General features: G+C 37.2%; 56 protein-coding genes, 2 tRNA genes and 1 pseudogene. 20 read left to right on the top strand and 39 right to left on the bottom strand.

Features of this window, described 5'->3' with window-relative positions:
- The coding region (locus tag ACNKXV_RS11270) for a lipocalin-like domain-containing protein (RefSeq protein WP_417907835.1) at nucleotides 1–415 on the bottom strand (415 nt) is incomplete at its 3' end.
- Complete coding sequence (gene recF / locus ACNKXV_RS11265) at nucleotides 412–1,491, bottom strand: DNA replication/repair protein RecF (RefSeq protein ID WP_417907834.1); 1,080 nt, start codon at nucleotides 1,489–1,491, stop codon at nucleotides 412–414. The genes ACNKXV_RS11270 and recF, both read right to left, overlap by 4 nt.
- Nucleotides 1,492–1,638: 147 nt before the next feature.
- Here recF and ACNKXV_RS11260 point away from each other — a divergent pair, with 147 nt between their 5' ends.
- From ACNKXV_RS11260 to ACNKXV_RS11230, 7 genes are all read left to right on the top strand, one after another.
- Nucleotides 1,639–2,412 carry a tetratricopeptide repeat protein gene (locus ACNKXV_RS11260; protein WP_417907833.1) on the top strand — a complete coding sequence of 258 codons (774 nt, stop codon included), beginning with the start codon at nucleotides 1,639–1,641 and terminating at the stop codon, nucleotides 2,410–2,412.
- Nucleotides 2,413–2,415: 3 nt separating this feature from the next.
- On the top strand, nucleotides 2,416–2,922 hold the full coding sequence (gene ribH / locus ACNKXV_RS11255) for a 6,7-dimethyl-8-ribityllumazine synthase (protein WP_417907832.1): 507 nt from the start codon (nucleotides 2,416–2,418) through the stop codon (nucleotides 2,920–2,922).
- A gap of 116 nt (nucleotides 2,923–3,038) precedes the next feature.
- Complete coding sequence (locus ACNKXV_RS11250; protein WP_417907831.1) at nucleotides 3,039–3,332, top strand: hypothetical protein; 294 nt, start codon at nucleotides 3,039–3,041, stop codon at nucleotides 3,330–3,332.
- Nucleotides 3,333–5,183: a DNA mismatch repair endonuclease MutL gene (gene mutL / locus ACNKXV_RS11245; RefSeq protein WP_417907830.1), complete on the top strand. Its 1,851-nt coding sequence runs from the start codon at nucleotides 3,333–3,335 to the stop codon at nucleotides 5,181–5,183.
- Nucleotides 5,183–5,932, top strand: a complete 750-nt coding sequence (locus ACNKXV_RS11240) for a rhomboid family intramembrane serine protease (protein ID WP_417907829.1) — start codon at nucleotides 5,183–5,185, stop codon at nucleotides 5,930–5,932. Before mutL ends, ACNKXV_RS11240 begins: the two co-directional genes overlap by 1 nt.
- Nucleotides 5,932–6,834, top strand: a complete 903-nt coding sequence (locus ACNKXV_RS11235; RefSeq protein ID WP_417907828.1) for a rhomboid family intramembrane serine protease — start codon at nucleotides 5,932–5,934, stop codon at nucleotides 6,832–6,834. Before ACNKXV_RS11240 ends, ACNKXV_RS11235 begins: the two co-directional genes overlap by 1 nt.
- Nucleotides 6,835–7,866 (top strand): endonuclease/exonuclease/phosphatase family protein, encoded by a 1,032-nt coding sequence (locus ACNKXV_RS11230; protein WP_417907827.1) that lies wholly within the window; start codon nucleotides 6,835–6,837, stop codon nucleotides 7,864–7,866.
- Here ACNKXV_RS11230 and ACNKXV_RS11225 read toward each other — a convergent pair.
- From ACNKXV_RS11225 to ACNKXV_RS11165, 13 genes and pseudogenes are all read right to left on the bottom strand, one after another.
- Complete coding sequence (locus ACNKXV_RS11225) at nucleotides 7,861–8,496, bottom strand: WbqC family protein (protein ID WP_417907826.1); 636 nt, start codon at nucleotides 8,494–8,496, stop codon at nucleotides 7,861–7,863. The genes ACNKXV_RS11230 and ACNKXV_RS11225 overlap by 6 nt on opposite strands.
- Before the next feature lie 2 nt (nucleotides 8,497–8,498).
- Nucleotides 8,499–10,064 carry a signal peptidase I gene (gene lepB, locus ACNKXV_RS11220; protein ID WP_417907825.1) on the bottom strand — a complete coding sequence of 522 codons (1,566 nt, stop codon included), beginning with the start codon at nucleotides 10,062–10,064 and terminating at the stop codon, nucleotides 8,499–8,501.
- Nucleotides 10,065–10,115: 51 nt separating this feature from the next.
- Nucleotides 10,116–10,829 (bottom strand): 4-hydroxy-tetrahydrodipicolinate reductase, encoded by a 714-nt coding sequence (dapB, locus tag ACNKXV_RS11215; protein WP_417907824.1) that lies wholly within the window; start codon nucleotides 10,827–10,829, stop codon nucleotides 10,116–10,118.
- Nucleotide 10,830: 1 nt separating this feature from the next.
- Complete coding sequence (locus tag ACNKXV_RS11210) at nucleotides 10,831–11,409, bottom strand: DUF5683 domain-containing protein (protein WP_417907823.1); 579 nt, start codon at nucleotides 11,407–11,409, stop codon at nucleotides 10,831–10,833.
- Complete coding sequence (locus tag ACNKXV_RS11205; RefSeq protein WP_417907822.1) at nucleotides 11,399–12,301, bottom strand: ParB/RepB/Spo0J family partition protein; 903 nt, start codon at nucleotides 12,299–12,301, stop codon at nucleotides 11,399–11,401. Before ACNKXV_RS11205 ends, ACNKXV_RS11210 begins: the two co-directional genes overlap by 11 nt.
- Before the next feature lie 3 nt (nucleotides 12,302–12,304).
- Complete coding sequence (locus tag ACNKXV_RS11200; RefSeq protein ID WP_417907821.1) at nucleotides 12,305–13,069, bottom strand: ParA family protein; 765 nt, start codon at nucleotides 13,067–13,069, stop codon at nucleotides 12,305–12,307.
- A gap of 175 nt (nucleotides 13,070–13,244) precedes the next feature.
- Nucleotides 13,245–14,126 carry an SDR family oxidoreductase gene (locus tag ACNKXV_RS11195; protein ID WP_417907820.1) on the bottom strand — a complete coding sequence of 294 codons (882 nt, stop codon included), beginning with the start codon at nucleotides 14,124–14,126 and terminating at the stop codon, nucleotides 13,245–13,247.
- Between the two features lie 88 nt (nucleotides 14,127–14,214).
- Complete coding sequence (gene scpA, locus ACNKXV_RS11190) at nucleotides 14,215–16,347, bottom strand: methylmalonyl-CoA mutase (RefSeq protein ID WP_417907819.1); 2,133 nt, start codon at nucleotides 16,345–16,347, stop codon at nucleotides 14,215–14,217.
- A gap of 10 nt (nucleotides 16,348–16,357) precedes the next feature.
- The gene (locus ACNKXV_RS11185) at nucleotides 16,358–17,755 is read right to left on the bottom strand and encodes a methylmalonyl-CoA mutase subunit beta (protein WP_417907818.1); all 1,398 of its coding nucleotides are present in this window, start codon (nucleotides 17,753–17,755) and stop codon (nucleotides 16,358–16,360) included.
- Nucleotides 17,756–17,783: 28 nt separating this feature from the next.
- Complete coding sequence (locus tag ACNKXV_RS11180; RefSeq protein WP_417907817.1) at nucleotides 17,784–18,098, bottom strand: FtsB family cell division protein; 315 nt, start codon at nucleotides 18,096–18,098, stop codon at nucleotides 17,784–17,786.
- Between the two features lie 20 nt (nucleotides 18,099–18,118).
- Nucleotides 18,119–18,736: pseudogene (udk, locus tag ACNKXV_RS11175) on the bottom strand (uridine kinase); the annotation flags it as partial.
- A 115-nt stretch (nucleotides 18,737–18,851) separates the two neighbouring features.
- Complete coding sequence (locus tag ACNKXV_RS11170) at nucleotides 18,852–19,316, bottom strand: c-type cytochrome (RefSeq protein ID WP_417907816.1); 465 nt, start codon at nucleotides 19,314–19,316, stop codon at nucleotides 18,852–18,854.
- A gap of 1 nt (nucleotide 19,317) precedes the next feature.
- Nucleotides 19,318–20,511: a PQQ-dependent sugar dehydrogenase gene (locus ACNKXV_RS11165; RefSeq protein WP_417907815.1), complete on the bottom strand. Its 1,194-nt coding sequence runs from the start codon at nucleotides 20,509–20,511 to the stop codon at nucleotides 19,318–19,320.
- A gap of 123 nt (nucleotides 20,512–20,634) precedes the next feature.
- On the opposite strand from ACNKXV_RS11165, the gene ACNKXV_RS11160 reads away from it, so the two are divergent.
- Nucleotides 20,635–20,712 (top strand) — tRNA-Pro (locus ACNKXV_RS11160).
- A 575-nt stretch (nucleotides 20,713–21,287) separates the two neighbouring features.
- On the opposite strand, the gene ACNKXV_RS11155 is transcribed toward ACNKXV_RS11160, so the two are convergent.
- The 4 genes from ACNKXV_RS11155 to ACNKXV_RS11140 form a co-directional block, all read right to left on the bottom strand.
- The gene (locus ACNKXV_RS11155) at nucleotides 21,288–21,998 is read right to left on the bottom strand and encodes a LytR/AlgR family response regulator transcription factor (RefSeq protein WP_417907814.1); all 711 of its coding nucleotides are present in this window, start codon (nucleotides 21,996–21,998) and stop codon (nucleotides 21,288–21,290) included.
- An 11-nt stretch (nucleotides 21,999–22,009) separates the two neighbouring features.
- Nucleotides 22,010–22,330 carry an Hpt domain-containing protein gene (locus ACNKXV_RS11150; protein WP_417907966.1) on the bottom strand — a complete coding sequence of 107 codons (321 nt, stop codon included), beginning with the start codon at nucleotides 22,328–22,330 and terminating at the stop codon, nucleotides 22,010–22,012.
- 153 nt (nucleotides 22,331–22,483) lie between these two features.
- Complete coding sequence (locus ACNKXV_RS11145) at nucleotides 22,484–24,832, bottom strand: PAS domain S-box protein (protein ID WP_417907813.1); 2,349 nt, start codon at nucleotides 24,830–24,832, stop codon at nucleotides 22,484–22,486.
- Between the two features lie 247 nt (nucleotides 24,833–25,079).
- Entirely contained in the window at nucleotides 25,080–25,493 is a 414-nt protein-coding gene (locus ACNKXV_RS11140) for a response regulator (protein WP_417907812.1), read from the bottom strand.
- 74 nt (nucleotides 25,494–25,567) lie between these two features.
- Between ACNKXV_RS11140 and ACNKXV_RS11135 the strand changes: the two genes are divergently transcribed.
- From ACNKXV_RS11135 to ACNKXV_RS11120, 4 genes are all read left to right on the top strand, one after another.
- Nucleotides 25,568–25,753 (top strand): hypothetical protein, encoded by a 186-nt coding sequence (locus ACNKXV_RS11135; protein ID WP_417907811.1) that lies wholly within the window; start codon nucleotides 25,568–25,570, stop codon nucleotides 25,751–25,753.
- A 173-nt stretch (nucleotides 25,754–25,926) separates the two neighbouring features.
- Nucleotides 25,927–26,283, top strand: a complete 357-nt coding sequence (locus tag ACNKXV_RS11130) for a response regulator (RefSeq protein ID WP_417907810.1) — start codon at nucleotides 25,927–25,929, stop codon at nucleotides 26,281–26,283.
- Nucleotides 26,280–27,332: a hypothetical protein gene (locus ACNKXV_RS11125; RefSeq protein ID WP_417907809.1), complete on the top strand. Its 1,053-nt coding sequence runs from the start codon at nucleotides 26,280–26,282 to the stop codon at nucleotides 27,330–27,332. Before ACNKXV_RS11130 ends, ACNKXV_RS11125 begins: the two co-directional genes overlap by 4 nt.
- Entirely contained in the window at nucleotides 27,322–28,773 is a 1,452-nt protein-coding gene (locus ACNKXV_RS11120) for a glycosyltransferase family 2 protein (RefSeq protein ID WP_417907808.1), read from the top strand. Before ACNKXV_RS11125 ends, ACNKXV_RS11120 begins: the two co-directional genes overlap by 11 nt.
- Here the strand turns inward: ACNKXV_RS11120 and ACNKXV_RS11115 are convergent.
- A complete protein-coding gene (locus ACNKXV_RS11115) occupies nucleotides 28,770–30,014 on the bottom strand; it encodes a YaiO family outer membrane beta-barrel protein (RefSeq protein ID WP_417907807.1) in 1,245 nt (414 codons plus the stop codon). The genes ACNKXV_RS11120 and ACNKXV_RS11115 overlap by 4 nt on opposite strands.
- A 268-nt stretch (nucleotides 30,015–30,282) precedes the next feature.
- Between ACNKXV_RS11115 and ACNKXV_RS11110 the strand changes: the two genes are divergently transcribed.
- Nucleotides 30,283–30,356 (top strand) — tRNA-Pro (locus ACNKXV_RS11110).
- Between the two features lie 162 nt (nucleotides 30,357–30,518).
- Here ACNKXV_RS11110 and ACNKXV_RS11105 read toward each other — a convergent pair.
- From ACNKXV_RS11105 to ACNKXV_RS11095, 3 genes are all read right to left on the bottom strand, one after another.
- A complete protein-coding gene (locus ACNKXV_RS11105; RefSeq protein WP_417907806.1) occupies nucleotides 30,519–31,106 on the bottom strand; it encodes a hypothetical protein in 588 nt (195 codons plus the stop codon).
- Nucleotides 31,107–31,177: 71 nt separating this feature from the next.
- Entirely contained in the window at nucleotides 31,178–32,551 is a 1,374-nt protein-coding gene (locus ACNKXV_RS11100) for an MBL fold metallo-hydrolase RNA specificity domain-containing protein (RefSeq protein ID WP_417907805.1), read from the bottom strand.
- Nucleotides 32,541–33,386: a restriction endonuclease gene (locus ACNKXV_RS11095; protein ID WP_417907804.1), complete on the bottom strand. Its 846-nt coding sequence runs from the start codon at nucleotides 33,384–33,386 to the stop codon at nucleotides 32,541–32,543. Before ACNKXV_RS11095 ends, ACNKXV_RS11100 begins: the two co-directional genes overlap by 11 nt.
- A 318-nt stretch (nucleotides 33,387–33,704) precedes the next feature.
- Between ACNKXV_RS11095 and ACNKXV_RS11090 the strand changes: the two genes are divergently transcribed.
- Nucleotides 33,705–34,427 (top strand): glycosyltransferase family 2 protein, encoded by a 723-nt coding sequence (locus ACNKXV_RS11090; RefSeq protein WP_417907803.1) that lies wholly within the window; start codon nucleotides 33,705–33,707, stop codon nucleotides 34,425–34,427.
- Between the two features lie 211 nt (nucleotides 34,428–34,638).
- On the top strand, nucleotides 34,639–35,421 hold the full coding sequence (locus ACNKXV_RS11085) for a hypothetical protein (RefSeq protein ID WP_417907802.1): 783 nt from the start codon (nucleotides 34,639–34,641) through the stop codon (nucleotides 35,419–35,421).
- An 84-nt stretch (nucleotides 35,422–35,505) separates the two neighbouring features.
- Here ACNKXV_RS11085 and ACNKXV_RS11080 read toward each other — a convergent pair whose 3' ends face one another.
- The 3 genes from ACNKXV_RS11080 to ACNKXV_RS11070 form a co-directional block, all read right to left on the bottom strand.
- Nucleotides 35,506–36,093 carry a PepSY domain-containing protein gene (locus ACNKXV_RS11080; RefSeq protein ID WP_417907801.1) on the bottom strand — a complete coding sequence of 196 codons (588 nt, stop codon included), beginning with the start codon at nucleotides 36,091–36,093 and terminating at the stop codon, nucleotides 35,506–35,508.
- Nucleotides 36,094–36,198: 105 nt separating this feature from the next.
- Nucleotides 36,199–36,882 carry a hypothetical protein gene (locus ACNKXV_RS11075; RefSeq protein ID WP_417907800.1) on the bottom strand — a complete coding sequence of 228 codons (684 nt, stop codon included), beginning with the start codon at nucleotides 36,880–36,882 and terminating at the stop codon, nucleotides 36,199–36,201.
- A gap of 100 nt (nucleotides 36,883–36,982) precedes the next feature.
- Nucleotides 36,983–38,185 carry a sensor histidine kinase gene (locus ACNKXV_RS11070; RefSeq protein ID WP_417907799.1) on the bottom strand — a complete coding sequence of 401 codons (1,203 nt, stop codon included), beginning with the start codon at nucleotides 38,183–38,185 and terminating at the stop codon, nucleotides 36,983–36,985.
- 244 nt (nucleotides 38,186–38,429) lie between these two features.
- On the opposite strand from ACNKXV_RS11070, the gene ACNKXV_RS11065 reads away from it, so the two are divergent.
- Entirely contained in the window at nucleotides 38,430–39,479 is a 1,050-nt protein-coding gene (locus tag ACNKXV_RS11065) for an acyl-CoA dehydrogenase family protein (protein ID WP_417907798.1), read from the top strand.
- 8 nt (nucleotides 39,480–39,487) lie between these two features.
- A complete protein-coding gene (locus tag ACNKXV_RS11060) occupies nucleotides 39,488–40,798 on the top strand; it encodes a bifunctional PIG-L family deacetylase/class I SAM-dependent methyltransferase (RefSeq protein ID WP_417907797.1) in 1,311 nt (436 codons plus the stop codon).
- On the opposite strand, the gene ACNKXV_RS11055 is transcribed toward ACNKXV_RS11060, so the two are convergent.
- The 3 genes from ACNKXV_RS11055 to ACNKXV_RS11045 form a co-directional block, all read right to left on the bottom strand.
- The gene (locus ACNKXV_RS11055; RefSeq protein WP_417907796.1) at nucleotides 40,747–41,904 is read right to left on the bottom strand and encodes a glycosyltransferase family 2 protein; all 1,158 of its coding nucleotides are present in this window, start codon (nucleotides 41,902–41,904) and stop codon (nucleotides 40,747–40,749) included. The two genes, ACNKXV_RS11060 and ACNKXV_RS11055, sit on opposite strands and share 52 nt — an antisense overlap.
- A gap of 160 nt (nucleotides 41,905–42,064) precedes the next feature.
- Nucleotides 42,065–42,211 (bottom strand): hypothetical protein, encoded by a 147-nt coding sequence (locus tag ACNKXV_RS11050; protein ID WP_417907795.1) that lies wholly within the window; start codon nucleotides 42,209–42,211, stop codon nucleotides 42,065–42,067.
- A 461-nt stretch (nucleotides 42,212–42,672) separates the two neighbouring features.
- Nucleotides 42,673–43,536, bottom strand: coding sequence for a CPBP family intramembrane glutamic endopeptidase (locus ACNKXV_RS11045; RefSeq protein WP_417907794.1), 864 nt, complete (start codon nucleotides 43,534–43,536; stop codon nucleotides 42,673–42,675).
- An 815-nt stretch (nucleotides 43,537–44,351) separates the two neighbouring features.
- Here ACNKXV_RS11045 and ACNKXV_RS11040 point away from each other — a divergent pair.
- From ACNKXV_RS11040 to ACNKXV_RS11030, 3 genes are all read left to right on the top strand, one after another.
- Entirely contained in the window at nucleotides 44,352–46,373 is a 2,022-nt protein-coding gene (locus ACNKXV_RS11040) for a DUF7467 domain-containing protein (RefSeq protein ID WP_417907793.1), read from the top strand.
- Between the two features lie 36 nt (nucleotides 46,374–46,409).
- Nucleotides 46,410–48,032 (top strand): hypothetical protein, encoded by a 1,623-nt coding sequence (locus tag ACNKXV_RS11035; RefSeq protein WP_417907792.1) that lies wholly within the window; start codon nucleotides 46,410–46,412, stop codon nucleotides 48,030–48,032.
- A 152-nt stretch (nucleotides 48,033–48,184) separates the two neighbouring features.
- Nucleotides 48,185–49,180: an endonuclease/exonuclease/phosphatase family protein gene (locus ACNKXV_RS11030; RefSeq protein ID WP_417907791.1), complete on the top strand. Its 996-nt coding sequence runs from the start codon at nucleotides 48,185–48,187 to the stop codon at nucleotides 49,178–49,180.
- A gap of 75 nt (nucleotides 49,181–49,255) precedes the next feature.
- Here the strand turns inward: ACNKXV_RS11030 and ACNKXV_RS11025 are convergent, their stop codons facing one another.
- From ACNKXV_RS11025 to ACNKXV_RS10980, 10 genes are all read right to left on the bottom strand, one after another.
- Nucleotides 49,256–49,426, bottom strand: a complete 171-nt coding sequence (locus ACNKXV_RS11025) for a hypothetical protein (RefSeq protein WP_417907790.1) — start codon at nucleotides 49,424–49,426, stop codon at nucleotides 49,256–49,258.
- A gap of 11 nt (nucleotides 49,427–49,437) precedes the next feature.
- A complete protein-coding gene (locus ACNKXV_RS11020) occupies nucleotides 49,438–49,848 on the bottom strand; it encodes a hypothetical protein (RefSeq protein WP_417907789.1) in 411 nt (136 codons plus the stop codon).
- 380 nt (nucleotides 49,849–50,228) lie between these two features.
- Nucleotides 50,229–50,618 (bottom strand): hypothetical protein, encoded by a 390-nt coding sequence (locus ACNKXV_RS11015; RefSeq protein ID WP_417907788.1) that lies wholly within the window; start codon nucleotides 50,616–50,618, stop codon nucleotides 50,229–50,231.
- Between the two features lie 291 nt (nucleotides 50,619–50,909).
- Nucleotides 50,910–51,650, bottom strand: a complete 741-nt coding sequence (locus tag ACNKXV_RS11010; protein WP_417907787.1) for a hypothetical protein — start codon at nucleotides 51,648–51,650, stop codon at nucleotides 50,910–50,912.
- Between the two features lie 352 nt (nucleotides 51,651–52,002).
- The gene (locus tag ACNKXV_RS11005; RefSeq protein ID WP_417907786.1) at nucleotides 52,003–52,404 is read right to left on the bottom strand and encodes a hypothetical protein; all 402 of its coding nucleotides are present in this window, start codon (nucleotides 52,402–52,404) and stop codon (nucleotides 52,003–52,005) included.
- 324 nt (nucleotides 52,405–52,728) lie between these two features.
- Entirely contained in the window at nucleotides 52,729–53,556 is an 828-nt protein-coding gene (locus tag ACNKXV_RS11000; protein ID WP_417907785.1) for a hypothetical protein, read from the bottom strand.
- 195 nt (nucleotides 53,557–53,751) lie between these two features.
- Entirely contained in the window at nucleotides 53,752–54,714 is a 963-nt protein-coding gene (locus ACNKXV_RS10995; protein ID WP_417907784.1) for a quinone oxidoreductase family protein, read from the bottom strand.
- Between the two features lie 78 nt (nucleotides 54,715–54,792).
- The gene (locus tag ACNKXV_RS10990) at nucleotides 54,793–55,098 is read right to left on the bottom strand and encodes an ArsR/SmtB family transcription factor (protein WP_417907783.1); all 306 of its coding nucleotides are present in this window, start codon (nucleotides 55,096–55,098) and stop codon (nucleotides 54,793–54,795) included.
- 181 nt (nucleotides 55,099–55,279) lie between these two features.
- Nucleotides 55,280–56,101, bottom strand: coding sequence for a DUF5694 domain-containing protein (locus ACNKXV_RS10985; protein ID WP_417907782.1), 822 nt, complete (start codon nucleotides 56,099–56,101; stop codon nucleotides 55,280–55,282).
- Between the two features lie 64 nt (nucleotides 56,102–56,165).
- The coding region (locus ACNKXV_RS10980; RefSeq protein ID WP_417907781.1) for a hypothetical protein at nucleotides 56,166–56,378 on the bottom strand (213 nt) is incomplete at its 5' end.

The following is a 56,378-nucleotide window of genomic DNA, read 5'->3' as shown; positions in this document are numbered from 1 at the left end:
GGCTTATTAAAGGTTCGTATTTTTTATAATAATATTTTTTTCCATCGCGATTCTCAATGATAAGGTCTTCAGGAGTAGCTTCCAGTACTTTTTCCTTCCAATTATCATAGGGAGTAGAATAATAAAGAAAAAGGACATTCTCTTCAATTTTAGCTTTTATATTTTCAGCATCATTGGAAGCCTCAATATAACTGCCGTCCAGCTTAGGTTGCAGCTTTTTTCTGAAACCCGTGCTATCCTTCATTTCTATATAATCGATGTACTGGCTTAGGCTAAATTCTATTACGGAATCTTTTTCCATCTCCACTTTTTCTATTTGCCAGTAACCGTTAAGGTTCTTTAACTGTTCTTGTGGACTGTTAGATTGGCAACTTACCAGCAGAAGTATGTTAATGAGTACTATTAACTTTCTCACAGTTTGAATATTTTATAAGATTGATTGCTGCTTTTAACTACTTTCTCTGTCCTGTCTGCATGTGTATCGCTTAAAAAGATCTGTCCCAATTCATCTGTTGCTACAAGCGCTACAATATGGGCGACCCTGTTCTCGTCAAGCTTATCGAAAATATCATCCAATAGAAGGATTGGATTCACTTTGCTAACTTTTTTAATAAAGTCGAATTGCGCCAGTTTCAGCGCTATCAAAAATGATTTTTGCTGTCCCTGGGACCCGAATTTTTTAATTGGATGTCCTTCTATTTCAAAGCTGAGGTCATCTTTATGTGTTCCTACAGAAGTATATTGTAATGCCATATCCTTCTGGAGATTTTCCTCCAGTAAATTGGATAGGGAATTCTCAAACAATTTGCTTTTATACTGAATATCTACTTCTTCCTTATTGTTAGTGATATCAGCATATCTCTTGTTAAAAATCGGGATAAACTCCTTCAGGAATTCTTTGCGTTTTTCAAACAGTTCCTGTCCCAAACTGCTAATTTGAATATTGTAAACCTCGAGGGTATCTCTTTCAAATTTATTGTTCGCCGCAAAATATTTTAGTAACGAGTTTCTTTGTGAGATCTGTTTGGTGTATTGCAGCAACTTGGTCAAATAAACCTGATCGCTTTGGGAGATCACCCCATCCATGAACTTTCTCCGGGTCTCCGATCCTTCTATTATAAGGTCGCGATCTGCCGGGGAAATTATTACCGTGGGAATAAAGCCAATATGATCACTTACTTTTTCATAGGCCTTATTGTTCCTTTTGATGATTTTCTTCTGTCCCTTTTTTACACTTACAAGGATCTTTTCATTTTGTTCATTTTTCTCAAACTCTCCGTCAACTACAAAAAAGTCTGCATCATGGTTAATATTTTGAGAAGTAATGGGGTTAAAATAACTTTTTCCGAAGGAGAGATGGTAGATGCTGTCCAGGACATTGGTTTTTCCAACTCCGTTATTCCCTACCAGGCAGTTGATCTTCTGGTCGAAATTAAATTCAGCCGTCCTGATATTTTTGTAATTAAGAAGGCTAAGATTTTTTAGATACATAAAGTGCTGTATTTCAGCTGAAAAAAATTAAAATGCCTCAAGATTAGTTTTGCGGCAAAAGGACCCGAAATTATTCAAAAAATACAAATATTTTATCTTTTAATTTTCACAAAAAATTATATTTTTGCCCTGCATTAAAAATTTTTTATGGCAACATATAAGAAAAGAGGATACAAGCCTTCCAATAAAGAAGAGAAGGAAATTACGGCTGAACAGGAATCTACAACTGCAGAAGTTTTTAACAGTTTAGATGAAGGGGCAAGTAGAACTGAAACCTGGGTAGCCGATAACCAAAAGTATATCTATATTATTGTTGGTGTTGCTATTGTTGCTGTTTTAGGATATTTAGGTTATAACCGATTTATCCAGGAGCCAAAGCAAAATGAAGCTGCCAATGAAATGGCGCAGGCACAGGAATATATGGCTTCTGCTCTTAGAGCGAATGGAGCTCAAAGTGATTCTTTGTATAACCTTGCCCTTAACGGAGGTGAAGGGAAGTACGGATTCCTTGATATCATTGAGAACTACGGTGGAACAGATGCCTCAAACCTTGCGAAGTACAATGCCGGATTTGCATTCCTTAGAACAGGGAAGTATCAGGAAGCCATTGAGAAACTGGAGAGCTTTGATAGTGACGACGAAATTTTTTCTGCTCTTGCTGCAGGTGGAATTGGTGATGCCTTTCTTCAACTTGACCAGCCGGAAGAGGCACTTGGTTACTATGAGAAAGCAGCTGAAATGAGATCAAATTCATTCACTACTCCAAGATTTTTATTGAAAGCCGCGATCACCGCTCTTAAAACAGGAGATGCTGATGCTGCTGAAGAATATCTGCTTCAAATCGAAGAAGAATATTCAGACGCTCCGGAAGCTGATAAGGTAGCTATCTACCTTGGGCAGGCGCGCGCTATGAAAAACTAAAATATGGCTACAGAAGGTAAGAACCTTTCTCAGTACGATAAGAATACGATCCCAAACGCGAAAGACTTTCGGTTTGGGATCGTTGTTTCTGAATGGAATGAGGAGATCACAGAAGGACTTTTTCAGGGTGCATTTGATGCATGGATAGAAAATAATGTCAAAAAGGAAAACATCGTTAGATGGAATGTTCCCGGTAGTTTTGAACTCATTTACGGCTGTAAAAAAATGCAGGAGAGTTTTGAAATGCTCGATGCGATTGTAGCCGTTGGAAACGTGATCCAGGGAGAGACGAAACATTTTGATTTCGTTTGTGAAGGGGTGACCCAGGGTATTAAAGACCTGAATGTACAAAGTGACATTCCCGTGATCTTTTGTGTACTTACAGATAATAATATTGAGCAATCCAGAGCACGTAGCGGGGGAGAGCATGGTAACAAAGGAACTGAAGCAGCCATAGCAGCCATAAAAATGGCACAGTTGCGAAAGGATGCCAAATTCTACAAGGGTTAGTATCGCTAATTTTTACCTCAAAACGGCATTGTAATTGCTACCTTTATTAATAGGCTCTTGCTTCGGATTTCTGAAGCATTTTGAGTAAATTTGGAGCACGCAAACAATCTACAGTTTTGAAAATCAATTTTAACAAGATCAGGAAGAATACCCGGTATAACTATACTCCCCGGTACTACAAGGGGAAAGATGCCGGTAATATCTATGATTTTGATTCAAAATTCAATAAATACAGAGAGACTACCAATGCGATAGATTTTGGTTCCCAGTGGGCAGAGGCCAGAGAATCGAGCCGTACTCGCGGGAATAGAAGCATCAATCGTCGGGTGGTTTATATCATTGCAATTTTACTTTTCATTTGTTTGTGGATATTAGATTTTGATTTATCAATTTTCTCGAATCCCCGTTAAATGAGTAATGTAATACAACTTTTGCCCGATCATGTTGCCAACCAGATCGCGGCAGGTGAAGTGGTGCAACGGCCCGCTTCTGTAATTAAAGAACTTCTCGAAAATTCTATCGACGCCGGAGCCGGAAGGATCCAGGTGGTGATCAAAGATGCAGGTAAAACCCTTATTCAGGTGATCGATGATGGGGTTGGAATGAATATTACCGATGCCCGAATGAGTTTCGAGCGACATGCAACTTCCAAGATCAAAATAGCCGACGATCTTTTTGCGTTAAGAACCAAAGGATTTAGAGGTGAAGCGCTGGCATCTATTGCGGCGATCGCTCATGTCGAGCTGAAAACCAAAACCACTCAGGATGAAGTTGGTACCTGCATCAAGGTGGAAGGAAGCCAGATCGTTACTCAGGAGCCCTGTGTTACTCCAAAAGGGACCTGTATAAGCGTAAAGAATCTTTTTTATAATATCCCGGCCAGGAGAAACTTCCTGAAGTCAGATAACGTAGAAAGCAGGCATATAATTGATGAATTTCAACGGGTTGCTCTGGCACATCCGGATATTAGTTTTAGTCTCACCCATAACGATAACGAACTTTTCCAGCTCCCTGTTGCAAATCACAGGCTAAGGATCACCAATATCCTTGGTGGAAAGACCAATGAGAAACTTGTGCCGGTAGATGAAGACACCGAGATCGTAAAGATTTCAGGATTCGTAGGAAAACCTGAATTTGCCAAAAAGAGCCGTGGTGAACAGTTCTTTTTTGTAAATAACAGATTTATAAAGAGTCCTTATCTCAATCATGCTGTGACGGCATCGTTTGAAGGATTATTAAAAGATAAAAGTTATCCCAGTTATTTCCTGTATCTGGAAGTGGATCCAAAGTCCATAGATATTAATATTCATCCAACTAAAACGGAGATAAAGTTTGACGATGAGCATGCACTATATGCTATTTTAAAGAGCTCTATCAAACATAGTCTGGGGCAGTTCAATGTGGCTCCCATGTTGGATTTTGAAAGGGATTCAGACCTGGATACGCCTTATAATTACAGTGCCAAACAGGCCAGTGCTCCGCAGATTGAAGTAGACCGCAATTTTAATCCGTTTCAAAATGAAGCGAATCAGGCTGCGGCCTATGCTACTGCTACTTATAAAAAGGAGAAGACAGCGAGCTGGGAAAGCTTATATTCCGGCATGCAGGCTGAAGTTGATCCCGGTGCAGATATAAAACAAATCGAATTTGAAAGCGAGGAAGTAACGGGTAATCTATTTGGAGCGAAAGAAGAGCAGGCTGAAAAATCTACTTTTCAGCTTCATAAAAAATATATAGTATCCACGCTTAAAAGCGGAATTCTGGTAATAGATCAGCACAGAGCGCATACCCGTGTGCTTTATGAAGAGCTGCTTAAAAACATTACAGTTTCGGCAGCGGTTAGTCAGCAATTGCTGTTTCCATTAAGACTCAGTTTTAATAACCATGAAGTAGAAATGCTCAAGGAGATCAGGGAATCTTTGGAACAAACAGGTTTTATCTTTTCTGCCATCAATAAAGATGAAGTGGAAATTAGTGGAATTCCAACCCTGATCCCTGAAAGTGAAGTGGAGATCTTATTGGAAAAACTTATTGCCGATTTTGAGAAAGATGTACCAAACGATGGCTTTTCACAAACCGATCTCCTGGCGAAATCGCTTGCGAATTCCATGGCGGTAAGATCTGGAACCTTATTGAATTCAACAGAACAACAACATATAGTAAACCGACTTTTTGCATGCAAGGAGCCGGCTTTAAGTCCTTATAATAAAACAGTTTTCACTACTTTATCTGTAGATGAGCTGGACAAAAAATTCGCTTAATGGGTAGAATCACAGAGACCGTAAAGGCCCTGCTTATAGTAAACGTAATATTTTTTATTGGTAGCCAGCTAATTGGTGATGTTGCGTATGAATATTTTGCACTTTGGTTTATAAAGAACACCAATTTCCAGGTTTGGCAAATTGTGACGCATATGTTTATGCACGGGGATTTTATGCATATCCTCTTCAATATGTATGCTTTATGGGCTTTTGGTAGTCCTATTGAGCAAATGCTGGGGCAGAAACGTTTTCTGTTCTTTTACTTTTCTGCGGGGATTGGAGCTGCCTTATTGCATACGCTTGTAAATTTATATGCCTACCAAAAAGGTTTTAATGGCCTGGCTGAATTAGGCTGGACCCCTGTGGAAATTTCCAATTATATTCAGGAAGCCTATGCTACCAACAAATTCCGCATTCCTGAAGGCATGGATCAGGATACTTTGCGATCCATGTTACAATCTTATGCTAATCCGGCAGTAGGAGCATCCGGGGCAATTTATGGGATACTTGTTGCGTTTGGAATGATGTTTCCTAATGTGGAACTTTTTCTTTTATTTGTACCTGTACCAATTAAGGCCAAATATTTTATTCCTGTTTTAATTGGTATAGATTTGTTTTCCGGCTTTACCGGTTATTCATTATTTGGCGGATCCATTGCGCACTTTGCCCACGTTGGGGGAGCTTTATTTGGATTTATCATGATGTATTACTGGAAAAGAAATCAGTTTAATAATAACCGCTGGTATTAATGAAGGCTTCAGACAGAATAAAATATAAATTCCAAACTGCTACGGTGACTGAAAAGTTGATCGCCGTAAATGTGCTTGTTTTTATTCTATTCTTCCTGTTTAGAACCATTGCCTTTTTATTTCAGCTTCCGCAAGACTTTTTAGTGGAATGGTTCGTATTTCCAAAGGAACCGCTGGAATTTTTACTGAAACCCTGGTCAATTATTACATATACCTTTTTACACAGCGGGATATGGCATATCCTGAGTAATATGCTTATTCTGTATTTTTCAGGGGTCTATTTTCTGAGTTATTTCTCCCCAAAACGATTGCTTAATTACTACTTCCTGGGGGTTATAATTGGAGCTTTGATATATATGCTTAGTTATAACCTGTTTCCCGCATTCCAGGGAACAGGACGATCTTATTTGATGGGTGCTTCAGCAGGAGTAATGGCTGTATTGGTTGGTATTGCTACTCATGTGCCTAATATGAGGGTAAGATTGATGCTAATTGGAAGTATCAAATTCTGGTATATAGCAGCTTTTCTTGTGGTGCTGGATGTGATTCAGATCCCTATGGGGAATGCCGGTGGACATTTTGCACACCTAGGGGGCGCGGCTCTCGGGTATTTCTACACTACTCAGCTTCAAAAAGGGAATGATATTGGAAAATGGTTTGAAAACATAGTGGACTCTCTTGCTTCTATTTTCAAGCCTAAAGAAAAGAAAGCCCGTATGCGGACCGTACACCGCACAGGTAACACTACAAAGTCCAAAACCAGCTCGACCTCTAAATCTGTCAATAAAGATAACAAGCAAAAGCGCGTAGATGCAATTCTGGACAAAATTAGCAAGAGTGGTTATGATAGTCTGAGTAAAGCTGAAAAGGATTTTCTATTTCAGGCAGGTAAAGAAGATTAAATGAAGAATCTTGGACTATTAGATAAATTTATTTTTATTCTGAATTCATTAGCAGCTACGGCTTTGCTGTTTTCATACCTTCTGCCACATGTCCCGCCTAAGACTTTTCCATTATTATCGGTTCTAAGTTTAGGGGTGCCGGTGCTAATCATTCTTAATAGCATATTTTTAATCTACTGGATACTCAGGCTTAAAAAGCAATTCTTACTCTCGCTGTTTATCCTGATCCTTGGTTATAATTATGTCGCCGGATTTGTCAAATTATCGGGAGAAGAGGTGGCAGAAAATACGGATGTTGGTTTTAACTTAATGAGTTATAATGTTAGGATGTTCAATGCCTATAAATGGACTCAAACCGAAAACATTCCCGGGCTAATCACAAATTTTATAAAGGAGAAGAGCCCGGATATATTGTGTGTGCAGGAACATTATGTGGGTGCTGCAGAACTTTCCAAATTGTATCCTTATAAATACATCAAATTGAAGGAGAAAAATGCTGAATTTGGATCGGCTATTTTTTCAAAGTTCCCCATTATTAAAACCCATTCTGTAGATTTTCCCCATGATGGGAATAATAATGCTATCTATACAGATGTGGTTATAAATAAGGATACCCTACGAATATTTAATGTGCATTTTCAGTCTTTAAATATCAAACCGGGAATAGACGATCTTCAAAAGGAGGACTCCAAAAAACTTCTGGGAAGGATAGGGCATGGCTTTTCCCTGCAGCAGGAGCAGGCAGAGATGATGATGGAAGAGGTTAACAGATCTCCTTATAAAACTATTATCGCTGGTGATTTTAATAATACCAGTTTTAGCTATATTTATGATATGGTAAAACAGGACGACCGGTTTAATGACGCTTTTCTTGAAGCGGGTTCAGGTTTTGGAAAAAGCTTTAAACTCAACTATTTTCCTTTGAGAATAGATTTTCTTCTTATAGAAAAAAGCCTGAATATTATGGAATTTGAGAGATTTGAGGTCGATTTTTCAGATCACTATCCAATTTCTACCAGAATCGTGCTATAGACCCTGTTCCTGTAAATAGGAGAGGGAAGCATTACCTTCATTAAATAGTAAGTCCAGAATACTCAAATTAGGCAGAAATCCGGTCTTTTCTTCAAATACCTGATTGTATCTTGTGTTCTCAAATCCACGATTGGATTTTGCATCTACCAACGGGCGGTAATCTTTAACTTCAACCGGGCTTAGAATGAACTCCTGAGTTTTCTCGAATTTCCAATCCACCTGCAGGCTCTCTGCTACGAATTCCATACAGTGATAATTGAAATCCATTAAAAATTTGAATTTCCTTTTATAAAGCGGATAAAGATCGTCTTCAAAAAACTCGAAGAAGGGAGAAGTTTGATAAGATGATTTAAATGCTCTCCAATGTTGAAGTTGCCAGTTGAAGTCATTCTCGATCTGCACATCCTTATACCTTTGTCTGCCTCTGGTTTTTAAGCCTAAAGCTGCACTGTGTTTTATAGGGATATTCAGCGTTAGCTTGCCATTAGCATCGTAGATATACATCCGGTTGCGATAAGTTTGTTTCTGGTAATTATCTTCATTTTCAAACCAGATCTTTTCAGCCTGCGAAAATGCAACCCATTGGCTAATTGGCCCAAAATAGGAGGGATGTAATAAAATCGAATCCATAACTAAGCTTCTCTACGCTTTTTAAACAGTCTCCATCCAAAGAAAACAACGAGGGCTATAAGAAAGTAAGGAAGATAGGAAGTTGGTTCACCATCTCCTTTTACCGTAGTGAATACTCTATCCCATCTAATTTTATCAAAACCACGGGCATTGGAATCCCAGCTTAACCAGATAAAAACAGGTTTACCTACAACATGATTGGCAGGAACATAACCCCAGGTTCGGCTGTCTTCAGAATTATTTCGGTTATCACCCATCATCCAGTAATAATCCTGTTTAAAGGTATAACTGTCTATTGGCTGGCCGTTGAGTAAAACCTGAGTCCCGTTCATAGAAAGGGTATTATTGATCCCAAATTCTGATCCTTCATAAGTTTCGATGATCCGCTTATAAAAAGGCATGCTTTCTGAAGTTATTGGTACAGTAACACCTTTTTTAGGGATATAAATAGGACCTAAATTGTCGTTATTCCAGCGGGCTTTACGATCATTAGGGAATAGAGCCTTGCTTTTTGAAACCGTATCCACATCTCTTTGGATAGACGCTACATTAGGATGGTTCTTAAGCCTGTTAAATGCTTCATCTGTTAAAGCAATAAAGGTAAACTGATTCGTATTAGGGTTATAACCAAAACCATCAGTTATATCGTATAACTGATATAAACTTTGCGGATTGAATGGCTGACCCTTGGTGTAACCTGTATACCTGAACTGAGGTTTTGCTCTCTCCGGTAATTCGGTTTGCTTTCCATTTATATGAACATATCCATTACGAACGCTTAGGGAATCCCCTGGAAGCCCAACTGCTCTTTTTACGTAATTGGATTTTTTATCGATAGGTTTTTCATAATATTTCCCATCTCCATATTGCTGAAAAGCGTTTACTGTATCGACCGGCCAGTTAAAAACCACAATATCGTTACGCTCAATTTTTTCAAATCCAGGGAAGCGTAAATATGGGATTTGAGGATCGTTAAGATATGATTTTACTCCAAGCACAGGAATAGTGTCATGTACCATTGGGAAAGCAACAGCGGTTTTAGGAACCCTAGCCCCATAATGAAATTTACTTACCAGCAGAAAATCCCCAACAAGCAAAGTTTTTTCCAGGGAAGAAGTAGGAATAGTAAATGGCTGCATAAAATAGGTATGCACGATAGTTGCTGCAATAACTGCAAACAGGATCGAACTGATCCATTCTCCAACTTCTGTCCGCGGTTTTAGATCCCTTTCCGCTATATAAGGATCGTTGGAGGCATAATTTACATAATAGATGTAGAATCCAAGGGTAAGAATCACTGCGAAGGTTTCTGCCGTTGAATTTCTGCCAAAACTTCTGATGGTTTCCACCCAGGTAACCGGAATTATGATCAGGTTTACAATTGGAATAAAAAACAGAATTACCCACCATTTTGGCCGGTTAATAATTTGCATTAATACAATTGCATTATAAACAGGGATGGCTGCTTCCCAGGCTTTTCTACCCGCTCTCTGATATAATTTCCAGGTTCCCAGAAAATGTACAACCTGTATGATAAGGAAGAAAATAAACCACTCAGTAAAAGTCATAAGTAAAATTCTTTATGCTATTTGGCAGAAACTGCCGGAAATTGTTACATTTTATTTTTCAAAAAGCTGTGCAAGAACGTCTTTCATAGTGAAGACTCCGGTTTTTCCATTAAGGAATTCGGCTGCAACCACGGCACCAAGAGCAAAACCTTCTCGGGATTTCGCGGTATGTTTTATCTCAATACTGTCTATAGTAGAATCGTAGGTAACCGTATGAGTTCCCGGTACATCTTCGATCCTTTTGGCATGGATTGGAAGTTCATTCTCTCCAGCTTCCTCCAGTTTCCAGGAATTAAGCCTGGAGTTATCTTCTAAAATTTGCTCTGCCAAAGTTATTGCAGTACCGCTTGGGGCATCTAATTTTTTAGTATGATGGATTTCTTCGATCTCTACAGAATAATCTTCCAGACCCTGCATCATCCCTGCGAGTTTCCTGTTTAGCTCAAAGAAAACATTCACTCCCAGACTAAAATTGGAAGCGTAGATAAATGCTGAATTTTTCTCTTTGCAGATGTCTGTGGCTTTATTAAAATCATCCAGCCAACCGGTGGTTCCACTAACTACGGGAACATTATTTTTAAAACAGGTAGTGATATTTTTAAACGCAGCATCAGGAATACTAAAATCAATAGCCACATCGGCTTTTGATAAATCATGCTCCTCGATATCTCCTGTAATTTTAACAACGATCTCATGTCCACGATCCATGGCTATTTTCTCAATGGTTTTTCCCATTCTTCCGTAGCCCAACAGCGCTATCTTCATTTTAAAAATTAAAATTTAAACTTAGTCCGTAATTGGTTTTTCCGGTAAGTGCATCAAAATCCATATTTGGCCTTACAGAAAGGTCCTCATCCACATTAAATTGCCTTAAATGTGCATCTACATTGGCGTCGATAATATTCAGAATATACACTCCAACAGTTACCAGGATCGAGATTTCCTTGTTTTTCTGATAGATTTCCTGGGCACGAATTAATCCGGCCGTAGTGATTCTCCCTTCAAATTCATCTGGTCTTCCAGCGATCCGGTTTTTATATGCGTCACGATAACGGTCATACTGCTCATCATTCTTCAGATAAAAGTATACTCCGGTACCAAGCCCGCCATATGCGATTGGTATTTTCCAGTAACTACCGTTATATGCCTGACCAAGTCCCGGAAGTACTGCAGAGTAGAAGGCAGCTTTTGCCGGTGCGAGGGCATTGTAAGGCTCGTAATCTTTTTCCTTGATTTCTTCTTTTTCCTGTTCAGGAGTGATAACACTGAGCGAATCCTGCTGGGCAGAAAGGCCTGTGCATACGAACAGGAAAATGATCAGGATGGAAAATGGTCTAATTTTCACCCCGGATAAGTTTTTTGATTCTTTCAAAGTCCTCTTCAGAGGTAAAAGGAATAGTTAGTTTTCCGCTTCCCTTTTTAGTAACCTTTACATCTACCTTGGTTCCAAGAAATTCTGAAAATTCTTTAATTCCTTTTTTATAAGTAGTAGGAACGGTACCCTTCTTTGAAGCAGCTGCAGGTTTATCACCGGCATTTAATTCCCTTACAAGTTGTTCGGTTTCTCTTACTGAAAGTGATTTCTGAATGATCTTTTCATAGATCTCCAGTTGTTTTTGATTATCGTCTATATTTATCAAGGCTCTTCCATGCCCCATACTAAGAAATCCGTCACGCATTCCCGTTTGGATAATAGGATCAAGCTTTAATAATCGCAGGTAATTGGCAATCGTAGACCGGTTTTTACCAATACGGTCACTTAATTGCTCCTGAGTTAGCTGAATTTCGTCAATAAGTCGCTGATAGGATAAGGAGATCTCAATAGGATCAAGATCTTGTCTCTGGATATTTTCTACCAGGGCCATTTCCAAAGATTCCTGATCGTTGGCAATTCTTATATATGCCGGTACGGTTTTAAGCCCTACAAGCCTGGAAGCACGAAATCTTCTTTCCCCGGATACCAGCTGATATTTTCCGAAATCAAGTTTTCTAACCGTAATTGGCTGGATAACTCCCAGCTCCCGGATGGAGGTAGCCAGTTCTTTTAATGATTCTTCATTAAAACTGGTTCTTGGCTGAAATGGGTTAACTTCTATCGAAGAAAGTTCCAGTTCAACTATATGACCTACCAGCTTATCAGCATTTTTGTCTTCAGCAGATTTAATATCATTTTCAGGATCCTTCAATAGAGCTGAAAGTCCTCTTCCTAATGCCTGTTTCCTGGTAGCCTTCGCCATTGTTTATTCGTTTTTTTTAATTATTTCATTTGCCAGGCTAAGATAATTGCTGGCTCCTTTGCTGGATGCATCATAATTGATAATGCTCTCGCCGTAACTTGGCGCTTCACTTAAACGAACATTTCTTTGAATGATTGTATCAAACACCATTTCGTCAAAATGCTTTTTAACCTCTTCCACAACCTGATTGGAAAGTCTTAACCTTGAATCGTACATGGTTAAAAGCAAACCTTCTATATCCAGTTTGTTGTTATGTATCTTCTGAACACTTTTGATGGTATTCAGTAATTTACCCAGCCCTTCAAGAGCGAAATATTCACACTGGATAGGAATAATAACCGAATCTGCTGCTGTTAAAGCATTCAGAGTTAAAAGTCCAAGGGAAGGGGCGCAATCGATTAAGATGAAATCATACTTTTCCTTAAGAGGCGTGATCGCCTTTTTAAGCATATATTCTCTTTCTTCCTGATCTACCAATTCAATTTCTATAGCCACAAGATCTATGTGTGCCGGAATGATATCAAGATTGGGAGAGCCGGTCTTTTGGATTGCATCTACAGCATTCACAGAGTGTTCCAGCAATTGGTATGTACCATTTTCAACTTCTTCAACATCTATACCCAGTCCAGATGTAGCATTGGCCTGAGGATCGGCATCTATCAATAAGATTTTCTTTTCCAGAACCCCTAATGATGCAGCAAGATTCACAGATGTTGTGGTTTTACCCACGCCTCCCTTTTGGTTGGCAATAGCAATGATTTTACCCATTAATCGTGTATGATTTTTGAAAGGTAAAAATACAATTTATTATAGGTTTAGAAAATGAAATTGTTAACAGCTTCTAAAGAAAAAACCGATCAAAATCCCGGTAATAGGTGGATTCTGATCGGTTTTTTAACAAATGACTGATTTTTATTGTTGAAAACTGTATTAATTTAGCGCTCTATTTGTTCTTTTTAGCCTTGATCATGCTTTCAAGCATATCCCACATCTGGTCCGGCACTTCCTCTAATAAATTGAATTGCCCGGCTCCTTTTAGCCATTCCCCACCATCAATGGTGATCACTTCACCATTTACATAAGCTGAGAAATCTGATACCAGATAAGCAGCAAGATTAGCAAGCTCCTGATGATCTCCAACTCTCTTAAGCGGAACCTTTTTAGCAAGGTCAAATTTTTCTTTTAGATCTCCCGGTAATAATCTATCCCATGCACCTTTAGTTGGGAAAGGTCCAGGAGCGATCGCATTGGATCTAATTCCGTATTTGGCCCATTCCACTGCCAAAGAGCGCGTCATGGCCAATACACCGGCTTTAGCCGTTGCACTTGGCACCACATAAGCTGAACCTGTCCAGGCATAAGTGGTTACGATATTCAGGATGTTCTTGTTTTCCTGTTTGTTCTCTATCCAGTATTTTCCGAAGGCCAGCGTACAGTTCTTGCTTCCTTTTAAAACTATATCGATTATGGTGTCAAATGCGTTGGCACTCAATCTCTCGGTAGGAGAAATAAAATTTCCGGCAGCATTGTTAAGAAGAATGTCTACAGAACCAAATTCTTTTATAACCTGGTCACGCATGGCTTCCACCTCTTCATAATTTCTTACATCACACTGTACCGGAAGACACTTTCCGCTGGTCTCACTTTCTAATTCTTTACTTACAGTTTGAAGCTTTTCAAGATTTCTTGAGGTAATGGCAACATTTGCGCCAAGTTCCAGGAAATATTTGGTAATTGATTTACCCAGGCCACTACCACCGCCGGTTACCACGATGGTTTTACCTTCAAGTGCATCATCCCGAAGCATTTTTTTCTTTAGATCCATATTTTAGTTTTACTGGTTATAAGGTTTAGCTAATAACAATTTCCTCCTGATAAAAAATCAGAGAAAATTGCAGTGAAGCTAAGTTGGTTTATTCATCAATTAATATGTCAAGCAGCTGAATGGCAGCATCGCTTATTTTGGTTCCCGGTCCAAAGACCGCAACTGCACCGGCGTCAAAAAGGAACTGATAATCCTGTGAAGGGATTACACCTCCCACGATTACCATGATATCTTCGCGACCACGTTTTTTTAGTTCTTCTATTACCTGAGGAACCAGAGTTTTATGTCCAGCGGCAAGGGAGGAAACTCCAAGAATATGAACATCGTTTTCTACTGCCTGCTGAGCAGCCTCAGCCGGAGTTTGAAATAATGGTCCAATATCCACATCAAAACCAAGATCGGCATATCCGGTTGCTACAACTTTTGCTCCACGATCGTGACCATCCTGACCCATTTTTGCGACCATAATTCGAGGTCGGCGACCTTCCATCTCAGCAAATTTATTTGCTAATTCTCTGGCTTTATTAAAGGAATCGTTGTCTTTCATTTCTTTGGAATAAACTCCGCTAAAGGACTGAATTTTTGCTTTATACCTGCCATAGACTTCTTCCAGAGCATTGCTGATCTCTCCCAGGCTTGCCCTTTCGCGAGCAGCGGTAACGGCCAGTTCGAGAAGATTTCCAGATTCATTTTTAGCAGCTGTGGTAAGTGCATTTAATGCTTCCTGTACTTTTTCTTCATTTCGGGTTGCTCTTATTTTTTCCAGTCTGGCTACCTGTTGCTTTCTAACCGTCTGGTTATCTACTTCAAGGGTTACCAGTTCATCTTCTTTCTCCAGGCGGTATTTGTTAACCCCAACGATAACGTCGGTTTCACTATCAATTCGGGCTTGTTTTCTCGCTGCAGCTTCTTCAATTCTCATTTTTGGAATTCCGGCTTCAATAGCTTTGGTCATTCCGCCGAGTTCTTCAACTTCTTCGATAAGCTTCCAGGCTTTTTCGGCAATTTCTTCGGTTAGTTTTTCGACATAATAACTTCCGGCCCATGGATCCACCGTTTTAGTGATATTGGTTTCCTGTTGAAGGAATAGCTGGGTATTACGGGCGATTCTCGCCGAAAAATCTGTTGGTAGAGCAATCGCTTCATCAAGCGCATTGGTGTGTAAACTTTGGGTTCCGCCAAATGCCGCAGCCGCTGCTTCAATGCAAGTTCTGGCAACATTATTAAACGGATCCTGTTCCGTTAAACTCCATCCACTGGTTTGAGAGTGGGTACGCAAAGATAAGGACTTTGGATTTTTAGGGTTAAATCGCTTAACAAGTTTCGCCCATAACATTCGGGCGGCTCGCATCTTGGCGATCTCCATAAAATGATTCATTCCAATTGCCCAGAAAAATGATAACCTCGGCGCGAAACTGTCTATTTCCATTCCGGCATCCAGGCCTTTACGAATGTATTCCAAACCATCAGCCAGGGTATATGCCAATTCAATATCACAGGTAGCTCCGGCTTCCTGCATATGGTATCCCGAAATACTAATGCTGTTAAATTTCGGCATATTTTTAGAAGTGTACTCAAATATATCTGAAATGATCTTCATTGAAGGAGTAGGAGGGTAGATATAAGTATTCCTCACCATAAACTCCTTCAAAATGTCATTTTGAATCGTTCCCGATAATAATTCCGGTTTTACGCCCTGTTCTTCAGCAGCAACTATATAAAAAGCCATGATGGGAAGAACGGCCCCGTTCATGGTCATGGAAACCGACATTTTATCAAGTGGAATCTTATCAAAAAGAATCTTCATATCCTCAACAGAGTCGATTGCAACCCCTGCTTTTCCAACGTCTCCAACTACTCTTTCATGATCACTGTCGTAACCTCTGTGAGTTGGAAGGTCAAAAGCTACCGAAAGTCCTTTTTGCCCAGCAGCAAGATTTCTGCGGTAAAAAGCATTGCTTTCTTCGGCAGTGGAAAATCCGGCATATTGACGAATTGTCCATGGCCGGCTTACATACATGGTGGAGTATGGCCCCCTAAGATATGGCGGAATTCCCGCAGCGAAATTTAGATGTTGAGATTGTGAAATATCTTCAGCCGAGTAAGAGGTCTTGATCTCGATCTCTTCCGGGGTTTGAAATGTTTCTTTTTTGGATTCCCTTTTCTTTATTGAAATTGGAGCGTCTGCCAATTTAAGATTCTGTAGATCCTTGCGTTTCATAAACCCTGATTTATTGGATTGGCTGATTGGTTTTTTCTTCTTCAAGTCTGGATTGTTCGAGCTCCTCGCTTAATCTTTTTTCCAGAATAGGCTGAAGCAGGGTCTTACGAGGATTTTTCTTTAAAAAGGGATAAAGCTCAATATCGTGACTCATCCGGTCTTCAGGATTCTTATATTTATTAGTTCCTATAAGGACTAATTCTCCGGAATTGAATTTTTCTTGTTCTTCCTGTGCACTTTCACTGATCTTTCGCTGGATAACACCTTCTTTAAGCTGTTTTAAAAATCCACCGCCTTTTTCGATCTTTTTGAAAATTTCAAGCGCCTGTTCTGCCAGTTGTTTGGTAAGAGCTTCAATATAATAAGCACCTTCAGCCACGTTACCCACTTTATCAAAATAACTTTCGTTCTTCAGTATTAAAAGTTGATTACGGGCAATGCGGTCACCAAACTCATTGTTTTTATGATAAATCGCATCGTAAGGCATGTTACACACCACATCAGCACCACCTAAAACGGCACTCATACTTTCTGTAGTTGTGCGGAGAAGGTTTACATTAAAGTCGTATAAAGTTTTGGTTCTTTTGGTAGGTTCAGCAAGAATATGACATGTTGGATTAAAACTGAATTCCTGAGCCACAGTAGAGAATAACCATCTTAAAGCCCTGATTTTTGCAATCTCAAAGAAATAATCTGAACCAACCGAAACATTTATTTGGAAAAGCGTCTCTTTTTTAACCTGCTCCGGTAACTGTTCCAAATGATTAAAATATTCGGTTAGCTGAGCAATGGTGTAAGCCAGCTGTTGTGGAATATTTGCTCCTGCGTTTTGAAATAATCCCAGATCTGCGCTTAAAACCGATTGAAAGCCGGAAGAATTTTCCAGTATTTTTTCTAACTGGAGATGATCACTTTTTAGATTTTTGAACCAATTACCGCTACGGGCGAGATTTCCAATAATATCTGTTTGTAAAAAGACCTTTAAACCTTTATCGGCTATAAAATTTCCTAGCCTGGAAATGTATTCAGCATCAAGAAACTGGCAATAAAGATATGCTTCTTTATCCTGCGGAAAGTTTTCAAATAATTTTACGAAATCGATTTCTGAATTAGGTAAAATGAAGGATATTACCTCGGTGCCTTTCTGAAATTTTTCGTCGGCTTTTTCTCTGGCTGCAACTTCAGAAGTTACATAGATCTTTTCACAGACCTTCCACTGGGATGGGTTGGTTACTTTTAAGCTTTGATCAACATCCTCAGCCGAGTAAAATGGCTTTATATCTATGCCATGAAGGGTTTTGGTGATGAGCTTTTCATTATAATCTGCTCCCTTGAGATCGGCCTGGATCTTCTGTTTCCATTGTTTTGCAGAAACTTCGTCAAATTCCTGAAATAACAATTTTTCCATTGATAATAAGTTTTAAGTAGCCTTTAAATTAATCTATCGTGTCATACTCAATAATATAGATCTCTTCATTAGGCCTTTTCATATAGTACTTCTGGCGGGCAAACTTTTCAAGTTCTACCGAGTCCTGAAGTTTTTCAATAATAGCCTTGTCTTTGGCTATTTCTTTCTGATAAAATTCCTTGTTATCCTGAAGTTCATTAATTTCCTGATCCAGTTCATGATGAATGAACCAGGAATTTGTATCTAAAAAGAACATCCACCCGGCAAATATCAGGCTTATCAGAACATATTTGTTACTGATGATCTTAAACCAGGATTTGTTGCGCAGGTCCTTGAATTTCATAAGGGTTTAAATATACGAAATTAGGTCAATCGTTCTTTGATAATTGTTTGAACAATATCAACAGCTACTGTATTGTAACGGTTGGTAGGAATAATAATATCAGCAAATTCTTTAGTAGGCTCAATAAATTGCTGATGCATTGGCTTTAAGGTAGTCTGATATCTCCAAAGCACCTCTTCCAGGTCACGTCCCCTGTCGGCTATATCACGTTTTAATCTTCTAATAAGGCGCTCATCGCTATCGGCATGAACGTAGATCTTGATATCAAAAAGATCTCTGATCTCGGGATGGGTAAGAATAAGAATTCCCTCCACGATAACTACTTTTCTGGGTTGAATCTCAACAAACTCTCCGGTTCTGTTATGTTCTTTAAAGGAATATACCGGTTGCTGAATAGTTTTTCCAGACTTTAATTCTATAAGGTGCTCTGCCATTAATTCAAAATCGATGGACTTTGGGTGATCAAAATTTATCTTCTTTCTGTCCTCAAAAGATAGGTGAGAAGTATCCTGATAGTAAGAATCCTGAGAAATTACATCTACCTCTTCATGTTTTAATTCGTCTATAATTTGATTAACAACCGTAGTCTTTCCGCTACCAGTACCACCGGCAATACCTATTATTAGCATGTTCCTTAAATTTTTGCAAAGGTAATATTACTTTTTAAAACGGTTTTGTAGTTAGCCGGACGAATTTCAATAAAAAAACCGACCCTAATTTGGATCGGTTTTTTCATTTAAAATTGTAAACGGTTTATTCCGTTTCTTTTTTAACGGCAGCAACTTCTTCAGCCGTCACCATATCATCGATATTATTGCTCCACGAATTCATAACATAATTAAGAGCATCTGCAACTTCCTGGTCGTTCAGTCCCATTGGAGTCATGATATTATCATATTTTTCTCCGTTTACCTCAATTGGGCCCTGCATTCCAAATTTAACTCCACGAATACTGGCTTCTCGTTTTTCGGTTAACCAATCCGAACCATCCAGAGGAGGATAGGTGCCCGGAATTCCTTTCCCGGTAGGGAGGTGACAGGTTACACACAGATCTGAATATATATCCTTTCCTCTTTTAATACTTTCAGTCAAAGGTGACTTTTCACTGGTTTTTTCTGTAGAAGGAATGGTATAAGACTCTTCTTCTTTATTTTCTTTTTTATCAGATTTACAAGCGACCATGGCCGTTAAACCCAGTACAAAAAGCAATTTTTTCATATTATTTATTGTTGGTTAGTTTTGCAATTCCTTTTCCTTCAATGGCTACATAAATATTTCCGTCAGGTCCCTGACGTACATCTCGAATCCTTCCGGCTCCTTCAATAAGTTTGGTTCGTTTGCTTATAGATTTCCCATCGAGCTCCAGTAATTCAAGATATTGAAACTTTAGAGATCCAACCAATAGATTGCCTTTTAATTCGGGATATTTTTCTGAAGTTACAAATGCGAAACCACTAGGAGCAATAGATGGAAGCCAATAGAAAATTGGATCTTTCATGGAAGGCTTCGAGGTTTCCTCTGTAATTGTTGTGCCATCATAGTTTTCACCATAAGTAACAACCGGCCAGCCGTAATTTTCACCTTTCTGGATAACATTAATTTCGTCGCCACCCTTAGGACCATGCTCGTGTACCCAGATCTCTCCGGTTTCGGGATTAAGAATCATCCCCTGTGGGTTACGATGCCCGTAGGAATAAATAGCAGCAACTGCATTTTCCTTATTTGTGAATGGATTATCTGCAGGTACACTTCCGTCAGGATTTATTCGGTAAATTTTCCCATTATCTCTGGTGATATCCTGAGGATTCTCATCTCTGTTTCCTCTGTCTCCGGAACTAAAATACAGGAAGCCATCTTTATCAAAAGCCATTCGGGAACCAAAATGCTGACCCTTATTAGTATTAGGTCCGGCCTTATAAATAACCTTGGTGTCTGTTAATTGGTCACCGCTGAGTTTAGCTCTCATTATAGCCGTATTCCCGCCATCTCCTTCACCTTCTGGTGACGCATAGCTAAAATAGATCCAGCCATTATTTTTATAATCGGGGTGTAATATAACATCCAAAAGTCCGCCCTGACCGCGATCATAAACCTCAGGACCTCCTTTTATACTGGTTTTTTTACCGTCTTTAAACTGAATGATCTCTCCAGATTTCTCTGTGATCAATATGCTCCCGTCTGGTAGAAAAGTAAATCCCCACGGAATCTGAAGGTCATTAACGACCATTTCGTAACCATATTTATTGGAAGAACTGGCCTCGATAGGTGCAGGAACCGGTTGATTTTGAGAAGCAGAATTAACCGTGTCGGTCACCGTAGTATCTTCAGTGTGAGCGGTCTCTGAGTTATTGTTGTTTTCTCCACATGCATAGAGACTAAGCAGTACTCCTGCCGATAATAATATTCTTTTCATAACAAAGTTTTATAGCTTTCAATTTTAATAAGTAAACTAAGATATAAAAAATTAAAAGTTTTCATTGTGAAGGATGAATAATTCTTATATTTGCCGCCCAATAATGATTTAAACGAATCATTTCGGGGTGTAGCGTAGCCCGGTTATCGCGCCTGCTTTGGGAGCAGGAGGCCGCAGGTTCGAATCCTGCCACCCCGACCAACAGAAGCTCTGAACGAAAGTTTGGGGCTTTTTTTATGGAGAATTTTGGGTTTGTAACCGGTTTTCTTTAGGCGGTAAAAAAAGTTTTGCCACAATGGGAGGATGAAGATTGCAAAATATGTGTGACTATGAGCTTTTTAAAAAGAGGATAAGATGAACCGGCGGTTTGCAAAACATGTTTCACAATTACAGTAGGGATGTAAGCCGGCCATCTTATCATTATCACTGATTTCATCAATTATTCATCATCCATTCGAATCAACCTATGATATATGGTAATCTCTAAATCTATTTTTCTGTTGTTGCTACATTACCGCCCGGAAATTTTATCCCGGGCAATAATGAGCTGGTGTTTAGGGCAAAAAAGGGAAAGTCTCACTTTCATCTCCTTCAAAGTAAATTTAGCCTTTACTATGCTTGATATTCTTATTATTCGTTAGAAACGGGCTGGGAATAGATGGATAAAGCCCATCTGTAGGTGAGTGGTTTAGCCTGAAATGAAGTTTTAGTTGAAGGGTAGAGAAAAAGTACTAATCCGGGATTTATATTAGGTGTAATAATCAGTAATACAAAGATTATAACAGGTTGACCCTCTTCATTAGTTCGGGTCTGTTGCTACGGCTAACCGGAATTACGTCTTTTTCTATTAAAACACTATTGTCCTGGATGTCAATTATAAATTTGGTATTTATAATAAAAGATCTGTGGATCTTTAAAAACTGGTCATCGGGTAATTTATTTTCAATCTTTTTTAGCGTGGAGTGCACCAGGTAATTTTGATCATGGGTTTTGATCTGAATATAATCTCCTTTGGCCGCAACTAAATAGATGGAAGAGATGTCAATTTTAATAAGCCTTCTGTTAATATTGATATATAAAATACCGCTTTCGGCTTCCTCAGGTTCAGATTCGGTGGGAAGAAGGGAAGGCAAGGGTCTGGAACCGGAGGCTTTTAGTATCGCCTTATCAAATCTTTCTTTTGCAATGGGTTTTACCAGATAATCCACGATAAAGTCATATTCAAACGCCTCACTGGCAAAACTTTTGTCTGAGGTGGTTAAAATAACCATAGGTGGATTTTTAAGACTTTGAATAAAATCGATGCCGGTAAAATCTGGCATATGGATATCTAGAAAAATAAGGTCTATAGTATTTTGATTAAGGTATTTTATTGCCTGCATGGCATTGGAAAATTCCTCCTGCAAATGGAGTTGGGCATGGTTTGATATTAACCTATGTATTATTGCTCGCGCAGTAGTTTCATCATCTATTATGATACACTCCATTGAAACAGATATTATTTTCCTTTGATAAAAGCAAGCATAACTTCCAGAATCGAGTTAAACTCTCCCTGGAGTTTCAGAGACTTTTCTTTGAGTTGGGCTTCGAAACTTTCGGCTATTGAATAACCTTTTTGGAGGCCTAAAATACTAATTTTATGTTTGATCTTATGAACACTTTGGGAGGCCGCATCAAAATTATTTTCCTTTAATTTTTCCTTGTATAATTTGATTTCCTCAGGTAATTCTCTCTGAATGATAGCTATAATTTTATTCTCAAATTGCTTATTGCCTTCAGAGAGTTCCTGTATGTAATTTAAATTTGGAGATTCCTTCATTTTCAAAAATAAAATTCAGACTAAACTTACCGTGAAATCCAATAAAACCAACCTACTTAATCTTCATCTCAACTAAGTTAGTGAAGACTTTCGGTTATGCATAAATTTTTTTAAAATATTTATGGAAAGTAAAATGAATTAATTCCGAGAAAATTAGGTGGTTTTTTTTAAACTGAAAAAGAACGTTGTTCCTACCCCGGGCTCACTTTCTAACCAAATTCGACCGTGATAAAGATCAATAATTTTTTTAACAATACTAAGTCCGATGCCTGCAGAGTTTTTTTCATCGCTAACAGAGTGGAAGATCTTATAGATATTCTGGTGATAAGCTTTAGGTATGCCGCAGCCATTATCTTTTACAGAGAATATATATTCGGTTTTAGAGTGGCTTAAATCAATTTCCACGATTCCGGTATCCTTATCGATGTAATTTACTGCGTTAATAATAAGATTCTGGAAAAGCTGCTGAATCCTGGTGGTGTCAGCGATAATGACAGGTAGTCTGGATTTAATAGTTACGGTTATATGGGAGGGAATGTAGATCATTGATATGATATCTTCCACCACTTCCTGAACATTTACTTTTTCGCTGGTTAGATTCTGCGGATCTATACTGGAATACTTCAGAATATTTTCTATAAGGTGGTCCATTTTTTCAATTTTCCCCTGTATAAGGTCTATATTCTTAAGGCTTTCCTCTTTTAGATCATTGGTTAAATCTTCTTTAGTCCAGCTTAACAAAGCTGAAATGTTGCGCAACGGGGACTTAAGATCGTGAGAAACTATATGAGCATAATCATTGAGCTGATCGTTTTGATTTTCCAGATTCCTCAATAATTCTACCTGTTTATCTTCAAGCTCCTTCCTTTCGGTAATATCCAGGTGTATAAAAATATAACCTGTTAAGACACCATTCATGTTGTAATTTGGCGCACTACTTACTAACCAGGTCTTGCTATCACCTTTTTTTGTGACAATTGGAATTTCACTTTGTTTAGAAAGGCCTTCATTATTGTTACGTTTAAAGTATGTATCTGCAGAAAAAAGTTGGGCAGGGTCTTTTCCAATTAATGCTTCTCTCGAATACCCGCTTAGATCAAGAAAACTGTGATTAGCCATGATTATTTTGTTATTCATGTCTATTTCCAGAAGACCCAGATTCATATTGGCAATTATGTTACTATATTTTTCTTTTTGGGCTTTCAAGCTTTCTTTATAGGTCCTGCGAATGGTGACATCATCATAACTCCACAAATGCCCGTTATAATCACCCTCATTATATATTGGAATGTAATTAAGTTCCAGGATCCTTCCATCGGTCAACCTTAATTCTTCCCCTAAAACTGTGGTTTTATTTTGTTTTAGTTGAGAAATTCGATTTTTATAGCCAATTTGATCTTTGATTAAAACCTGTATGATTTCAGAAGTTATTTTGCTGCTAATTCCTTTTAAATCCTCCGGCGGACTCTTTATTTTAAACAATGCACAAAACTTCTGATTGATAAGGCTAATGTTTTGGTTTTCATCTTCCAACATTATACCCGTTTGTAAATTCATAATGAGCGTAGCCATCCTGTTTTCAGACTCCTTAAGTTTGTTACTGGCTTCTTTTTTTTCGGTAATATCTTCCAGTGTCGCCACAAGAAAATTAAGTTCGTCTTTTTCGTCTCTTACAGCCGTTACACTGGTATTACCCCATAAAATACCTCCGTTTTTCTTAAAATATCTTTTCTCCAGAGTAAAAGTGTTAATTTCTCCTGCAAAGATTTTTTTCCGAAGCTCTTGAGTTGCCTTAAGATCTTCCGGGTGGGTAATATCGTCTACGGTGATTTTTTTAAACTCTTCGGGAGTATAACCTAACATCTCACTCATGGCATTATTAACCATTATAAGGCCCCCGGAATAAGTGTTGGCAAGACCTACACCTATTGGTGAGTTTTTATAGATTATGTCTAATTGTTGTTTCTGCTCAATCAACAACTGTTTAAGTTTGGATTCCTGCGTGATGTCACGGGCAATTCCCTGGGCAGCAACTGGTTCTGCCTGAGAATTATAAATAATACTGGTGTTTATATGGACGGTTTTTTCTTCCCCATCCCTGGTAGTGATCTCTGCCCGATAGTTATTAAACTTGCCATGAATCAATAGTTCTTTAAAGGCCTCGAAAGTATAATCTATATAATCCGGCTTTACGAGAGAGATTAAATTAAAAGGCTCTTCCTTATAATCGTAGCCCAGAAGTTCTATGGCAGCCTGATTCATATTTATTACCTCGCCTGAAAGTTCCATGACCACAAAAGCATCGGTAATATTTTCAAAAACACCTTTTAATTCAGTTGATTTTTGATTTTGGAGCTCCTGAGATTTATATTTACTTAATTCTGCAGAAATTTTTTCTAACTGCTCAGATTTGGTTTTAAGATCAGCTTCAGCAGCTATTCTGGCCGCCCGCTCACTTTGAAGGGCAATTTCCAGATCTTTAACATTTTTATTTAACTGCATATCTCTTAAAATTATTGAATAAAATCAATATTAAGTACGTGAAAAACCAAACTAATTTTTGATTTCCTATATATTTAAGCAAGGGAGGTTTTGAATTCTATCATCGTATACCCTTGTTTACCTTAAGTTTAAATAAAAGAACACTCGTAGGGAGAGTGTTCTGTTTAACCCGGAATTTTTAGATTACTGAATTTTGTTCTCAAACCAGAAATAACGGGATGTAGGGTATTTTTAAAATTTTAATGAACTAAACTTTTATTAACTCATTCTGACTCCAATAGGTAAGTACTGAAGTAAGTTTACTTACGTAATCCTCATATTTTAGAGGCTTTATTATATAGCCGGAAATTCCAATATTAAAACATTCCTTCACATCACTCCGGTTATTCGAAGTTGTAAGTACGATGGTTGGAATATATTTAAGGGTTTCGTCTTTTTTTAAAATGCGTAGAAACTCTATTCCATTAATTTTAGGCATATTGAGATCAAGTAAAATAATATCCGGTAATTGATCTTTTTTTTCAAGTATATCCAATGCTACCTCACCGTTATGGGCATTTTTTACGATATGTTTTTCTTCCATCCGCTTGAGAGTACGTGTAAGTTTCATTACTTCTATCTCATCATCCTCGATAAAAAGAATATTTAATCTTCGGCGCATTTTAAATACCATAGGTTCTAGGTTCCTTCAAATATTGGAAAAATAGGCACTGCTTTTCTACAAATTCGATATAGTTGCCGGTAGTGTCGACCAATGAAACTAAAGTATGGTTTAGCTGTAATCATGGTGATCTTATAAATTTTCTGGTAATTAAGATTAGCCGAAGTAAAAACTATATAGAAAATTTTTATACCGGGAGTGGGGAAATTTCCTTAAGATTGGGTAGAAGATCCCTGAATTCTTTCGGCTATTATGAATAAATAAATTTTAAATATTTGTATTCTTGTGTAAGAGACAACAAGCTGGGGAATGTATATTAATATTGTAAGGATTTTCTTATTCATTGCCGGGAATTTAGGCTAAATGTCTCAGATGCTTAGTGAAGGATAAAGAAACCTATGATTTTATTATATTTTAGCGCAAATAAATTCGAATGAGGAAAGTTCTGGTGATTCAAGAGGATTTAATTATCCTTAAGATTCTGGAAAGACTGGTGAAACTCAATAATTTCGAATGTAAAGCGATTCGGTCACTGGATTCGTTGAACATTGAGGATCAGCAAACCAATTTTGATTTTATTATCACAGATATCCTGTTCGAAGGTATTGCACCCCTGGAATTTGTTGCCCAGGTTCAGGAAATCATTCCTCATAAAAATTTGTTGGTTTTGACCAATATGGGTCAGGATAAAATCAAGCAGGAGATCTTTGCCCTTAAGGGAATTGCAGGATTTTTTGCGGTGCCTCTGGATCTGGATGAAATTGAAGCTATTATACAAACCTACAAATGAATGAAGAGACCTTACTTTATTTTATAGCGTTTATACTGGGTGGTCTTTTTTTCTGCTGGGGTTCTATAGCTTACAGCATGTTTTATCGAAAAAGAAGAACCTCCCGTTTAGAACTTATAGAAGCTACTTTTGCAGATATTGTAAGTCGGTATTTATACAACGACCCTAATGATCCCTTGACTTTAACCGAGATACAAAGGTCGTTGCGCAATGTTGGTATAAAGGAAGGTAATAAGAATAATATTCAATTCTTAATCCGGTTGATGATTCGCACCCAGCGAACCATCCTGGGAAGTAATTACTATAAGCTTAAAACTTTATATACTCAAATCCCACCCTATAACGCTTCGTTTGAAAAAATCAACAGTTGGAACTGGTACAGGAGAGCAAGAGGAATAAGAGAGATCTATGAAATGGATCAATCCCAGTATTTGGATAAGATCTTTAAATTTCAGGATCATAAGAACATTTTTGTTAGAAGGGAAGCACAAATTGCACTTGTAGTTTTTTTAGGTTGGGAATCGCTTCGGTTTCTTCCTTATCTAAAACGGAAAATGAGCCTTTGGCAGCAAATAAAAATCGTGGAAAAATTATATGATTTATATCCTCAACCAGATCTTAAATGGTTGCGGAAAGGTTATAAAACCGAAAAATTATTTGCCAAGAAATTACTGATGCGTATTATTAGAAAATATATGCTTCATTCAGAAACCGATTATATTCTGGAACATTTGGGTCATACGGATTATGAAGTAAGAGAAACTGCCATATATTGTATTAAATCTTTCGCGCTTTCACGTAGTAAAATGGAAAAAGTGAAAGAAATTTATAATAAGATCGCAAATCCAACTCAGCAAGGTCAGCTTTTAAAATATATTGCTGAAAACACAGAGGTTGATCTGGATTTCTACCTGGAGCATCTGTATGGCCCCAATGATGAATTAAAATTAAGTATAGCCGAAATTTTGTGGAATAACGGCTACAAAGAAAAGGTACAGGAATTCTATTATAAACAGTACGCGGCCAATAATCAACTTTATGTGGAGTAGTTTTGAAAGTTTTTTTAGTAGTGAGGTAGTTTTTTTAACTGCGAACTACTTTTTCTTTTTCTACGGGATATGTTTAATGTCCATCTATTTCGCAGGTGTTTTTCTTGCCAACAGAGCTATAGCCCGAACTAAAAAGAAATCACTTTTCTTACAGGTTAATGATATTGTTAGTGCGACAGATATACCTTCAGTTTCTGTAATTGCACCAGCCTATAATGAAGGGATGACCATCATCGAAAATGTAAAGTCATTGCTTTCCATTCAATATCCATATTATGAATTGATTCTGGTTAATGATGGGAGTAAAGATGATTCTCTGGAGAAATTAATCAGGGAATTCGATCTGGTGCGAAGCGATGCCACTTTTATCACTCAACCTATCCCAACTGCAACGGTAAAATATATCTATCGAAGCAGAGATTCCAGATATACCCATCTTACAGTGCTTGATAAGAACAATGGCGGCCGGGCAGATGCTTTGAATGCAGGTATAAACTTTGCAACCTCAGAACTGGTTGTATGTACAGATGCCGATTGTATTATAGAACAGGATGCATTATTAAAAATGGTGAGACCTTACCTTGAAGAAGGTGAAAAAGAGATCATAGCCTGTGGAGGGGGAATAGGAATTGCAAACGATTCAGTAATCAGGAACGGGGTTTTAAAAGAACTTCGTCTTCCGGAAAATCTTGTACCTATGGTACAGGTCGTGGAATATATACGGGCCTTCCTTCTTGGGAGAATGGCCTGGAGTGAGATCAACGGCTTGATGCTGGTATCTGGTGCTTTTGGTATGTATCCCCGAAAAAGGGTGATAGAGGTAGGAGGATTCGATGCTAAAACCGTAGGAGAGGATCTTGAACTTTGTATCAGACTACGAAGTTTGATGGAAGAATTAAAATTGCCCTATAAGGTTGTCTATCTTCCGGAAACTCTTTGCTGGACAGAAGGTCCGCCAGATTATAAGATCCTTATAAAACAAAGAGACAGATGGGCTCGTGGTTTATGGGAAACGTTGAAAATTCACAAAAAATTATTTTTTAACCCTAAGTATAGGTATATGGGAATATTTTACTTCCCGTACTGGTTATTCTTTGAGTTTGGAGCTCCTATAATCGAATTTCTGGGGATCATTTTTATTATCGCGTTTGCCTTTTTCGGGATGATCAACTGGCCAATGGCCATTTTACTTTTCACAGCAGTTTATCTGGTGGGTTGCATATTTTCAACCGCCGCAATATTTATGTATGTGAAAAATTTTGACCATTATAAAAAGCCAAAACAAGTGGTGGAGCTTTGTCTTGCTGCTTACCTGGAACCATTTCTTTACCACCCGGTTTTGGTATACGGGCAAATGTTGGGGTATTATAAAAAGATCTTTAAGATCAAATCCGGTTGGGGAACCATGACCAGAAAAGGATTTAAAGTTTCAGAATCCTAAAATCTGAATCTGTAACCCAGGCTACCCACAACCTGGTCACCTTCATCTTTTGTATTGATTTCTTCAAATAAGTACCCTGCACCCAGCTGTATAATATGGCGGGGGCCTATGCTAAAGTTTATTCCTAAGTTGGAGTAATAAGCGTTTAGATCCGGATATTTTTGTACCTGAGTGAAAATGGCCCGTTGGTCTGGAGAAATTCCCGTACCTAACCGTAGGAAGAAGTAATTATCAACATTATTCAAATAGTATCTAAGGTTGAACTGATAATTTTGAATGAGTCGGTCTCCAAATTCAGGTCCAAGAAAAACTCTGGTATTCAGATAAAACTTACCCTGATACATGGTCATCCCAAGAACCCCTGAGAAATAGTCATTTTCAGAAAAGTGAAGCAAACGACCTCCGGTTTCCAGTTCCAGAATTTTAAAAATATTGAAAAATATGGAGGCCTGGGTTCGGAGATTTGGATATAGATTGCCATCTGAGATTCCAACGTTTACAAAGGCATAAACTTTATCGCTGAATACCGGGTAAGCTTCCAGCTCATATAAAATACCGTCTTTCGAAACCCGGTTAGTATAATTTAAACGGGCAATTACGGCTGTTTTATTGAAGTAATGCTGGAATTCCGGACTTATGGTTTGCCAGTCTTCACGATTATAATCATCACTAAAGCTGATGTACTGGTAATTGATCCCAATTTCATTACTAATAGTCCGTTTTAAAATATTCTGAAGAACATAGCGGTCGTTTTTATCCAGCTCAGGATTGTTGAACAATTCCAGAGCAATTTCTCTTGCCTCAGATGGTTGCTTGTTTTCAAGTAAAAGCTGAGCTTTCAATAACTTTAGATCATGATTGAGAGAATCTTTCTTTTCGATTTTATCGATATACTTTAGCGCTTCAACCGGATCTTTTAAAAACCGGGTTTGTTTTAACACCATTTCCCTGACTCCGGGATAATCCGGAGCTTTCTCCAGTAGGAATTCCAGGTCTTTCGAGGCATTTAATAGCATATTAAGCGCCCAGTAATCCCTGATGCGGAGAATTCTTATATCATGGTATTCGGGTGCTAATTGCAGACCTTTATTAGCAAGTTTTAACGAGGTTTGGAAATCCTGTTTTTTGTAGGATCTAAGACTTTTAAAATATAAACTATCGGTATTGGTCTCTTTAATTTCCTGGCTGGTTGCCAGAAGGGAAATCATAAAGAAAACTACGAAAAAACTATTTTTAAGCATGAAAAGGGATTTGGGTAAATCGCTGTGAAGATAGTAATAATGAAGAATTATTTAAGCCAAACATATCTAATTTCCTAAGAGCTGGTGATGGTTGGGATTGCAACGCATAGACTGTTTTTTGATCGTTTGGAGACCAATTGGAAAGGAAGTATGTTTTTTTGACAAACTTTTTGAAATTAAAAATAAACCAAGTTAATTTGCAGCCTTGTGAAACCGGGACAATAAAGAATCTAAGAGTTTTTTAATCGGTTTTACGAAAGTTATTACTCGGGATGTGGCGCAGTCTGGTAGCGTATACGCCTGGGGGGCGTGGGGTCGCAGGTTCAAATCCTGTCATCCCGACAAAAATTAAAAGCGGTTCACTATTTGAACCGCTTTTTTTATTCAGCTGAAATAAAAAAGTGTTTATTGAATGTTACGTTTATTAATTCTGGATTAAAAAATTTAGCTCTTGTTAGGGGATAATTTCAAAGACTTGTGAAGTAACCTCAATCCTGGTAGAAATTAATTAGCAACCGGACTTATCATTATATGTGCACGATGAGTGCCGGGGTCCATTATCCACGGCATTCCGGGAGCTTCTGGTTTAATAGGTAAGCCGGTTGATTCCGGAGTCGCAAAAGGGATATAAACTACGTAGCGGTACTTCCCATTCTCCAAAATTCCGGTTTTGCGATCATAATCATCTTCACTGCCAGAATATACATATAAGGTACTGGGCGTATCCGGCATTTTTAATTTACCAGATTCAACTTCTGCGGCCCTAATTTTTCTTTTATCAATTTCAGATTTACCCTTTTCGGTTAATTCCCTGCCTCTTGCCATAAAAGCTTCCAGCTTGTCACTGTAGCAGGCAACCTGGATTCCATCGAATTCCGGATTGTCGGCAACGCAAATCATATTATTTGTACCTTTTTTGAGCAGTGTGATTTTTCCGTCTTTGTTGTAGCCATAAACCGCCGCACCACTTCGCTTGCTTTCCGGCGCCGCAAGAACGGCGGTTTTTATCTGAATTTCAGGTGAAAGAATTTCCTTTTGTGAATATGTGTAATTTGAAATGAACAGGAGTATTATAAAGGACAGGTAGCGCATGAAATTATGGATTTAAGAATTATAAACTTCTAAATATAAGTATTTTGTAAAAAAATTTAGGTCTCCAGATTTTACATATCTATCTCAATTTCGTCATACAGCTTAGGGAGCTTAACGTTCCAGTTTAATTCAGATTCCAGTTTTACTCTAAATGCATCACTTACATGTTTCTCCCCATGGATAAGAAAAACTTGTTCTGGAACGTTCTTGATATGTTTACACCATTCCAATAGTTCCTTTTGATCGGCATGCGCAGAGAGACCTTCCAGAGTAATGACTTTTGCTTTTACAGGGAAATATTTTCCCTGAATCTTGATTTCAGATAATCCATCCTGCAGTTGTCTGCCGCGCGTACCTTCTGCCTGATAGCCGGAAAGTACCACCCGGGTGCTTTCTACATCAATAAATTGTTTAAGGTAAGTAAGTATTCTTCCTCCGGTTAGCATTCCGCTTCCGGCAATAACGATCCTGGGTTCATTTTTATCAATGATCTCCCAGGTTCTACCGAAAGAGGAAACCAGTTCAAACCGGTTTTTCATTGCTTCAAAATCTGCCTGAGTTAATTTGTGATATTCGGGATATCTGCTAAAAATATGGAAAGCGTTTATTCCCATTGGGCTATCAATAAAAACCGGAATTTCCGGAGCTTTATTCTTTTTAAATAATTCCCATAATAAATATATCAGGATTTGTAATCGCTCCACTGCGAAGGAGGCAATTAGTAAAATTTCCCGCTCCTTTATAGTATCTTTAATAAGCTCTGTAAGGATAGCTTCAATATCTTCTTGGGGGTGGATTTTATTGCCATAAGTACTTTCCAAAAAGAAATAATCTGCCCATTCAGGTTTAGCGGGAGCCTCAAGAAGCACATCCTTATTTCTTCCAAGATCACCCGAGAACAGGAAGATTTTCCCGTGAATGTCTAAGCTTATAAAACAGGCACCTAAGATATGACCGGCGGGTGAAAATTTAAATTTGATCTCCGGGGCGAGTTCGATCCAGGTTTCCATTTCTACACTCTTAAATAATTCAAGGGTCTTTAAAACTTCTTTGCTGGTATACAGTGGCAGGGCAGGAGAATGTTTCGTATAATGCTCATCATTCGCTCTTTTTGCTTCTTCTTCCTGAATTTTGGCTGTGTCCTTTAAAATGATTTCGGCTATTTCAAGGCTTGGCATGCTGCCTAAAATGGTACCCTGAAATCCCTGCTGAATGAGTCTTGGAAGATATCCGGTATGATCAAGGTGACCATGGGTAAGAATTACATAATCCAGTTGGGAAACATCCAAGGGTAAATTTTCCCAGTTGTGAAGTCTTAATTCCTTAAGGCCCTGGAAAAGGCCGCAATCTATCATTATCTTCAGGTTCTCATGCTCCAGATAGAATTTAGAACCGGTGACAGTACCTGCAGCTCCTAAAAACGTTATTTTTAATTTATTTCTCATCTGCGACTGCGGTATTACAAAGTGAACCGAACTCCTTTAAAATCTTTTCCTTTCTTTCTTCAGAAAATTTTGCGGGATCGAGTAAACCCGGCTTATTTACTAATTCTTTACCTAATATTATATTTTTTAATAAGAGGTTGATCTTTTCTTCAGAGGTCAATAAGGTTGAACTGGTTATGGGATAAGCATGATGTTTATCAATAAGTTCTTTTAAACCATGATTAACCGGATAATCCCAGCTTAGTAATTTTAGACCCATACATTCACCATAATCAATGGCATCTTTGGTAAAATGAGTATTGGTTATTAACCAGCCTCGAAAGCTTTTATTTTTATGAATGGATGCATTTATATCTTCAAATCTGGCATGGATGTACAGAGGAACTTTTACATCACACTTACGGCCTTCATCGCTGCGAAATTTACATTCAATTAAAAAATTCTCAGAATTTCGTTCTGCCAGAATATCTACTTCATGTGAGACACATTTTCCCTGCATTTGCTGATTTAGCTTGGTTTTATACCCTTCGCATTTCAATACTTCTGAAACAAATTTTTCAAAAGGAAAGCCCGAAGGTCCCAATTCATACAGGGATTTTTTAAGTTTATACCGGGAGGCGAAGGCACCATTATATTCTTTAAGTAAATCGAATGCTTTTTGATAAAGTTCTGAAGTGGAAATCTTTTGATGGAGATCCTTCTTTATCATATTAATAATCGAGCTAACCATAGGTTTACTTGCTCCGCTCTTTAATAACGAATTTCTAAGTTTTTTAATTGAGAATCTCACTCTCTCGCCTGAAGATTTTATCACATTCGGGTTTGGTATCTTCATGCTTTTGAGATTTTTAAGTGCAAAGACTTAGCTTTATTAGAAAGAATACTTTAAAAACTTATACAGCTAAATAGTTTATGCTCAATTAGTTAAAGTTAGTGAAATTTAAGGAGTAAGCTGCCTTTTAAAAATGGAAGGGAATAAGTTCAATCATCTTGAAATAAAAATATCAAAATATAATTGATGGGAAGGTGAACATCAGCAGATAGAAACCTCCTGAAATTTATCCATTAGACTTCTATCCACGCTTTCTTACAATATATCTATATTTGGCTTCTTTATTAGAAAACATACTTTACCAAAAATTCTACCTGACATATGGATAAGCTTACCATTATAGTTCCTTTATTTAACGAAGAAGAAAATTTGTTAAGGGTTGAGAAGAAGCTTGGTGAGTATGTCGAAAAATCCAGTGTTCCTACCAAAATTCTTTTTGTAAACGATGGCTCGACAGATAAAAGCCTGGACCTGGTTAAATCAATCTGCGCAAGGAATAGCAATTTTAACTATATATCTTTTCTAAAAAATGCCGGACTATCCGCAGCTATCAAAGCAGGTTTTGATCATGTGGATACCAGTTTAACGGGATATATAGATTCAGATTTGCAAACAGATCCATTTGACTTTGAGGTACTGCTTAAAGAAATAGGAAATTTTGATCTGGTTAATGGTTATAGAAACCAGAGAAAGGATTCTTTTAAAAAGAACATAACATCCACGATCGCCAATAACATCCGCAATCTTTTTACCCAGGATGGTATGTATGATACCGGCTGTCCCTTAAAGATCATAAAAACTGAATATGCCCAAAGAATACCTATGTTTAAAGGTTTGCATAGATTTCTACCGGCAATGGTTTTACTGCAGGGGGGAAGGGTTACACAAATCCCTATTCGTCATTATCCAAGAATTGCAGGGAAAGCTAAATTCGGATTAAGGAATCGCCTTATAAAACCTCTTCTTGATTGCTTCGCTTACCTGTGGATGAAGAAAAATTATATTAATTATCAGGTGGTAGACAGAGATATTTCCAAACATTGATCTCCTCTTAGCACCCTAAAACCTGACCTTCTTTATAAGAGACTTGACAGGCTTAAAATTGAGATTGTAAAAAACCAGTCAATCTCCGGTTAATAGACCTTGGCGGGCCAGATTAATCCATAATAAAAATCATTTTCAATATAATTTACTGTTAATCAAATAATTGGCTCTTATTTAATATCTTTATAAGTGATTCTAAAAACCAGTTATTATGAAACGATTACTAAGTTTAATATTCGTATTGCTATGTTGCAATTTTAGCCAGGCCCAATCTGATACCTATTTAACTTTTGAATTTATGGGGGTTGATAACTCCCAGGAACCATTTTATATGGAGACTGAAAATTTTTGGGAAAAGATTCATGAACAAAGAGTGGCCAGCGACGATATAATTGGTTGGGATCTTTGGAGGCTTTTACCAGGAGGAGAAGATCAGGGATATCAATATTTAACGGTAACTATCTTTGATAGTCCTTTGAAGATGATGCGCGCCGGAGATGGTATTCTGGAGAGTGCAAAAATGGCCTATCCAGATCTTAGTGATGAAGAAATTGATAACCGGATTAATCTGGCAGGAAGTTCAAGAAATCTGGCGGTTAGACTATTTATTAAAGTAATGGACCGAACCGTTGGGAAATTTGAAATGAAACCCGGGATGATCCTTTCCATGGATTTAATGAAAGTGAAAGAAGGACAACAGGATTCCTATGAAAAAGCTGAAATGGAATCCACTAAAAGCATGTATCAAAAACATGTAGATAGCGGAGCTATGGGAGAATGGCAACTATTAAAGGTGTTGTTACCCGAAGGAACCGATTCTTACACTTCCCATATTTCAGTGAATATGTTTGATAATTGGGAACAACATATGAAATCAATGAATTTCAAACCCGGTTTAACCGCAGAACAACAAAAGAAAATGAGTTCCGGCATTTCTAATCGTGAACTTAAATGGGTTTATAAAGCGGAGCTTGTAAAGATGGTGCGCAAATAAGCTAGTGGCGCATGTTTTAAAGATTGAGAACATACTTTGGGATTGTCCGTGTGGAAATTCCCTGATATGCTAATTCATACAAATCTATATGCCTGACCGGTTTTTACGAGACCGGTTGCGCATTTTTTTTGGTCCATACCAAAGCCAGAATCCGGTAATGGTGAAGATCAATAAGGCCGTACCCATTATGCTGGTATAGATAAGTTTAAATACACCATCAGTTCCAAAAAAACTATCTAAAATGGAACCATCATGAATATTTTCCACGAGATCTGAATTTCTTTTTCCAAGGCTTAGTAATTTACCTGTCGCTCCATCCAGCTGAATTTCATAATAATTGGCTTCAAAAAGGAATTTGGCAATGCCTTTTTCCTTACGAAGATCAATCCGACTAATTTCTGAATTTAACTGAGTGGACACTGAATCTTCAAAAAACCTGATAGCCTTTTCTTCTAATTCGGCTATAGGAAGCCAATCCTCCAAAGTGACAGAGCTACCTTTTTGGGTTTCGGGTAAAATGATACCATTACTGTCTTTTTTCCAGCCTAATATTCCGCCGGAAATGGAGATAATAAAGAAAAATACAAATAATAAGGCACCGGTGGTTCTATGAACCTTTCTAAAGTTCCGTAATAATTTTGCCTGCTTTTTTCGCGCCAGCTTGTCGCTCATTTACCATTGTTATGAAGCCGCCAAAGTAAGAAATTGAATGCTTTTAGATAAGCGCTCTTGAAAAAATATAAAAGCTCTAGCGATTCTACTCTATTAGACTTCAAATTACTCATTGATCTCACAAACACATCTAAACCCCATTTCCCTATTTTTAGTAAGATTTGATGTTTCGAAGTCGGCGGTATATTCTGGCAAGCCTAATACAATATATCTGGATTCATAGAAGTTTAGATCTTTTTCTTTCCTTCTAAAATATTTGTAATTCTTCCGTTTTTTAAACAGCGCTTTAAACTGTTTTAGTTCGGCCGATGTTGGTAGACGATATTCAATTTTTCCTGCCATGGCATTTTTTTGCACATCATTAGCAACTGAAAAATGATGGTTTACAAACTTTGTTCTCCAGGCGCAAAAGTTCTCGGCTTCTGCATGGGAAATTAAGACCGGTTTGTTCATGCCCCCAGGCTGGGTATACCTGTCATATTCCAGTACTACCTCCGGGGATTTAAGTGGAATTTCAATTAATATTCCTTTATCAGGATCTGCATATTCAGTTTTAAGGAAAGATTGAAAATCATCATAATCTGAAGTTTCATAATCACTCATCATATTCAGGTATTCCAGGTACATAATATTCGTGACGGGAACATTGTCAACATATTGCTGAGCTTTAACCCAAATTGTTCCGGGAGGGATAACTTTAGTCTCTTTTGTTTGGGCAAGGTTACTAGCTGTAACCAAAAGTAGAGAGATTGATAAAATGATCTCGATTAAAATTCGTGGATGATTCATGAACGCTTCGGGGTAAAAATTTTGGAAAAATATTGAATTGTATGCTGGCGCTCAAACTATTATTAAAAAAGCCAAATATAAATTGTTGATATAGTTCAGGTTATTTTTTAATGGTGAAAATGAAGTTGGCCCCATTTCCGGGACTTGATTCTACCTCTATATTTCCTCCTAAGGCTAATACCAGTTTTTTCACGGTCGCCAACCCAATTCCATTATTTGGTTCTCCGAATCTATCCTCGCTCTTCAACACCTTAAAGATTTCAAATATTGTTTTATGCATATTTTCGGCAATTCCCGGCCCGTTGTCTTTAACTGAGATAGTATAAAAATCACCTTTTTCTTCCACTTTTATTAAGATATCAATATCGTCCCTGTCACTATATTTAATAGCATTTGACAGGAGGTTAATCAGGATCTGACTAATTGCTGTTTTATTCGTTTCAATAAATTGAATTTCAGAATCAAGACGAATATTCTTGGATAGGTCAGCATTGAACAGATCTTTAATATTTTGGATAAGATCTTCAAGGTTTATCTTTGTTCGTTCTTCCTTTAATATGGTACTATTCCGACTATACTCCAGAAGGCCGTCCACAAGTTTCCAGAGTTTAGTAGACGATTTTTCTATTAATTTTAAAATCTCACGCCCCTCCTTATCAATAACCTTTTCATAGCCTTCATTAAAAATATGCACAAGACTGGAAATGTTATTTAAAGGTGATTTTAGATCGTGCGCAGCAATAAAGGCGAATTTCTCAAGGTCTTTGTTTTTCGTCTCGAGATCACATTTAGCTTCTTCCAGCAGGATCTTACTTCTGCGGAGTTCCAGTAAATTCATGACCTGATCTGCCAATGCAGATAGGGAGTTTATTTGATTTTGTGTAAGCTGTTTCGGTTTATGATCAATTACACATAAGGTTCCCAGAGGATATCCAGTATCACTTTTTAAGGGAATACCGGCATAGAAAATTACATTAGGATCATCTGTTACCAATGGATTATCAAAAAAGCGCTCATCTTTCCTGGAATCCTGAACTATGAAAACTTCATTTGGCTTATTGATGGCATGAGCACAAAAAGCAACCTCTTTTGGGGTTTCACTCACATCTAAACCATGGTGCGATTTAAACCATTGTCGTTTATCATCTAATAAACTAATAAGTGAAATAGGAGTATCACAAATTTCTGAGGCTATGGCAGTTAAATTGTCATAATCCCTTTCTGAAAGAGTATCCAGTATAGAATATTTTTTCAGCTCTTCCAGCCGCTTATTCTCATTAATGGGTATTTCAGGTTTAATCATTTCTATTTACAGCATTTTACTTCCTAAAGAAGCAAAAAAACAAATTAAAATGGTTGGGGTAATATTTTATTATAAGATGAAGGTACTCATTAAAATCCTATAAACTGCAAGTAATTCCGGGATTATATGCAGGCCCGGAACTTCTCATCACGTTTTGGGATAGCAGGAATAACCTGTTTTTTTTTAGTATGAAATTAACAATACTGAAATACCGGGATTTTATCTTTAAGTCCAAATATTATCTATGCCGAATTTTTCAGAATTAAATGAATTATGCAGAGTAATTCCTGATGACTCCCGTCATTTCCCTAATGATGTGTTCAGGGCTATGAAGAAACTGGGTTTATTGAAAATTAGTGTTCCCAATAAAAACTCAAATCATGAAGCTCAGCTTTTTCAAACCTTGTTCGAAATTGGAAAAGCCAGTCTTTCAGTAGGAAGAATTTATGAAGGACATATCAATGCTCTAAAATTAATAGAAGACTTCGGAACTCGGGACCAACAGGAATTCTATTTTAATGAAGCTGAAAATGGAAAATTATTCAGCGTGTGGAATACCGAAATGCCTTCTGAAGCTGTCACCGGAGAAATTAAAGATGAAGCCGTTCATATTACCGGAGCAAAAACCTTTTGTTCCGGAGGGCTTCAGATAGATTATGGATTGATAACGGCTGAAATCGATAAACAGAAACAGCTTATCATCATCCCTCTTAAGCAATTTGAAAGGCTGGAAGAAGACTGGAGTTTATGGAATCCTATGGGGATGAAAAACTCGGTCAGCTGCAGGATAGATTTTAGTGAGCTGAAATTACCTTTGCAAAATCTTTTGGGCGGAGGTGATGAATATGAAAAAGAACCCTGGTTTAGCGGTGGCGCCATGAGATTTGCGGCGGTACAATTGGGAGGTGCTAGGGCAATTATACAAGCTACAAGAGACCATCTTGTGGAACAGGCTCGTACCAGTGACCCTTACCAGCAACAGCGTTTGGGAAATATGGCTGTGCAAATGCAAACCGGGAAATTATGGCTGGATAAAGCTCAGCATATTTATGACTACCCCGAGCAATATACTTCCAGCGAGATCGTGAATTTTGCTAATATGATGAGAACAGTCATTCTGGATATTTGTGAAAAAATTCTTCATCTGGCTGAACGTTCAGTTGGGGTACAGGGGTTTATGGAATCCCATCCTTTAGAACAACTTTATCGCGATCTAAAAGTGTATTTAAAGCAACCGGCACCGGATCTTGCTCTTCAGAGTGTAGGGAAGTACACATTCGATAATAAGAATTGAGAAAATATATGTACAAAAATATTAAAGAAGCTCCTTATTTAAACGTGGAAGGCCTGCATCGCGATCTGGGCCGCGTTATGGTGGTTGCGCCTCACCCGGATGATGAAAGTCTGGCTTGTGGCGGACTAATAGCTTATTTAACCTCTCAGGGTGCCAAAGTCAGTATTTTGTTTATGACCAATGGCGAAGCATCACATCCTAATTCCAAAAATTATCCTCCACAACTATTGGGGGACCTTCGGAAAAAGGAAGCATTGAAGGCCTGTGAAATATTAGGAGTAGCGAAAAGTGAGGTTATTTTTTTAAATGCCGGAGATGGGAAACTTTTTTCCTTCGTAGAAGAAGGTGCTGCTGTTTATGGGAAACTAAAAGATATACTGGAAAAAACTCATTTCGATACATTGTTCGTGCCCTGGCGCAGAGATCATCATATAGACCATATTGCAACTAATAAGATTATTAGAAAAGCAGCTCAGGGATTGGATTTGATCATTGCGGAATATCCGGTATGGCTGTGGAAAAAAGGTAGTCAGGAAGATTGGCCGGTCCCGGATGAAATTCTTCCATTCAGGCTCAACATAGAGGGTGTAAAACCTAAAAAAATGGAGGCAATCTATTCTCATAGGAGTCAGCTTACCAATCTTATTGACGATGATCCTGATGGGTTTGTGTTTACTGAAGACTTATTAAAACCATTCCTGGATGATAATGAATATTATTTCTTTCCGCAGGAGGAGAAACCACCCGTGAAGAAGGAATATTTTGATGAGCTGTTTTCAAAAGACAATGATCCGTGGAATTTCGAAACCAGCAGGTATGAGCAGAAGAAATATCAGAAAACCTTAGATGCTCTTCCCGAAAGAGATTATAAAAATGCTTTGGAAATTGGTTGTGCCAATGGGGTTTTTACCAATTTATTAGCCGAAAGATGTAATCAGGTTCTTGCTCTTGAGCATAATGCAAATGCTTTGGATGCCGCAAGAAAGAGGGCAGGAGACAGGCAAAATTGCCGGTTCTTAAAATGGGATATTAGTAAGGGTTTACCCGAAGAAAATTTCGATCTCGTAGTTTTATCTGAAGTTGGATATTATTTCAAAAAAGATCAGTTATTAGAAATTTATCGGGATATAGAAGAGGCGTTGTTACCCGGCGGAATTTTTATAATGGTGCATTGGACCTCATATGTGCGGGAATACCCACTCACCGGCCTTCAGGTTCATGAACTTTTTGAGAATGAATATTCTAAAAAGTTTAAAAAATTAAATGCTCATCGGGAGGAACTGTATGATTTGGTAGTTTGGGAAAAGCTGGCAAAGTAATTTTTTAATTCATCGATAGCCCTGGTTATTATAACATCTGGATAAGCAATATTCCAGGGCCCATGTTCTTTTAAATTGTTTTCCAGATAAATGATAAGGGCGGTATGTTTTTGGTGCTTCTCAATAAGATCTTCCAGGTCTTTGGATGAAATATATAACCTGGAACAAATTGAATTAAAAAGGCGGAGAGAAGGATTTCGGTAATATTCTCTTATTTCAGCAAAGGCTTTAAATCGTTGGCTTAGCTTGCTAAAACCTTCCACAGTTTCAGATTTTGACCTGGACCAGTTTCTAATTTGGGATCCAAATCCTCCAGGGACCCGTGATTTGCTCCTGCATGAGGTGGTTACAATAGGAGAGAAAGCATGTTTAACGCTATAACCTTCACTAATTACTTTCTGGTATAAGGCAATATCTTCAAAGCAGTCTAAGGGCGGTATGCCTCCAATTGCTTTATAAACCTTGTTTCTTACCGCCATATTAGGTCCGGAGTTGTGCGAATGTCTGGGCCAGGGGTCGAATTCTAAAGGATATAGTTCACTTTCCAGCCGGGAAACTAAATCAAGGTAGTGCCGGGTTTGATCAATTCCGTCCTTTACTCTTTTATCCAAACCGGTTAATTCTGGTTTAATTACTCCGCAAATGAGATCATAGGGCTGCTCCTGAAGTTTTAGAAATGCGTCTAACCAGTAATTATCACAGACCGTATCTGCATCTGTCATAGCAATAAATCCGTTTTCGGGTAATCTTGCCGAAGCCAGATCCATCAGTAATTTTCTCGAGGCCCCAACCGAGTTTATTTTGGGGTCATCTGTTTTAAAAATGTACAGGGGGAGATCGGGATGTTTATCCTGAAATTCTGCACAGAGATTTACTGTTTGATCTGTACAATGATTGCAAAGAATGAGTATCTCATATAAATTTGTAGGGAGATTTCCTGCTTTGGTTTGTTGATGGGCGAGGGCATTTAAAGTATTCCAAATCGTTAATTCCTCATTTTTAGCCGGAATGGTAACCACCACTCTTAGGTGTTCTCCATTTTCAGATAACAGCCTACCCACATTTTCATATTCCGGCGGTGTATTAAATAGAAGATTCTCCTTCACAAAAGTTTTTTATGAAAAATACTTAATAAGATGCACCGCTCTAATAAACTTATCATGAAATTAACGTTTAATGTACTTTAAATGGGAAGTAGTATTAGTTGAACATTTTTAGAGCAGCTATAAAACACTTTTTTATTTCTTAGGATTAGCTAGTAGGTCTTTATTGCTGTTTATCCAGCCTGTGGTTTTCAAACATTTCTATGGCAACTTTTAAAATTCCTATATACCCAATTCCAAGAGCCAGTAATCCATAGGAGATTTCTGAAAGTATGCCGCTCGTTGTTTTGAAATAGCCAGTAATACCCATGATTATTAAAAACAATGAAAAAGCAGCAATAAAACCCAGGAAAATTTTACCCTTTTTAGGGTTCTGATATATCTCTTTTGAAAAATTATTCTGCGTTTTAGCCGGATCCTGCAAGGAAGAGATACTTATGGCAATCCCGGCGAAAATCAAGGCGGTGTTTCAATTAACCAGCATCTGGTCCATATCCCTATATTGGAAAAGTAGGAAATAAGATTTACCAATAAAAAATACCGCTGTTAATAGAATGGGATATCGCAAGTAGCTAAAATAATGGAATAAGGCTCTTGTTCTCATGTAATTAAATTTGTTGGCTACAAAATACTTATTCTTTTTAAATAAGCACTCATCCGAGATTTGAACTAAAATGAGGTATGAATTGCAATTGCTTATTTGCCATGAGTAAAGCAGAAATTTCTACCCCAATCGGGTTAACATTTTAGATATACAGTTTACACCGAAGTTTATAGCTTATTTGAATGCGGGATCTGAGGATGGGATAATCTCTTATCTGATTGCTTTGCGGACCTTAATAACAAGACCAATGCAATTAAACCAATAGATAAATATACATATCCGGAGATCTCCCAGTTTTTTAACTGAAGTTGAGGTTCTACCGCTGAGAGGTTATCCCAGAAAAATTGTGGAAAGTTCACTGAACCATGAATGATCGCAAATAGAAAAGCAGTATTACCAAATTTAATCCAGGTCCACGAAAGTGTAAAGGTAAGCCCTGTAATGATCATTAACCAGGGTATTAAAATCGCCACGTCACTGAAAAGGATAAGAAAATGCCAGAGAATCCAAATAATAAGCAGGATAAATGTAGCTTTTAGAAGTCCGAATTGTTCATTGAGTTTAGGTAAGAGCCAGCCACGCCATCCAATTTCTTCTCCCAGACCTATGATGAAAACCTGTAAGATTAAATGGAAATAAAGAAGATGCCAATTTTCTCTCAAGCTATTCCATAAAATTTCCGGGCTTACACCGGCCATAATTAATGTAATTATTGAAATCAGGAAGGTTGAAAGCGGAATCAGGAAGTAGAATATTGCCGGTTTTTTGAAGTACCGGAAAATATTGAGTTCAAATTTCTTCCTATTAACCCACATTAGGATCATTGCACTAATTGCCGGCGCGGTAACAGTAAGAAATCTGGGAATATAGATGTCTAACGGATGAGGAAATTTGAAGGTAGTCGAGAGCCAGTTATCTGCCGGAACACCTATTCCGTATGTAATAAGGAAGGTAAGAGTCACAAATGCAATTACCGGATATTTAGTAAAAAATTTTAGAGGATAATACTTTTCTATTCTCTTCTTAATCACTTTTTTAATGGCTAAAACTGTTAGTTAGGAGATTCAATATCATCATAACATACACTATAATTATATTCCAGGTTTTCTTGACTGGTTTAGAAATGGTGAATTTATCATTTTTTCTGAATTGTTATCGCGGTAGAGAATTTATAGCAAGCGAATTGAGATTATCGATAAATATTAAACAAGAGAAAGCATTTTATCTAATCTGAAATAAATATGTAAATACCTGATATTCTGTTTATTAAACAAGAAAAAGTATTTTTATCGATCAAAAAGTGCATTTTAGTTCAACGATTTTTCCAGTTATGCCTGCCGTTTTTACTAAGTGCTTAAAATCTTTTATTTCAAAAAAGTACCCAATAATTTCTGTCTAATTAGAACCAAAATTTAGAACTATTAAAATTATTTTTTACAGATAGAACCGTTAGTAGCCTGAGCTCAGGTGGTTATTTCAGCTTTAAAAGCCATTTTTAATTTATCGTAAATGCGTAGTATAATACCTCCAAATATTACCTTAAATAGTCGGTATAGGTCGAATAAATTTAACGATTTGTTAACTATGATTAAAAGTTAAAGAATTATATATTTTATATTATAAAATAGTTTTTAACAGTTTAATTGAGTTAAAATTATTTTTTATTAGGATTTAACTAATACTTTTCATTAAAAAAACTATTTAAATCGAATATTACAGGTTTTCCCTTATATACAACTTTAACAATTAGATATAAGTTTGTTAAAGAAATTTACATCCCTACATTTTTATAGTTCCCGATACTTGACCAACCTCTGTTGTGGCGAATAATAAAAACTTTATTCCCATGAAAGACTTTAAAATTATCATTCTTGTAATGCTCTTCTGCGGCTTTTATTCATGTACGCCAGACCAGGAAGAAACCCCTGCTCCAATTGTAAAAACTCAAAAAGGGAAACTTTCCTTAGGAAGTGTTTTGCAGGATTTGAATAAAACCCAAATTCTTGGTATTCCTAAGTGTTCCGGGGCCACTCCACAATATGTTAGGGTTGCCATTAAAAATGTTGCCAATAATACCTGGGTCGCCGGTCATGATGGTGTTTCCAGTTTTATTGAAATAGCAGTTAATCCCAATGGAAGTGATACCAATAATGACGGGAAACTTGATTCCTGGTTTACTAAAGAATCACTGGATCTGGAACTGGAGCCCGGTAAATACAGTATAGAATATTTTGCAGTCCTGGACGGGAATGGACAGGACGCCGAGATCATATTTTTAGCCCCCAGAAAGGATGCTGATTATGGGGCCATATCTTTTCAAAATTACGTGAGTAAACCTTTGCCCTTCGAAGTTGAGATCTTTGGTGGCGAAAAGCATTATGAACCAATTGAGGTCCTTTGTTATGATGAGATCTTTGCAGCCTCTTTTGGCTATCTGTTTTTCGATTTTAGCACCCCGGGATTTACTTACCTGTGCATTTTTGGAAACGTTTGTGACGAAATAGGATTGCATTCTCCGGCCAATTTCCGACTCAAAGTCTGGAATTTTAGTGATTCAGGAGATTATACTGAACATAATCTTATTACAGATCAAATCAATGGTACCGGAACTCTGCCTAATGGAGATTCTTATGCCGACCCAATTTGTATACCCTTAAAAAATAGTGATGGTAATGAAGAATTCTATGGTGAGATTTTTACCATAGATGATGGTGGGATTGAAACATTGATCCGTGCAGGCAAATTTTCTGCAGCTTTAGTAAACCAGAATCTTTTTAACGATAAACCATATAGCATCTATCACTTTAGAGAAGACTGCTGTGATGAGCTCGAGGATTCCTATCCTTTACTGGAAGATCTAAGCATACCCGAATGTGATGAGCCTTGCCAGCCTTGTGAAGGCCAGGTGAACTCCTTACAATTCCAGTATAAGGGAACCAATGATGTGACAGTACAAATCATACAGGATAATAATTCTGAGATACTGTTCGAGGATAATGTTAGTACCAGCGATTTTATTGAAATACATGCCCCGGCTGGTCAAAGCTTTGGTCCTAAAATAATTATCAAAGTTAACGGCGAGGATTATGCCACTGTACATACCAGTTGTTCAGAACCAATAGGTCCAGGACTAATATTTGGGAATTTCGAAATTACTTCTGGAAGTAGCAAGACTGGAGGAGAACTATGTCCGGTAATTATCGAAGAAGAATGTCAACCTTGCGAAGGACAGGTGAACTCGTTACAATTCCAGTATAAAGGAGCCAACGATGTATCAGTGAAAATTATACAGGATAATAATTCTATGATCCTGTTCGAGAATAGTGTTAGTGCCAACGATTTTATTGAAATACATGCCCCGGCTGGTCAAAGTTTTGGACCTAAAATAAACATCAAAGTTGATGGTGATTATTATGCTTCAGTCCATACCAGTTGTTCAGAACCAATAGGTCCGGGTCTTACCTTTGGCGATTTCGAAATTACTTCTGGAAGTAGTAAGACCGGAGGAGAGCTTTGTCCGGTTATTATTGAAGAGGATTGTTCTCCTTGTGCCGGGAAAATTACAGAGCTTACTCTGGAATATTTGGGAACAGGGCCCATCAATATATCGGTAATTCAGAATAAAGATTCTCAAACGATATATTCCAATCCCGCACTTAACGCAAATACAGCCTTCACCTTTAATGGTACTTATAATAAGAGTGGTAAAACCACAATGTGGACTGAAATTACCATTAAGATAGATGGAATTACCCATACACAAATCCATACCAGTTGTTCTCAGGATATAGGCCCGGGAATGAGGTTTGGCGACTTTAGAGTAATCGCCGGGAGAAGTTTGCATGGAGGCATATTATGTACACCGTAATCAATTCAATTTTTATTAACCATAAACCAATACATTATGAAAAATTCAAAAATTTCATTTCTCATGTTGTTAAGCATGTTATGTTTTATTTCCTGTAGCAAGGAGGAAGCTGCGGTAGATAAACCGGAGCAAACTACCAACAAAGTCACGCTTAGCTTTGATGCTGCACTTAAATTATTTGCTGAAGAGAGAGCGAAAGAAAATTTATTCAAGTATCATGGCGAAGATGAACAATTACCGGTTTGTCCGGAAGATGAAACTCCTAAATTCATTTTAGCAGTTATAGAGAAACCTGGCGGTGGTTTTGTAGATGATGGTGATGCCGGGAATGGTCATGCAGTTAAAATTCCAGTAATTAATAATCCTACCGATTCGGATAATGATGGACTTGATAACTGGCTTACTTATGAAATGCCATTTATGGAATTAGATCCAGGAACATACAAATTATTGTATTTCGCGGTACATAATGATGATGGAATCATGTGGCTTGCTCCATCTGAAGATGATGACTATGGACCGGCTAATTTCGAAAATTTCGTGGATAATCCTCTGCCTCATGATATAGACTTGGTAGCAGGAACCAAGCATTACGACAAGGTAGAAGTACTATGTTATGATCCTCATTTCGCTAAAGAATATGGTTACTTATTCTTTGATTTTGAAATGGTACCATTAACTTATGTTTGTTTCTTCGGGAATGAATGTGACGAAACAGGAAGACACTTCCCATCACACTTCAAGGTTATTGCATGGGAGCATGATAGATCTTCAGATTCTTTCTTCGATATTGTGACAGATATCTCAGAGGCATTAGTAGAAGAATCAAATACTGTTGAATATGATGATGCTGGTAATGTTGTTAGAGCAGAACCACTTTGTATTCCACTACCTGATAGAGACGGAGAGAATTCATTCTACGTAGAGATCTGGGCCTTAGATGAAGCTGGTAATATGGAAGGTGATGAACCAATGCGTCAGGGAATTTTCACAGACGAAATGGTGAAAAGTGGAGCATTTGATATTGAAGATTCAGATTTGAAAAAGTACTGGCACTTTAGAGAAGGACCATATTGTGGACAAGATTCAGACCCATGTTTGCTATCTGCACCGCAAGAGTCCCTAACAGATTTCAATAATGGAGATTTCAGCAATACAGGAAACTTATGGGCAGCATCAGATTATCAGTATGTAGCACCAGGACCAAATGCTTTATGGCCAGAAGGGACTTTCACTTTTACTTCAAATCCAAATGATGTTCATAGTCATTTTATCAATGAAGATAACGGTAGTAAAATGTTTGTTATAAATGGATCTACCGAGGCAGGGAAGGATATTTATATGACCTTTACCTGTAGTGATGTATGTCCAAATACAGATTATTATATCACTTTTATGACTAAAAGTGTGGTTTCAAGTTCACCGGCAGAGTTAAAAGGATTTATAGATATGGTGGCCTTACCAGGTACCATAAATGTAAATGATGACTGGCAAAAAGTTGGGTTATGGGTGAAATCTGATAATACAGGTTCCATCAAGTTCCATCTGGAAGATGCCAACACAGCTGCTGGAGGAAACGATTTTGCGATAGAAGACATCATTTTATCTACAAGTCCTTACATAATGTTTGATATAGATCAAATGTTAGTACAACCATAGTTTTAATTTAATTTTTTTAAGGTTCGAAAGAGTCGGGGATAAGTTCCCGGCTCTTTTGTTTTGTAGAGTTAAATTAATCGTAAAACCCTACTATTATACTGGGCTTACAGCTTTAATGCTGTAAATTATGTGCTCAATCAAATTTTTATAGAATGAGTCTTAGAAAAATATTTTATTATTTTATCATACTTATAAGTTCTCTTGTTATAATAGCCAGTTTGTTATCCCTCTTTTATAACCTGCCTTACTGGTATTCAAAATTGCTTGATTTTCCAAGGTTACAATACCTCATTCTGGGAATCATCTGTTTAATACTTTTTCCTCTGCTGACTAAAAAATGGAAATGGCCTGCGATCTCGTTTTTTGTGGGAATAATTGCTTCAATCTTTATCCAGTCTGTGAAAATTTTTCCCTACTGGTTTGGTGAAAAATCAGTTCCGGATGCTGTTCAATTTGTTTCTGAAGAAAATACAGTCAGTATTTTACTTGCTAACGTATTAATCACAAATAAAAATTCTGAAAAACTACTGAATGTGGTTCAACAAGAAAATCCGGATATGATAATAGCCATGGAAGTGAATCAGTGGTGGCTGGACGCACTGAAACCTTTAGCTAATGATTATCCATACGTATTGGAACAACCTAACGATGTGGCCTATGGGATGGCACTTTATTCCAGATTTCCTTTTAAAAATGCTGAGGTAAAATATATAAAGCATGAAAACGTTCCATCGTTCCATGGTACTGTTGAATTAGAATCAGGGAAAGAATTTGTTTTACATGCGGTTCATCCGGTTGCACCTATGCCGAGTGATAAATACCCTGATAATGTTGGTGAAGCCGAAATTGAGCTGGTTAGAGTAGGAGAAATGGTTAGCAATGAGAAATTACCCTCCATTGTTGCCGGAGATTTTAATGATGTTTCCTGGTCAAATACCTCCAGACTATTCGGCGAAAATGGAAAATTGAACAATGTTCGTTTGGGCCGTGGGCTTTATAATACTTTCGATGCTAATTCGATGATTATGCGATGGCCATTGGATCACTATTATGTAACTGATGAATTCTCACTGGTAGAGCTTAAGCGTCTTGGGGAAATAGGATCTGATCATTTTCCAATTGTAGCAAAATTTCATTTAGCCGATTAAAACGTTAGTAATAAATTTCTGATGGGTGCTATTCTATGTGAGCTTTTTAAAAATAGATAGAAGAAAAGGTATGTTTTAAATCTTTTCCTTGCTGATGGGAAACCACTTTAAAATTAAGGCGAGCCCCAGGGCCATTAAAGCCCCGAATAAAAATCCGAACAGGTTAGAGTCTGAAAACTGGTTCAAAATTAAAGAACCAATGGCTATAAGAATTCCCAGGATTTGATATTTATTCAGTTTTTTCAAGTTTATATTTTTTAGGCCACAGCCTTGTTATTATATTCTCTCAAATTAAAATTGATTGAATAGAAAAGAATGATAAGCACTAAAATTTCATGTGCATCGATCATCTGGTCTGGGGATTCACTAAATATCAGGGCCCAGATTGAATCTATTAACCAGTATAAGCAACCAAAAACAAAGGCATTTTTCAGGTGTTTAAATCTTATTGGGATCAATTTATCATTCTCCCTTTTTTCTTTTGAGAAACAGATCATTAACAGTGATAAAAGTATCAGGTCTTTAAAGATCCATTGAAGCACTTCTCCATACATGAGGGTTTTATGAAGCTGAATAAAAAATTCAGTTGCTAAAAAAGCTACTACGGCCAGCGAACCGATGATTAAACCTATTAGTTTAAAAGAGTTGGGTAATAATTTTACTTTCATAGGATATGGTGGTAGGTTTTATTGCGGACAAGATAATAGAATTGATGAAATATTTATTCTTATGTAAGCCAATGAAGTATTTGTTACTCCAGTAAAGTTTTGATCTCTTCTATTCTCCATTGACGAACTCTCTGTTTTTAGCCTCAACCGCATTCCCAAGCGAAAATTCTACTTCAGCCAATTTTTCCTGTAATTAAAAAGATTAAGGATTCCTCTGCAGGCTACTCGTTAACAAATATTTCGCCACTGCGTAATTATTAGATCCAATTGCGTTAGTAGCAAGCAGTGTGGTTAAGTAGACCTTAGAGTCTGGAAATCTGTCAATAATAGGTATACCTCACGCCAAAGGAGTATAAAGATTCAAAAAAATCATTTTACAATTAAGAAGTAGTGAAAAAACCAAAATATCCAAAGAACAGTCCCATGGACAGAAGTATTATTAGTAATAAGATATGATTTTCTTTTCTTAAGATATTGCTGTTAAAATTTGAAAATGCCTTAGGTATTGCAATTAAGAGAACGCCTTTAATAAGAGCGAGCCAACCAAAAATTGTTATGACCACTGTCCAGTTCATGTTCCAGTTATTATGAAACTCAAGAATAAGCACTCCAAAAACTACGGCCATAAAACCAGCCAGAATAAGGTAAGCAGAATTAACTACCAGTTTAGGAAGTTCCTTTTTGTAATGATCGCCACTAAATAACAAACCCAGGAAAAAGGAAAGATATAGTGCTGACAGTATTTTTGCTACTAAAATTGAAGTTTCCATAATCTGAATTTTTTACTGTTCAGTAGATTTTAAAAAACTAATAATTCTGAATAGTATTTTTATATAAGTTAAGCAATTTTATGGTGAAGCATGTGACTAGAGGTTTCCCCAGGAATAATAGAGCATTTAGTTTATTTTCGGCTTGCTTTCGAAATATCCTTGCTTAGATCCTTGATATGTTTCGGTTTGATTTTAAAGGATAGCAAACCTATTAGATATTTTCTATAAACTATTTCTCCGGTTTTGGAATTTACAATTTGTAAAAAACGCTCAGCATTATTCTTACATATCTTAAATAATAAAGTTCTTCACCGCTCTTATGCTCAAATATGAGGGGATATACAGGGTTTTTAAGGATAAATTCTTCAGCTCAGGTAAATAGTCATTTTCATATAACCAGTACTCTTCTTCATTTTCTAATTGATCATTTACCTTTTGAAAATAATTTTTCAGGTAACCCGGTTTATAATTGTAGAACACATCATCAAGATACATGGAGGTAAAAATGTTGTCCATGTTTTTAGTGGCAGCGGTATGGATAAACTCATCTTTTGGATAGATGTAAATATGGGAAAAATAAGAGGCATGCTCTTCAGCAATTTCCATTTTCTTCTTCTCACGTTTTTCCGGAGATAATTTTTCCAGCTTCTTCAAAATTTTCTCATGGTCGTACATCTTTAAGCCGATAAAGGTGAAAAGAGTACTATAACTTGAAGGCCCTTTACCAATAGTCCTTAAAAACCCATCCAGGGTGGCGAAGGAATAATTGTCACTTAGATATTTTTCTATATCAAAATCGCTAATATGAACAATTTGATATGGGGTTATAGTCCAGGAGGCTTCCAGTATTTTAAAATAGTCATATCTGTCCAGGGTTTCAGAAAGCACAAATATGGTTTCTGTATTCCTGAACTTTTCCAAAGCACCTTTATTAAATTTTTTTGATTTACCTATATGACTTGGACCAACTGAGATCTGGGAATAGCCTGAAATGGACAGGCTTAAAAATAATAATAAGGAGAAAAATTTCATTTTAAATTAATTATCTGGTTGGAATGAAATTCATGAAGATGGTTATAAATTCTTTCCCAGCACCAGTGGTAGCAGGGTTAAAGGATATCAAATTACGGAAACTTTTATACTCTGAAATTTGATAATAAGCTGGTTATAAACCTCTCATGAAAAATTTCTAAATAAGAATTGAATTTAGTTAAAATAACTAAGGAAATAACGGTTGCTGCTATAAATTGAAATGCAGAGGATATTTTGACGCGATTTTTTAGGGAGAAAAAGAAAGTTTCGCAGGTGGCACTACCGTTATTTTATCCTCCAGAGATAGGTTAAAGTACCGGAAGCTTCGGAAAAAATTAAAAATTGTGAAATTTTATTTCTGTCTACTCTCCTTAAATTTATCGAGGAAAAACCAGGCGCCAAGCCCAATTAGGACAAGAGGTAAAATTAGCCCGGGAAATTCTGAAAGGAAATTTGAAAAATCCGATGCTTCCTTAAGTATAATTATGATTGAGGCTACTCCCAATACTAAAAAAAGTGTAGCTGTTGGCGCGGTTAACATGGATTTCGGCTTATATATCTTTAAACTTCTTTCCTTTTTATAAATTTTAAACAGGTCGTAGCTAATTCCTAAAAAAACGACTAACCAGAAGATTCTTGCCAGCCATATATTAAGCTCGAAGCTGAAAAGTGTAAAAGTTTGCTCTGTAGAGATCATGCTGTCGATAAATGAATAAAGAGCAATAAGGGCGGCCACAATATTGATAAACTTCATAGGTAATTAATGTAAGATATTTTAAGCCTGGCGTTGGCGGATTTAAATTCTTTTCTAAAAATGGGTTCCATTTGTTTCCGGGATCTGTAATTTGCTGTTATACAATTTTAGTGAAAATTAAATTATTCTCCTATTTTCAATCCAGTACCGTAGGGAATAATCTATTAATCAATTCGTTATTTATGAAAAAGGTGGAACAACCTTAAATATCCTTATTATATACATGTAGTTATAAAATTGGACAAGGGCTTTTATAGGATTTATGAAATGAGAAAAATGATCCCGAATAGTATAGCAATCTCTAAATCTATCTTTTTTTAAGATCTAATAATATATTTTCCAACCGGCTTTGTCCTTGTGAAACTGTAAATACTGCCTGAACCGAATAGATGTATTAGAATTAGGAATATAAACTTTATCCCAATCTTTTAAACTTCTTACCAGTTTTAAAAGATCAATCTCTGCCTGATTTTCTGGGTTTCTTACCTGAATATTTTCTGGTTTATTTAAATTGAAGATAGTGTCGATGATCTTTTTCTCAGGCCGGTTTTCGAATTTTTTAGCGTGTAAATTAGCCGAAATCAAATGGCCATCCTTATCTATATCGATGATAATATCCACTCTTTTGGATTTAAATTTCTGGCTATTTATAGCGCCAAGTAGAGAGTCAATATTTTTTTTAGGCCTGGACACAGTATTGATTCCATCAAGGGCAGTAAAGGTATATTTTGAAATATTCAAATCTTTTCCATGTTCCAAAACTTGCTTTAGATCCTGATTTAGGGGAGTTGAAATTTTTGTGGAATTGGAACAATTATTATAGAATTTTAATTTGTCGTTTTCAATAACTGCGAAAATAAGCCAGGTCTCACCCTTTTCTACTTCCCAATAGCAGGAGTGGTTGACACCTTCCTTTGGATAGGGGAGTTCAAATTCCATAAACTCTTTTGTTGGCGTGCCTTTATATAACTCCGTAATCCGGAATTTCACATGATAGCTGGTCGAATCACTTGTAACTGTTTTTTGGACTGCCACACCCTGAAAAACGTATTCTGATGAATACATTTCCACTGTAGTGTTAGGAATATCGCAGGAGCAGGCATGTGCTACCAGTCCGGTGAACATAAATACAAGGAAAAACAAATTCTTCATGTTGTGGTTTTATGTATTTGGCTTCTGAAAAGAAGATTGAAAGATGTAGTAAAAGACCGAAATATAAAAGATTTTAAATCCAGTCATTCTGCCTACCTCCATATTTTCGTTCAGCCGGATTATTGATGAAATTAAGGAATTACATAAAAATCTTTCTACTTATAGATCAGGATTTAATACAAAAACTGGATCAGTCTAGTCCGGAATAAGCAGAACTTTACTGGTACTTTTACCATTTTCAAGATAATCATGAGCCTTACTACCTTCAGATAAATTAAAAATTACCGGATCTTTAATTTTAAGCGTTCCTTTTCTTATAAGGTCAAAAAGCAGATTTGCTCGTTCGTGCCGTTCTTTTTCAGAGTTTAAATAACTCCACAGGTCACCACCGGTCAGGGTTTTACTTGTGTCCATAAGCATTCGTGGATCTACAGGTTCCGGATCCCCGCCACTCATTCCATAGAAAACTACATGCCCACAATCTCTGGTTACCGCAAAACTATCTTTAAGGGTGGAACCTACACTATCGTAAGCTACATCCACGCCTATGTTTCCAGTAATTTCAGCAACTTTCGACTTCCATTTATCATCTAATTTCACGGCATGATCAGCTCCATTATCTAAAATTGTTTGAAGTTTATCTTCACTTCTCGAAAGTCCAATCACTTTAGCTCCTTTGGCTTTGCAAAGCTGGGTAATAATTTGTCCCACCCCGCCGGAAGCGGCATGTACCAGGATCGTTTCTCCTTTTGCTACATTATGACTGTCGTTAATTAAATAATGGGCAGTCAAACCCTGCAGCAGTACAGAGGCGGCCATGTTATAGTCAATATCATCCGGAATTGGGATGGCATGACTTTCAGGTAACTTCGTGTATTCTGCATTGGCAAATGGCACATCTGTATAAGCTATTCGATCACCAATATTATATTTTTCAGAATTAGATGCAGTTACAACCCCTGCACCTTCATACCCGGCGATAAAAGGCGGTTCTCCTTTTAAATGGTAATTTCCCTTTCTTCTATAAATATCGGCGTAATTCAAGCCTATGGCTTTATTCTGAACCAGAATTTCACCTTTTGATAGAACCGGATCGGGTACTTCTATATAATTAAGAACTTCTGAAGTTCCGAATTCATTGAATGTTAGTGCTATCATGGGTTTACTTTTTTCCTATTATCAGCCTGCTATTAAATTAAAATTAATTCAAATCACAGATGCGGAATTATTGTTGGATTAATTCTGAAGTGATAGCAGATATTCCTTTATAACCTTTTCATTTCTCTTATAATACGACCATTTTCCATGCCGGGTAAGCGTGAGAATTTGACATTTCTCCATCATGGAAAGAAAATTTGAAATGGTGGACTGGGAGAGGCTTGTCTTTTCCCTGATATGAGAAGCGCATACACCGTCCCTAAAATGCTGAAGATCTTCATGAGGCCTGAAGTTTTTTTCGGGATCTTTTAACCACATAAAAATTTGCAATCTGGTAGGGTTGCTTAAAGATTTACTAATGTCAATTATCTGTGACTGCTTCATGCAGCAAACATATCGATAAATATAGATATATGAAAATGTATGTAGGGAAATAAATATTAATCTTAGGTTGATTGGAGTAATTCGATAGCTGGAAACGGAGTAGGAGAGAAGCTTAAAAATCGGGTATGCTTCAGGTAGGTCGTCGTAGTTGCTTACATTATGTGGAATACGCTTGGAGACATTAATTGAGATATTGATTGGTTTTAACCAAATCAAATTCTGGGGAGCTATTAAAAAGTAAATTAAGAATATTCAAATGTCCGGCACCGTAAATTACCAAAATTCTATCTTCAGGCGTGAAATTGATCCTTTGAATATTTCTGAAGATCTTTAAATTTCGGTTGAACCATCGTCCGGTTTCGAAATTCACACCAAAAAAATCACCTTCTTTGCTTTCATATTTAAAAGGACCCACTAAATAATTTCCTAAACTTTTTTCAATATTTTCCGGTGTATTCAGTCGGATAAGCTCTGCTAGTATTCCCTTTTCTTTAAAACTTGTTTCAGGATTATATTTTAGGGTGGAGTCGGCATCCTTTTGATAATACTGGTTAAATTTCTTCAGTTCAATGGTATCTTTCCCAAATAAGGCATCATCTACTTGCCGGTTAAATTCGCCCCATTCATCCACACAATATAGTTTTTGGATGTTCAGGTTCTTTGCAAGCCTGAATCCTATTTGTTGTATTTCATCCCTTTCTAAAGGATATATTCCTTTTTTATAACTGTTATATAAAGAATCCAACTTTGGTTGTTTAGATGATTTGCACTCTACAAAAATGATGGTAGGCTCAAATCGTTCCAGCTTTTCAATAATCTGTTTTATTTCTTCCTGATACCCTGGTTTAAGTACATCTATTTGGTCGGAATTTTCGGTTTGTATAAAATCCTTATTTGGGAAATCAAAATGAAAAGTTCCCAAGGTCAGTACCCTTGTTTGCTGTTGCTGAGCATTGGTTAGAATTGGAAGAAATAATAAAAAAGCGAAAAGATAATTTTTCATGTGCTGTTTTTATTAAAGACCAAAGCTTTTTAAAGCTGTTACAATTCTCCTGATTAAAATTCAGTTAATCCAACTTGTTTACAACACTATGAAGATTAAGTTGAATAAACCTGTGGAAATTTTCGATCAGTCTTTTTTCTTCAACTCTAATGAAAATGAGAAGTCCGAAGAAACCTAAGATCATGGTAAATATAAAAAATACAGGGATTCCTAATTTCAGAAAATAATCCAAAGTGAGCATAAGTAGTGGCACCAATAGAATTATAAATAACCACTG

The organism is Christiangramia aquimixticola (assembly GCF_048285835.1).
Classification (GTDB): domain Bacteria; phylum Bacteroidota; class Bacteroidia; order Flavobacteriales; family Flavobacteriaceae; genus Christiangramia; species Christiangramia aquimixticola.
The sequence above is the reverse complement of the archived record's forward strand: the minus strand, read 5'-3'. Positions and strand labels throughout refer to the sequence as shown.

Coding starts and splice junctions, on each gene's coding strand:
- recF (WP_417907834.1), bottom strand. CDS start 1,491: ATGTATCTAAAAAATCTTAGCCTTCTTAATTACAAAAATATCAGGACG.
- ACNKXV_RS11260 (WP_417907833.1), top strand. CDS start 1,639: ATGGCAACATATAAGAAAAGAGGATACAAGCCTTCCAATAAAGAAGAG.
- ribH (WP_417907832.1), top strand. CDS start 2,416: ATGGCTACAGAAGGTAAGAACCTTTCTCAGTACGATAAGAATACGATC.
- mutL (WP_417907830.1), top strand. CDS start 3,333: ATGAGTAATGTAATACAACTTTTGCCCGATCATGTTGCCAACCAGATC.
- ACNKXV_RS11240 (WP_417907829.1), top strand. CDS start 5,183: ATGGGTAGAATCACAGAGACCGTAAAGGCCCTGCTTATAGTAAACGTA.
- ACNKXV_RS11235 (WP_417907828.1), top strand. CDS start 5,932: ATGAAGGCTTCAGACAGAATAAAATATAAATTCCAAACTGCTACGGTG.
- ACNKXV_RS11230 (WP_417907827.1), top strand. CDS start 6,835: ATGAAGAATCTTGGACTATTAGATAAATTTATTTTTATTCTGAATTCA.
- ACNKXV_RS11225 (WP_417907826.1), bottom strand. CDS start 8,496: ATGGATTCGATTTTATTACATCCCTCCTATTTTGGGCCAATTAGCCAA.
- lepB (WP_417907825.1), bottom strand. CDS start 10,064: ATGACTTTTACTGAGTGGTTTATTTTCTTCCTTATCATACAGGTTGTA.
- dapB (WP_417907824.1), bottom strand. CDS start 10,829: ATGAAGATAGCGCTGTTGGGCTACGGAAGAATGGGAAAAACCATTGAG.
- ACNKXV_RS11205 (WP_417907822.1), bottom strand. CDS start 12,301: ATGGCGAAGGCTACCAGGAAACAGGCATTAGGAAGAGGACTTTCAGCT.
- ACNKXV_RS11200 (WP_417907821.1), bottom strand. CDS start 13,069: ATGGGTAAAATCATTGCTATTGCCAACCAAAAGGGAGGCGTGGGTAAA.
- ACNKXV_RS11195 (WP_417907820.1), bottom strand. CDS start 14,126: ATGGATCTAAAGAAAAAAATGCTTCGGGATGATGCACTTGAAGGTAAA.
- scpA (WP_417907819.1), bottom strand. CDS start 16,347: ATGAAACGCAAGGATCTACAGAATCTTAAATTGGCAGACGCTCCAATT.
- ACNKXV_RS11185 (WP_417907818.1), bottom strand. CDS start 17,755: ATGGAAAAATTGTTATTTCAGGAATTTGACGAAGTTTCTGCAAAACAA.
- ACNKXV_RS11180 (WP_417907817.1), bottom strand. CDS start 18,098: ATGAAATTCAAGGACCTGCGCAACAAATCCTGGTTTAAGATCATCAGT.
- ACNKXV_RS11170 (WP_417907816.1), bottom strand. CDS start 19,316: ATGAAAAAATTGCTTTTTGTACTGGGTTTAACGGCCATGGTCGCTTGT.
- ACNKXV_RS11165 (WP_417907815.1), bottom strand. CDS start 20,511: ATGAAAAGAATATTATTATCGGCAGGAGTACTGCTTAGTCTCTATGCA.
- ACNKXV_RS11155 (WP_417907814.1), bottom strand. CDS start 21,998: ATGGAGTGTATCATAATAGATGATGAAACTACTGCGCGAGCAATAATA.
- ACNKXV_RS11150 (WP_417907966.1), bottom strand. CDS start 22,330: ATGAAGGAATCTCCAAATTTAAATTACATACAGGAACTCTCTGAAGGC.
- ACNKXV_RS11145 (WP_417907813.1), bottom strand. CDS start 24,832: ATGCAGTTAAATAAAAATGTTAAAGATCTGGAAATTGCCCTTCAAAGT.
- ACNKXV_RS11140 (WP_417907812.1), bottom strand. CDS start 25,493: ATGCGCCGAAGATTAAATATTCTTTTTATCGAGGATGATGAGATAGAA.
- ACNKXV_RS11130 (WP_417907810.1), top strand. CDS start 25,927: ATGAGGAAAGTTCTGGTGATTCAAGAGGATTTAATTATCCTTAAGATT.
- ACNKXV_RS11125 (WP_417907809.1), top strand. CDS start 26,280: ATGAATGAAGAGACCTTACTTTATTTTATAGCGTTTATACTGGGTGGT.
- ACNKXV_RS11120 (WP_417907808.1), top strand. CDS start 27,322: ATGTGGAGTAGTTTTGAAAGTTTTTTTAGTAGTGAGGTAGTTTTTTTA.
- ACNKXV_RS11115 (WP_417907807.1), bottom strand. CDS start 30,014: ATGCTTAAAAATAGTTTTTTCGTAGTTTTCTTTATGATTTCCCTTCTG.
- ACNKXV_RS11105 (WP_417907806.1), bottom strand. CDS start 31,106: ATGCGCTACCTGTCCTTTATAATACTCCTGTTCATTTCAAATTACACA.
- ACNKXV_RS11100 (WP_417907805.1), bottom strand. CDS start 32,551: ATGAGAAATAAATTAAAAATAACGTTTTTAGGAGCTGCAGGTACTGTC.
- ACNKXV_RS11095 (WP_417907804.1), bottom strand. CDS start 33,386: ATGAAGATACCAAACCCGAATGTGATAAAATCTTCAGGCGAGAGAGTG.
- ACNKXV_RS11090 (WP_417907803.1), top strand. CDS start 33,705: ATGGATAAGCTTACCATTATAGTTCCTTTATTTAACGAAGAAGAAAAT.
- ACNKXV_RS11085 (WP_417907802.1), top strand. CDS start 34,639: ATGAAACGATTACTAAGTTTAATATTCGTATTGCTATGTTGCAATTTT.
- ACNKXV_RS11080 (WP_417907801.1), bottom strand. CDS start 36,093: ATGAGCGACAAGCTGGCGCGAAAAAAGCAGGCAAAATTATTACGGAAC.
- ACNKXV_RS11075 (WP_417907800.1), bottom strand. CDS start 36,882: ATGAATCATCCACGAATTTTAATCGAGATCATTTTATCAATCTCTCTA.
- ACNKXV_RS11070 (WP_417907799.1), bottom strand. CDS start 38,185: ATGATTAAACCTGAAATACCCATTAATGAGAATAAGCGGCTGGAAGAG.
- ACNKXV_RS11065 (WP_417907798.1), top strand. CDS start 38,430: ATGCCGAATTTTTCAGAATTAAATGAATTATGCAGAGTAATTCCTGAT.
- ACNKXV_RS11060 (WP_417907797.1), top strand. CDS start 39,488: ATGTACAAAAATATTAAAGAAGCTCCTTATTTAAACGTGGAAGGCCTG.
- ACNKXV_RS11050 (WP_417907795.1), bottom strand. CDS start 42,211: ATGGGTATTACTGGCTATTTCAAAACAACGAGCGGCATACTTTCAGAA.
- ACNKXV_RS11040 (WP_417907793.1), top strand. CDS start 44,352: ATGAAAGACTTTAAAATTATCATTCTTGTAATGCTCTTCTGCGGCTTT.
- ACNKXV_RS11035 (WP_417907792.1), top strand. CDS start 46,410: ATGAAAAATTCAAAAATTTCATTTCTCATGTTGTTAAGCATGTTATGT.
- ACNKXV_RS11030 (WP_417907791.1), top strand. CDS start 48,185: ATGAGTCTTAGAAAAATATTTTATTATTTTATCATACTTATAAGTTCT.
- ACNKXV_RS11020 (WP_417907789.1), bottom strand. CDS start 49,848: ATGAAAGTAAAATTATTACCCAACTCTTTTAAACTAATAGGTTTAATC.
- ACNKXV_RS11015 (WP_417907788.1), bottom strand. CDS start 50,618: ATGGAAACTTCAATTTTAGTAGCAAAAATACTGTCAGCACTATATCTT.
- ACNKXV_RS11010 (WP_417907787.1), bottom strand. CDS start 51,650: ATGAAATTTTTCTCCTTATTATTATTTTTAAGCCTGTCCATTTCAGGC.
- ACNKXV_RS11005 (WP_417907786.1), bottom strand. CDS start 52,404: ATGAAGTTTATCAATATTGTGGCCGCCCTTATTGCTCTTTATTCATTT.
- ACNKXV_RS11000 (WP_417907785.1), bottom strand. CDS start 53,556: ATGAAGAATTTGTTTTTCCTTGTATTTATGTTCACCGGACTGGTAGCA.
- ACNKXV_RS10995 (WP_417907784.1), bottom strand. CDS start 54,714: ATGATAGCACTAACATTCAATGAATTCGGAACTTCAGAAGTTCTTAAT.
- ACNKXV_RS10990 (WP_417907783.1), bottom strand. CDS start 55,098: ATGAAGCAGTCACAGATAATTGACATTAGTAAATCTTTAAGCAACCCT.
- ACNKXV_RS10985 (WP_417907782.1), bottom strand. CDS start 56,101: ATGAAAAATTATCTTTTCGCTTTTTTATTATTTCTTCCAATTCTAACC.